52 protein-coding genes and 3 tRNA genes (1 of these 55 running past the window's edge) are annotated in these 57,671 nt (G+C 62.0%); 22 read left to right on the forward strand and 33 right to left on the reverse strand.

Annotated features, from left to right (window positions below):
- The 3 genes from AC5RWO_RS17920 to AC5RWO_RS17930 all read right to left on the reverse strand — a co-directional run.
- A protein-coding gene (locus AC5RWO_RS17920) for a LacI family DNA-binding transcriptional regulator (protein ID WP_498732858.1) crosses the window boundary here: on the reverse strand, window positions 1-429 show its beginning. The gene continues 639 nt to the left of window position 1, outside the view; 429 of the gene's 1,068 nt are visible here — the first part of the coding sequence; its start codon is at window positions 427-429; its stop codon lies off the left edge, out of view.
- 102 nt (window positions 430-531) lie between these two features.
- Window positions 532-2,937 carry a phosphoketolase family protein gene (locus tag AC5RWO_RS17925; protein WP_498732859.1) on the reverse strand — a complete coding sequence of 802 codons (2,406 nt, stop codon included), beginning with the start codon at window positions 2,935-2,937 and terminating at the stop codon, window positions 532-534.
- 61 nt (window positions 2,938-2,998) lie between these two features.
- Window positions 2,999-5,530: an ATP-dependent DNA ligase gene (locus tag AC5RWO_RS17930; protein WP_498732860.1), complete on the reverse strand. Its 2,532-nt coding sequence runs from the start codon at window positions 5,528-5,530 to the stop codon at window positions 2,999-3,001.
- 69 nt (window positions 5,531-5,599) lie between these two features.
- Between AC5RWO_RS17930 and ku the strand changes: the two genes are divergently transcribed.
- Window positions 5,600-6,532, forward strand: coding sequence for a non-homologous end joining protein Ku (gene ku, locus AC5RWO_RS17935; protein WP_498732861.1), 933 nt, complete (start codon window positions 5,600-5,602; stop codon window positions 6,530-6,532).
- Between the two features lie 69 nt (window positions 6,533-6,601).
- On the opposite strand, the gene AC5RWO_RS17940 is transcribed toward ku, so the two are convergent.
- Both AC5RWO_RS17940 and AC5RWO_RS17945 read right to left on the reverse strand, forming a co-directional pair.
- Window positions 6,602-6,844: a DUF2630 family protein gene (locus AC5RWO_RS17940; protein WP_498637262.1), complete on the reverse strand. Its 243-nt coding sequence runs from the start codon at window positions 6,842-6,844 to the stop codon at window positions 6,602-6,604.
- Window positions 6,845-6,924: 80 nt separating this feature from the next.
- Entirely contained in the window at window positions 6,925-7,488 is a 564-nt protein-coding gene (locus AC5RWO_RS17945; RefSeq protein ID WP_498732862.1) for a cysteine hydrolase family protein, read from the reverse strand.
- Between the two features lie 115 nt (window positions 7,489-7,603).
- Between AC5RWO_RS17945 and AC5RWO_RS17950 the strand changes: the two genes are divergently transcribed.
- A complete protein-coding gene (locus tag AC5RWO_RS17950; protein WP_498732863.1) occupies window positions 7,604-9,127 on the forward strand; it encodes an FAD-dependent oxidoreductase in 1,524 nt (507 codons plus the stop codon).
- Between the two features lie 79 nt (window positions 9,128-9,206).
- Window positions 9,207-10,313 carry a phosphate ABC transporter substrate-binding protein PstS gene (locus AC5RWO_RS17955; protein WP_498732864.1) on the forward strand — a complete coding sequence of 369 codons (1,107 nt, stop codon included), beginning with the start codon at window positions 9,207-9,209 and terminating at the stop codon, window positions 10,311-10,313.
- On the opposite strand, the gene AC5RWO_RS17960 is transcribed toward AC5RWO_RS17955, so the two are convergent.
- The 6 genes from AC5RWO_RS17960 to AC5RWO_RS17985 form a co-directional block, all read right to left on the reverse strand.
- Window positions 10,300-10,914: an SRPBCC family protein gene (locus AC5RWO_RS17960; protein ID WP_498732865.1), complete on the reverse strand. Its 615-nt coding sequence runs from the start codon at window positions 10,912-10,914 to the stop codon at window positions 10,300-10,302. The two genes, AC5RWO_RS17955 and AC5RWO_RS17960, sit on opposite strands and share 14 nt — an antisense overlap.
- Before the next feature lie 53 nt (window positions 10,915-10,967).
- The gene (locus AC5RWO_RS17965; protein ID WP_498732866.1) at window positions 10,968-11,756 is read right to left on the reverse strand and encodes an SRPBCC family protein; all 789 of its coding nucleotides are present in this window, start codon (window positions 11,754-11,756) and stop codon (window positions 10,968-10,970) included.
- A gap of 215 nt (window positions 11,757-11,971) precedes the next feature.
- Window positions 11,972-12,514, reverse strand: coding sequence for a YceI family protein (locus AC5RWO_RS17970; RefSeq protein WP_498732867.1), 543 nt, complete (start codon window positions 12,512-12,514; stop codon window positions 11,972-11,974).
- A gap of 133 nt (window positions 12,515-12,647) precedes the next feature.
- Window positions 12,648-13,445: an enoyl-CoA hydratase/isomerase family protein gene (locus tag AC5RWO_RS17975; RefSeq protein WP_498732868.1), complete on the reverse strand. Its 798-nt coding sequence runs from the start codon at window positions 13,443-13,445 to the stop codon at window positions 12,648-12,650.
- 26 nt (window positions 13,446-13,471) lie between these two features.
- Window positions 13,472-14,260 (reverse strand): inositol monophosphatase family protein, encoded by a 789-nt coding sequence (locus AC5RWO_RS17980; RefSeq protein WP_498732869.1) that lies wholly within the window; start codon window positions 14,258-14,260, stop codon window positions 13,472-13,474.
- Between the two features lie 52 nt (window positions 14,261-14,312).
- On the reverse strand, window positions 14,313-15,128 hold the full coding sequence (locus tag AC5RWO_RS17985) for a LysR family substrate-binding domain-containing protein (protein WP_498732870.1): 816 nt from the start codon (window positions 15,126-15,128) through the stop codon (window positions 14,313-14,315).
- A gap of 124 nt (window positions 15,129-15,252) precedes the next feature.
- Between AC5RWO_RS17985 and AC5RWO_RS17990 the strand changes: the two genes are divergently transcribed.
- Entirely contained in the window at window positions 15,253-15,648 is a 396-nt protein-coding gene (locus tag AC5RWO_RS17990) for a DUF5997 family protein (protein ID WP_498732871.1), read from the forward strand.
- 56 nt (window positions 15,649-15,704) lie between these two features.
- On the opposite strand, the gene AC5RWO_RS17995 is transcribed toward AC5RWO_RS17990, so the two are convergent.
- Both AC5RWO_RS17995 and AC5RWO_RS18000 read right to left on the reverse strand, forming a co-directional pair.
- Window positions 15,705-16,085: a VOC family protein gene (locus tag AC5RWO_RS17995; RefSeq protein WP_498732872.1), complete on the reverse strand. Its 381-nt coding sequence runs from the start codon at window positions 16,083-16,085 to the stop codon at window positions 15,705-15,707.
- A 112-nt stretch (window positions 16,086-16,197) separates the two neighbouring features.
- Window positions 16,198-16,280: transfer RNA gene (locus AC5RWO_RS18000), tRNA-Leu, on the reverse strand.
- 424 nt (window positions 16,281-16,704) lie between these two features.
- Here AC5RWO_RS18000 and AC5RWO_RS18005 point away from each other — a divergent pair.
- From AC5RWO_RS18005 to pknB, 7 genes are read left to right on the forward strand one after another with little or no spacing between them, the layout of a single operon-like run.
- Entirely contained in the window at window positions 16,705-17,445 is a 741-nt protein-coding gene (locus AC5RWO_RS18005; RefSeq protein WP_498732873.1) for an FHA domain-containing protein, read from the forward strand.
- On the forward strand, window positions 17,445-17,927 hold the full coding sequence (locus AC5RWO_RS18010) for an FHA domain-containing protein FhaB/FipA (protein ID WP_498732874.1): 483 nt from the start codon (window positions 17,445-17,447) through the stop codon (window positions 17,925-17,927). The genes AC5RWO_RS18005 and AC5RWO_RS18010 overlap by 1 nt, the downstream gene beginning before the upstream one ends.
- A gap of 2 nt (window positions 17,928-17,929) precedes the next feature.
- Entirely contained in the window at window positions 17,930-19,570 is a 1,641-nt protein-coding gene (locus AC5RWO_RS18015) for a PP2C family protein-serine/threonine phosphatase (RefSeq protein WP_498732875.1), read from the forward strand.
- The gene (locus AC5RWO_RS18020; RefSeq protein ID WP_498732876.1) at window positions 19,563-20,999 is read left to right on the forward strand and encodes an FtsW/RodA/SpoVE family cell cycle protein; all 1,437 of its coding nucleotides are present in this window, start codon (window positions 19,563-19,565) and stop codon (window positions 20,997-20,999) included. The genes AC5RWO_RS18015 and AC5RWO_RS18020 overlap by 8 nt, the downstream gene beginning before the upstream one ends.
- On the forward strand, window positions 20,996-22,444 hold the full coding sequence (locus AC5RWO_RS18025) for a peptidoglycan D,D-transpeptidase FtsI family protein (RefSeq protein WP_498732877.1): 1,449 nt from the start codon (window positions 20,996-20,998) through the stop codon (window positions 22,442-22,444). The genes AC5RWO_RS18020 and AC5RWO_RS18025 overlap by 4 nt, the downstream gene beginning before the upstream one ends.
- Window positions 22,441-24,264 carry a protein kinase domain-containing protein gene (locus AC5RWO_RS18030; protein WP_498732878.1) on the forward strand — a complete coding sequence of 608 codons (1,824 nt, stop codon included), beginning with the start codon at window positions 22,441-22,443 and terminating at the stop codon, window positions 24,262-24,264. Before AC5RWO_RS18025 ends, AC5RWO_RS18030 begins: the two co-directional genes overlap by 4 nt.
- 27 nt (window positions 24,265-24,291) lie before the next feature.
- Complete coding sequence (pknB, locus tag AC5RWO_RS18035; RefSeq protein ID WP_498732879.1) at window positions 24,292-26,337, forward strand: Stk1 family PASTA domain-containing Ser/Thr kinase; 2,046 nt, start codon at window positions 24,292-24,294, stop codon at window positions 26,335-26,337.
- A gap of 17 nt (window positions 26,338-26,354) precedes the next feature.
- Here pknB and AC5RWO_RS18040 read toward each other — a convergent pair whose 3' ends face one another.
- From AC5RWO_RS18040 to AC5RWO_RS18050, 3 genes are read right to left on the reverse strand one after another with little or no spacing between them, the layout of a single operon-like run.
- Window positions 26,355-26,999 carry an aminodeoxychorismate/anthranilate synthase component II gene (locus AC5RWO_RS18040; protein ID WP_498732880.1) on the reverse strand — a complete coding sequence of 215 codons (645 nt, stop codon included), beginning with the start codon at window positions 26,997-26,999 and terminating at the stop codon, window positions 26,355-26,357.
- A 2-nt stretch (window positions 27,000-27,001) separates the two neighbouring features.
- Window positions 27,002-27,166, reverse strand: coding sequence for a hypothetical protein (locus tag AC5RWO_RS18045; RefSeq protein WP_498732881.1), 165 nt, complete (start codon window positions 27,164-27,166; stop codon window positions 27,002-27,004).
- Between the two features lie 2 nt (window positions 27,167-27,168).
- Window positions 27,169-27,996, reverse strand: coding sequence for a class E sortase (locus AC5RWO_RS18050; RefSeq protein WP_498732882.1), 828 nt, complete (start codon window positions 27,994-27,996; stop codon window positions 27,169-27,171).
- A 207-nt stretch (window positions 27,997-28,203) separates the two neighbouring features.
- Here AC5RWO_RS18050 and AC5RWO_RS18055 point away from each other — a divergent pair, with 207 nt between their 5' ends.
- Window positions 28,204-28,455 (forward strand): cell division protein CrgA, encoded by a 252-nt coding sequence (locus tag AC5RWO_RS18055; protein ID WP_074703149.1) that lies wholly within the window; start codon window positions 28,204-28,206, stop codon window positions 28,453-28,455.
- A 75-nt stretch (window positions 28,456-28,530) separates the two neighbouring features.
- Here AC5RWO_RS18055 and AC5RWO_RS18060 read toward each other — a convergent pair whose 3' ends face one another.
- The 5 genes from AC5RWO_RS18060 to AC5RWO_RS18080 form a co-directional block, all read right to left on the reverse strand.
- Window positions 28,531-29,712, reverse strand: a complete 1,182-nt coding sequence (locus tag AC5RWO_RS18060) for an NAD(P)-dependent malic enzyme (RefSeq protein ID WP_498732883.1) — start codon at window positions 29,710-29,712, stop codon at window positions 28,531-28,533.
- Window positions 29,713-30,076: 364 nt separating this feature from the next.
- Window positions 30,077-30,706 carry an alpha/beta fold hydrolase gene (locus AC5RWO_RS18065; protein WP_498732884.1) on the reverse strand — a complete coding sequence of 210 codons (630 nt, stop codon included), beginning with the start codon at window positions 30,704-30,706 and terminating at the stop codon, window positions 30,077-30,079.
- Window positions 30,699-30,953, reverse strand: coding sequence for an alpha/beta fold hydrolase (locus tag AC5RWO_RS18070; RefSeq protein WP_498732885.1), 255 nt, complete (start codon window positions 30,951-30,953; stop codon window positions 30,699-30,701). Before AC5RWO_RS18070 ends, AC5RWO_RS18065 begins: the two co-directional genes overlap by 8 nt.
- A gap of 906 nt (window positions 30,954-31,859) precedes the next feature.
- Window positions 31,860-32,519 (reverse strand): rhomboid family intramembrane serine protease, encoded by a 660-nt coding sequence (locus AC5RWO_RS18075; protein ID WP_498732886.1) that lies wholly within the window; start codon window positions 32,517-32,519, stop codon window positions 31,860-31,862.
- Window positions 32,520-32,810: 291 nt separating this feature from the next.
- Window positions 32,811-33,353, reverse strand: coding sequence for a peptidylprolyl isomerase (locus AC5RWO_RS18080; protein WP_498732887.1), 543 nt, complete (start codon window positions 33,351-33,353; stop codon window positions 32,811-32,813).
- Window positions 33,354-33,713: 360 nt separating this feature from the next.
- Here AC5RWO_RS18080 and AC5RWO_RS18085 point away from each other — a divergent pair, with 360 nt between their 5' ends.
- Together AC5RWO_RS18085 and AC5RWO_RS18090 are read left to right on the forward strand one after the other, a co-directional pair.
- Complete coding sequence (locus tag AC5RWO_RS18085; RefSeq protein WP_498732888.1) at window positions 33,714-34,493, forward strand: hypothetical protein; 780 nt, start codon at window positions 33,714-33,716, stop codon at window positions 34,491-34,493.
- A 97-nt stretch (window positions 34,494-34,590) separates the two neighbouring features.
- On the forward strand, window positions 34,591-35,430 hold the full coding sequence (locus AC5RWO_RS18090; protein WP_498732889.1) for a glycosyltransferase family 2 protein: 840 nt from the start codon (window positions 34,591-34,593) through the stop codon (window positions 35,428-35,430).
- On the opposite strand, the gene AC5RWO_RS18095 is transcribed toward AC5RWO_RS18090, so the two are convergent.
- The 12 genes from AC5RWO_RS18095 to dnaA all read right to left on the reverse strand — a co-directional run bounded on the left by AC5RWO_RS18095 (window position 35,431) and on the right by dnaA (window position 48,475).
- Window positions 35,431-36,348 carry a DMT family transporter gene (locus tag AC5RWO_RS18095; protein ID WP_498732928.1) on the reverse strand — a complete coding sequence of 306 codons (918 nt, stop codon included), beginning with the start codon at window positions 36,346-36,348 and terminating at the stop codon, window positions 35,431-35,433.
- Between the two features lie 103 nt (window positions 36,349-36,451).
- Window positions 36,452-36,524: transfer RNA gene (locus AC5RWO_RS18100), tRNA-Ala, on the reverse strand.
- Between the two features lie 39 nt (window positions 36,525-36,563).
- Window positions 36,564-36,680 (reverse strand): DLW-39 family protein, encoded by a 117-nt coding sequence (locus tag AC5RWO_RS18105; protein WP_211482295.1) that lies wholly within the window; start codon window positions 36,678-36,680, stop codon window positions 36,564-36,566.
- Between the two features lie 31 nt (window positions 36,681-36,711).
- Window positions 36,712-36,785 (reverse strand) — tRNA-Ile (locus AC5RWO_RS18110).
- A gap of 154 nt (window positions 36,786-36,939) precedes the next feature.
- Complete coding sequence (locus AC5RWO_RS18115) at window positions 36,940-37,533, reverse strand: DUF3566 domain-containing protein (protein WP_498637216.1); 594 nt, start codon at window positions 37,531-37,533, stop codon at window positions 36,940-36,942.
- Window positions 37,530-40,211, reverse strand: a complete 2,682-nt coding sequence (gene gyrA, locus AC5RWO_RS18120) for a DNA gyrase subunit A (protein ID WP_498732890.1) — start codon at window positions 40,209-40,211, stop codon at window positions 37,530-37,532. Before gyrA ends, AC5RWO_RS18115 begins: the two co-directional genes overlap by 4 nt.
- 61 nt (window positions 40,212-40,272) lie before the next feature.
- A complete protein-coding gene (gene gyrB / locus AC5RWO_RS18125) occupies window positions 40,273-42,321 on the reverse strand; it encodes a DNA topoisomerase (ATP-hydrolyzing) subunit B (protein ID WP_498732929.1) in 2,049 nt (682 codons plus the stop codon).
- A gap of 263 nt (window positions 42,322-42,584) precedes the next feature.
- Entirely contained in the window at window positions 42,585-43,190 is a 606-nt protein-coding gene (locus AC5RWO_RS18130) for a DciA family protein (protein WP_498732891.1), read from the reverse strand.
- Entirely contained in the window at window positions 43,190-44,371 is a 1,182-nt protein-coding gene (recF, locus tag AC5RWO_RS18135) for a DNA replication/repair protein RecF (protein WP_498732892.1), read from the reverse strand. Before recF ends, AC5RWO_RS18130 begins: the two co-directional genes overlap by 1 nt.
- A 10-nt stretch (window positions 44,372-44,381) precedes the next feature.
- Window positions 44,382-45,305 carry a phosphogluconate dehydrogenase (NAD(+)-dependent, decarboxylating) gene (gnd, locus tag AC5RWO_RS18140; protein ID WP_498732893.1) on the reverse strand — a complete coding sequence of 308 codons (924 nt, stop codon included), beginning with the start codon at window positions 45,303-45,305 and terminating at the stop codon, window positions 44,382-44,384.
- Between the two features lie 72 nt (window positions 45,306-45,377).
- A complete protein-coding gene (dnaN, locus tag AC5RWO_RS18145) occupies window positions 45,378-46,502 on the reverse strand; it encodes a DNA polymerase III subunit beta (protein WP_498732894.1) in 1,125 nt (374 codons plus the stop codon).
- Window positions 46,503-47,056: 554 nt separating this feature from the next.
- Window positions 47,057-48,475, reverse strand: coding sequence for a chromosomal replication initiator protein DnaA (gene dnaA / locus AC5RWO_RS18150; RefSeq protein ID WP_498732930.1), 1,419 nt, complete (start codon window positions 48,473-48,475; stop codon window positions 47,057-47,059).
- A gap of 428 nt (window positions 48,476-48,903) precedes the next feature.
- Here dnaA and rpmH point away from each other — a divergent pair, with 428 nt between their 5' ends.
- The 8 genes from rpmH (at window position 48,904) to AC5RWO_RS18190 (ending at window position 54,738) form a co-directional block, all read left to right on the forward strand.
- Window positions 48,904-49,041 carry a 50S ribosomal protein L34 gene (gene rpmH, locus AC5RWO_RS18155; protein WP_003800212.1) on the forward strand — a complete coding sequence of 46 codons (138 nt, stop codon included), beginning with the start codon at window positions 48,904-48,906 and terminating at the stop codon, window positions 49,039-49,041.
- A gap of 74 nt (window positions 49,042-49,115) precedes the next feature.
- Window positions 49,116-49,499 (forward strand): ribonuclease P protein component, encoded by a 384-nt coding sequence (gene rnpA / locus AC5RWO_RS18160; protein WP_498732895.1) that lies wholly within the window; start codon window positions 49,116-49,118, stop codon window positions 49,497-49,499.
- On the forward strand, window positions 49,496-49,903 hold the full coding sequence (gene yidD / locus AC5RWO_RS18165) for a membrane protein insertion efficiency factor YidD (protein ID WP_498732896.1): 408 nt from the start codon (window positions 49,496-49,498) through the stop codon (window positions 49,901-49,903). The genes rnpA and yidD overlap by 4 nt, the downstream gene beginning before the upstream one ends.
- 6 nt (window positions 49,904-49,909) lie before the next feature.
- Window positions 49,910-50,875, forward strand: coding sequence for a membrane protein insertase YidC (yidC, locus tag AC5RWO_RS18170; RefSeq protein ID WP_498732897.1), 966 nt, complete (start codon window positions 49,910-49,912; stop codon window positions 50,873-50,875).
- Window positions 50,872-51,432, forward strand: a complete 561-nt coding sequence (locus AC5RWO_RS18175) for a Jag family protein (RefSeq protein WP_498732898.1) — start codon at window positions 50,872-50,874, stop codon at window positions 51,430-51,432. Before yidC ends, AC5RWO_RS18175 begins: the two co-directional genes overlap by 4 nt.
- Window positions 51,433-51,473: 41 nt before the next feature.
- On the forward strand, window positions 51,474-52,109 hold the full coding sequence (gene rsmG / locus AC5RWO_RS18180; RefSeq protein WP_498732899.1) for a 16S rRNA (guanine(527)-N(7))-methyltransferase RsmG: 636 nt from the start codon (window positions 51,474-51,476) through the stop codon (window positions 52,107-52,109).
- Window positions 52,110-52,327: 218 nt separating this feature from the next.
- Entirely contained in the window at window positions 52,328-53,308 is a 981-nt protein-coding gene (locus AC5RWO_RS18185; protein ID WP_498732900.1) for a ParA family protein, read from the forward strand.
- A gap of 77 nt (window positions 53,309-53,385) precedes the next feature.
- Window positions 53,386-54,738, forward strand: coding sequence for a ParB/RepB/Spo0J family partition protein (locus AC5RWO_RS18190; protein WP_498732901.1), 1,353 nt, complete (start codon window positions 53,386-53,388; stop codon window positions 54,736-54,738).
- The last annotated feature ends 2,933 nt before the right edge of the window (window positions 54,739-57,671 follow it).

The raw sequence follows: 57,671 nt of genomic DNA on the forward strand, positions 1-57,671 counted from the left end.
GCGTTTGGCGAGGTCCAGGATGGTCCGGGTTTCGTCCTCGGTTTCGGTGCTGAAACCGAGAATCACGCCGTCGGCGCCGCCGGAGAGCATGAAGTTCCGCCAGGCCTCCTGCCCCAGCAGGATCACCACCCGGTAGCCGTGGGCCGGCAGGATCCGGTTGGCTGTTTCCGCCAGGGCGCGGTCCCACGGCGACTCCATGTTCTCGATGACCACGGCAATTGTGTCCGTGCGCCCGCGGCGCATACCGCGTGCCGCACTGTTGGCCACATAACCCAGTTCCTTGGCCGCCTCGAGGACACGCTCTTTGGTGGGTTCGCTGATCCGTGTTGACCCGCCGCTGCGGCCGGACAGCACATATGACACTGTCGCCAGTGATACGCCGGCCTTTTCCGCGACATCGCGGATAGTCGGCTTAAATAGACTCCCCATGGTCCGTCTGCCTTCTCCCCCAACAGAATTTAATCCCCTGGCTAACAGCGTAGCCATTCATGGTTCATTTGACAGGGGTAAGGCTACGGAAACCTTTAACAATTATTGGGCCGGCAGCATCCACTCGCTGATGGCGTCCGGGTCCTCGCCGAATTCGCGGGTGTGCCGCAGCGACTGCATGCGCAGATCCTGCAGCTGCTGGCGCAGTCCGGTGCGGGATGAGCCCAGGGAAGGCACCCGGTCGATGACGTCGATGGCCAGCTGGTAGCGGTCGATCCGGTTCATCATGGCCATGTCGAACGGCGTGGTGGTGGTTCCTTCCTCGACGTAGCCGCGGACGTGCAGATTGCCATGGTTGGTGCGCCGGTACGTCAGCCGGTGGAGCAGCCAGGGGTAGCCGTGGTACGCGAAGATGATGGGCTTGTCGGTTGTGAACAGCCGGTCGAAATCCCGGTGCTCCAGGCCGTGCGGATGTTCCTTGGCATCCTGCAGGCGCATCAGGTCCACCACGTTGACCAGCCGTACCTTCAGCTCCTGTATCTGTTCGCGCAGCAGCGCGGCCGCAGCCACGGCCTCCACGGTAGGCACGTCGCCAGCGCAGCCGAGGACCACGTCCGGTTCCTCGCCCGGACGCTCGCTGCCCGCGAAGTCCCAAACCCCGATCCCGCGTTCGCAGTGGTTCCGGGCATCCTCCGGGCCCAGCCAGGTCAGCGACGGCTGCTTCCCGCAGACAATGACATTGACGTAGTCGCGGGAGCGCAGGCAGTGCTCGGTGATGGCGAGCAGCGTGTTGGCATCCGGCGGCAGGTAGACCCGGACCACCTCGGGCTTCTTGTTCATCACGTGGTCGATGAAGCCCGGATCCTGATGCGAAAAGCCGTTGTGGTCCTGCTGCCAGACGTGCGAGGACAGCAGGTAGTTCAGCGATGCGACCGGCTGCCGCCAGGGCAGTTCACGGTGCACCTGAAGCCACTTGGCATGTTGGTTGAACATGGAATCGACAATGTGCACGAACGCTTCGTAGCAGTTGAACACGCCGTGCCGCCCGGTCAGCAGGTAACCCTCGAGCCAGCCCTGGCAGAGGTTTTCGCTGAGCACTTCCATCACCCGGCCGGCCCGGCCCAGATGCTCGTCCACCTCGTCGAGCCGCTGTTGCCAGACCTTGTCCGTGGCCTCGTAGACGTCCTGCAACCGGTTCGAGGCGGTCTCGTCCGGGCCGAAGATCCGGAAGTTCTCCGGATTCAGCCGCACCACTTCGCGCAGCCACGACCCCAGATTCTTCATCGGGCTCACGCGCTCGGTTCCCGGCTGATTAACGACGACGGCGTGCCCACCGTAAGCGGGCAGCTTCAGGTCCTGCAGGAGCCGGCCGCCGTTGGCATAGGCCGTGGCGCTCATCCGCTTGTCGCCCTGCGGCGCGAGGCCGGCGATTTCCGCACGCAGCCGGCCCTCGCCGTCGAAAAGCTCATCCGGCCGGTAGGACTGCAGCCAGCGCTGCAGCTGGACCAGGTGGTCGGGGTTGGTCCGGACCTCGGACAGCGGCACCTGGTGCGCCCGCCAGGTCCCCTCCACCGGTTTGCCGTCCACCTCTTCGGGCCCGGTCCAGCCCTTGGGCGACCGCAGCACGATCATCGGCCAGCGCGGGGCGAATTCCGACGGCGCTGCCTGCTCCGACCGGTGCTGCTCCTGGATCTGCCGGATGCTGCCCAGGGCCTGCTCGAGGGCGTGCGCGAATTCCTCGTGGGCGCGCACCGTGTCCCGCGGATCCTGCACGGTGACGAAGATCGGCTCGTACCCGTAGCCGGTCAGCAGCGCGGCCAGCTGCTCCTGCGGCATCCGCGCCAACACGGTGGGATTGGCAATCTTGTACCCGTTCAGGTGCAGGATGGGCAGCACCGCGCCGTCCTGCACCGGGTCGAGGAACGAGCTCGAGTGCCAGCTGGTGGCCAGCGTCCCGGTTTCCGCTTCGCCGTCGCCGATGACGCAGGCCGCGATCAGCTGCGGATTATCGAACACGGCGCCGAAGGCGTGGGCCAGGGAGTAGCCGAGCTCCCCGCCTTCATTGATGGAGCCGGGGGTTTCCGGCGCCGCATGACTGGGAATGCCGCCCGGGTAGGAGAACTGCTTGAACAGTTCCCGCAGTCCGTCCTCGTCCTTCCCCACGTGGGTATAGATCTCCGAGTAGGTCCCCTCCAGCCAGGCGTTCGCCACGTTGGCCGGGCCGCCGTGGCCGGGACCGGTGACGAAAAGGATGTCCTGGTCCTGTTCGACGATCACGCGGTTCAGATGGGCGTAGATGAAGTTGAGCCCCGGCGTCGTGCCCCAGTGCCCGAGCAGCCGCGCCTTCACGTCCTCCGGTTCCAGCGGCCGGCGCAGCAGCGGGTTGTCGCGCAGGTAGATCTGCCCGGCGGAGAGGTAGTTGGCCGCGCGCCACCACAGCTCCACGCCGTCAAGGCTGCGCTGGTCCGCGCCCGGGTTGGTGGTCAGCACTGTGTTGTTCTCAGTCATGGAGCCTCCTCGGGGCGGTGGTGCCGGGCGGTGTCATCGCGACGGTGGTGCGGGCGTTGGATCAGACCTCGACCACGACGTCGGATGGTTTCTTGTCCGGGCGGAAACCGCGCCAGACGGGATGGCGCAGCTTTCCGGCTTCCGTCCGTTCGCTGAACTGCACCTCGCCCACCAGGGCTGGCCGGACCCAGTGCGCATCCGAGGCGTCGGCGGCGGGAACGTCGTCCAGTGGCGGGGTCTTGCGGGCCATCTTCTTCAGGCGCGCCCCCACGGCCGCCAGGTCCCGCTCGGTCAGGCCGGAGCCGACGCGGCCAAGGTAGCGCAGGTCCGCGCCGTCCGGAATGGCCACCAGCAGCGAGCCGATCTTGCGTTCCCGGCTGCCCTTGCCGGGCCGCCAGCCCACGATGACCACTTCCTGCGTCAACTGGTTCTTGATCTTGATCCAACTCCTTGAGCGCTGTCCGTCCGCGTATGTACTGTCTACCCGTTTGGCCATCACACCTTCAAGGCCGAGTTCCTTGCTGGTGTCCACGGCGTCCTGCAGCGAGGTGTCCAGGTCCGGCGGCACCTGGATATGGCCGTCGCCGCCGGCGTCCACGGCTTGTGCCAGTATCTCGCGGCGCTGGCAGTATTCCAGCGGCAGCAGCGATTTGCCGTCGAGCTGCAGCAGGTCGAAAAGCATCAGGTGGACCGGGGTCCGCGCCGCGGCCTGGTCGATCTCGCGCTTCTTGGTCAGCTTCATCCGGGTCTGCAGGAGGCCGAAGTCCGGGCGGCCCGCCTTATTAAGGGCCACGATCTCCCCGTCCAGCACTGCCGTCTCCGCGTGCACCCGGTCAGGCAGGTCCGCCAGTTCGGGGTAGCCGGCGGTCAGGTCGTTGCCGTTGCGGCTGATCAGCCGGACGCCGCGGTCCTCGATGATGGCGATGGCACGGATGCCGTCCCACTTCATCTCGAACGCCCACTGGTGTTCAGCGGTGATGTCCGCCGCGGAGCCCTGCGTTGCCAGCATCGGCTTAATGAACGCCGGCTCGACCTCCTTGGCCAGGTCATCGCTCTGGCGCTCGTGCGGCGTGCCTTTCCGGTAGGTCCCCGGCTTCTGGTCCTTCATCAGGTGCATCAGCCAGTTGTTCTCGCCCTTTTCCCCGCCGGTGTGGATCAGGGCATAGCGCCGCGGCGCCTCCGGTCCGCCGTCTTTGCTGAGCCCGCCGCCCTCCTTGCCGTGCAGGGTGACGATGACCTCCTTGCCGTCCCGCCACTTCTCCAGGTCATAGGTGCCCGAATCCCAGATGTAGACCTCGCCGGCGCCGTACTCGCCTTTCGCAATGGTGCCTTCGAAGCTGCCGTATTCCAGCGGGTGGTCCTCGGTCTGGACGGCCAGGTGGTTCTTGCCCGGGCTGGTGGGGGGCCCCTTCGGCACGGCCCAGGACACCAGGACCCCTTCGCGCTCGAGCCGGAAGTCGTAGTGCAGCCGCCGGGCGTGGTGCTCCTGGATGACAAAGGTGTTGCCGCCGCGGTCCACAGGCGGAGCCTCCGGGACGGGTTCCGCCGTTTTGGCCGGGTCGCGCATGGAACGGTATTTGGTGAGCCGGTCGGAACCGTGAGCCGCCCCGGATCGGCGCGCACCGCCGTCGTTGTTTGCCTGGTCCTCCCCGGCTTCCTCCACGGCCTCGGCCAGTGATTCCTCGTCAGCGGTCCCGGAACCCATGCCTTCGAGCAAGTCCCCCAGCTCGCCGACACGCTCGAGCACCTCCAGATAGTCCAGGTGCGCCAGGTCCGGGTCGTCGAGTTCCTCCCATGTGCGCGGCGCGGCCACCATCGGATGGGCGCGCCCGCGCAGCGAATAGGGGGTGATGGTGGTCTTGTTCCAGTGGTTCTGGCTCCAGTCCAGCAGGACCTTGCCCCTGCGCAGCGTCTTTTTCATGTCGCTGACCACCAGGTCCTTGTGGTCAGCCTCCAGCACCCGCGCCAGTTCATGCGCGACGGCGGACACCTCCTCCGAGGTCTGTTTCCCGTCCAGCGCGGCGTACAGGTGGATGCCCTTGGAGCCGCTGGTGACCGGCCGCGGATCCAGCCCCATCCCGGTCAGCACCGCCCGGACCAGCCGCGCCACCTCGGCGCATTCGGCCAGTCCGGCGCCCTCCCCCGGGTCCAGGTCCAGTACCAGACGGTCCGGATTGTTGATCTTGCCCCGCCGCCCGAACTTCCACTGCGGAACGTGGATCTCCAGCGCCGAGATCTGCGCCAGCCAGGTGAGCGTGGCCAGATCATTGACCATGGGGTACACGTTGGTCCCGCTCTTGTGCTCGATCGCGTGGCTCTTGACCCAGGACGGGGCGTGTTCCTCCAGGTTCTTTTGGAAGAACACCTCCCCCGGTTTGTCCGCCGTACCCACCCCGTTGACCCAGCGCTTGCGGGTGACCGGCCGGTGTGCGGCGTGCGGAATCAGGTAGTCCGCGATCCGCGAGTAATAGTCCAGAACTTCGGCCTTGGTGGTGCCGGTTTCGGGGTAAATCACCTTGTCCAGGCTCGTCAGCTTCAGCCGGTGTCCGTCCACCGTGACCAGCTGGCGCTGGCTGGAGCTTGTCTGGGCCATAGGGTTAGTCTCGCCAATATTGTGGCCGATGGCTAGTAATTGCCAGCATGCTTGGTGTTGTATTGATCCATGAGAGCCATCTGGAAAGGGGCTGTCGCTTTCGGCCTGGTCAACGTCCCGGTCAAGCTTTACAGCGCCACGGAAGACCATGACATCAAGCTGCACCAGGTCCACGAAAAGGACGGCGGGCGGATCCGGTACCAGCGCCGCTGCGAGGTGTGCGGGGAGATCGTCGAGTACAAGGACATCGACAAGGCGTACGACGACGGCGAGCAGACCGTGGTGCTCACGGACGAGGACCTCGACTCGCTGCCGGTGGAGAAGAACCGCGAGATCGACGTGGTGGAGTTTGTCCCCAGCGACCAGATCGACCCGATCATGTTCGACCGCAGCTATTACCTGGAGCCGGATTCCAAATCGACCAAGGCCTATGTGCTGCTGCGCCGGACGCTGGAAGACACGGACCGGACCGCGGTGGTGAAGTTCGCGCTGCGGCAGAAAACCCGCTTGGCCGCGCTGCGCGTCCGCGGCGATGTGCTGATGCTGCAGACGCTGCTCTGGGAGGACGAGGTCCGCGAGGCCGCGTTCCCCGCGCTCGAAGAAGACGTGCGCGTTTCCGCGAAGGAACGCGAAATGTCCGCGGCGCTGGTGGAATCCTTCTCCAGCGACTTCAAGCCCGAGGACTTCACGGACGAGTACCAGGAGCAGTTGCGCACGCTCATCGAGGCCAAGCTCGAGCAGGGCGAAACTCTGGACACCGAGGCTACCTTCGGCGAAGAGGGCGAGGAAGAAGGCGGCAAGGTCCTGGACCTGATGGAGGCCCTGCGCCGCAGCGTCGAGAAGAACCGCGAAGGCAAGAAGTCGGCGGAATCCAAGCCTAAGGCCGCCGCCAAGTCCGCCTCAAAGTCTTCGGCCAAATCGGAGGACACCAAGGAAAAACCGGCCGCGAAGTCCGCCTCCAAGACGTCCTCGGCGAAAACCAAGGCGAAAAAGGGCGCCTAGCAAGAAGCTAACGACGCCGGCACCTGGGTTCCGTTGCTGCGGAACTCAGGTGCCGGCGTCGTACGTTCCCTACTGGCGGTAACCCTCCACTTCCTCGACCGGGCGGGCCTGAGCCTCATCGGGGTCTTCGCCGGCACGGCGCTTGGCCCGGCGCTGGCGGAGCAGGTCCCAGCACTGGTCCAGCTGTTCTTCCAGCCGCGCCAGCTCCCTTGCCCGCGCCTCTGCCTGCTCGTTGTCCACGGTGCCGCCCTCGCGGAGCTGCTGCTCCTCTTCGATGAGCTCTTCGATCCGGCGGTGGATTTCCTGGTCCATGTCCGTTACCTCCTGCAGTAGTTGGCGTCGATTCTCAGGCTACTGAGCATTTGCATCGCAGACCAGAGCCGGGGGCGGACCTACGCTTCCCCGCCGGCCAGCAGCCGGTCCACTCCTGCAGCATCAAGGATGGGCTGGCGGTATTCCTCGCTGAGTACCTTGCGCACCATGTGTCCGTAGTCGTCCTTGTTCGAGGCCATGGCATCCGCGGCGTAGACCACCTTGAAGTTGTTGGCGAAGGCGTCAGCTGCGGTCTGGCCCACGCAGTTATGGATGGAAACGCCGGCCAGCACCAACTGCGTCGCTCCGAAATTGCGTAGCCGCAGCAGCAGGTCGGTGCCTTGGAAAGCACTGTCCCGCGTCTTGACCATCCGCGGCAGATTCTCATACCGCAGCCCCGGGAGGAACCCGGCCTGCTCGCTGCCGGAGAAGATGAAGCCTTGGTTGTCTTCGAGCATGCTCAGGGTCCAGGTGGATTTATCCCGCTCGTGTTCGGTGCACACCATCAACACGGGGACCGAGGCCTTTTGCGCCTGTCCGATGAGGTGGTTGCAGGCATCGACCAGCTGCCCCCGCCGTTCTCCCAGGGCGGGATCCTCAAAATAGGCGTTCTGCATGTCGATGATCAGTACAGCGGTATTCATAACGTAGCCGGCCTCCGAAACCTCTTTTGCGGTCAGTATTGAAAGTAAGCTTACTGATCTCTTGACGGAACTCACGCAACAAGGTGGGGTGGAGTTAGCAGCGGAAAGGATCACCATGAAATCCCTTTGGCTAGACACGGCGCCGGACATCGCCTCGGATTCCTACGAGCCTGGCACCGAATATGACAGCGTGATTGTCGGAGCCGGCATTACCGGCTTGACCACCGCGGTCCTGTTGGCACGGGCCGGGCACCGGGTTGCCGTACTGGAGGCCCGCAGCACCGGGGCCGTCACCACAGGCAACACCACCGCAAAGGTCTCCCTGTTGCAGGGCCGCCAGATGACCAGCATCAGCTCGCACCACGGCGCCGGAACTGCACGCGCCTATGTGGATGCCCAGCGCGAAGGGCAGTCCTGGCTCCTGCGCTTCTGCGAAGAGCACGGAATCGACTACCAGCGCCGTGATGCCTACACCTATGCCAACACTGACAAAGGCACCGAAGACCTCAAAAAGGAGCTGGAGGCCAGCGCCGAAGCAGGTCTCGGGGTGGAGTTCGTGGACACCGCTGCGGAGTTGCCCTTTCCGATCGCCGGTGCCATCCGGCTGCCTGGCCAGGCCCAGATCCACCCGCTTCAGGTGCTCGCCGGGCTCGCCGCGGAACTACGCGAACGCGGCGGCCTTTTGGTGGAACGGGTACGCGTCACCAACGTCACCGGCACCCGGGGAACATCGGGATCCAAGCAAGCTGCCGGCGGCAGCGCTGGCCGCAAACTGACCGTCCACGCGGAGGCCGGCCAGGTCACCGCGGACCACGTTGTCCTGGCCACGGGCACGCCCATCCTGAACCGAGGCGGCCATTTCGGCCTGCTCAAACCCCAGCGGTCCTATGCCACCGCCTTCAATGTGCCCGGGCAGATTCCCGAGGGCATGTACCTGTCGATCGATTCCCCCGCCAGGTCCCTGCGCACCGCCGAGAGCGCCGGCCGGCAGGTCCTGATCGTGGGCGGCAACGGCCACAGCGTGGGTCGGCAGCACCACACCAAAGGGCAGCTGGAGGATCTGGTCCGCTGGGCGCAGAACACCTTTCCTGGCGCCGAACTGACCCACAGCTGGTCCGCGCAGGACTACAAACCGGACGGGGCCGTGCCCTACGTGGGCAAGCTGTCCTTCGCCGAGGACCGCATCTATGTGGCCACGGGCTACAACAAGTGGGGCATGACCAATTCGGTGGCGGCCGCGCTGTCGCTGACCTCACTGATCCTCGAAGGGGCCAAACCCTGGGCCAGGGAGCTGTACAAGACGCGGGTGGCCCCGCACGATGCCTTCTCCACGGTGCAGACCAACGCGTCCGTCGGGGTGGAACTGGTGAGCGGCTGGCTCAGCGGACTCGTCCGCACCTCGGAAACGGCGCCGCCGGAAGGCCAGGGCACGGTGGTCCGGGACAATGCCCGGCCGGTGGGAGTGAGCACCGTGGACGGCACTACCCGGCGGGTGAGCGCGGTCTGCACGCATCTGGGCGGAGTGCTCTCCTGGAACGACGCCGAATGCACCTGGGACTGCCCGTTGCACGGCTCGCGTTTCAGCGCCGACGGCGCGGTGCTGGAAGGCCCGGCCACACGCGATCTGGACAGGAAGTGAGCAAGAAACCCGCCCGCCCTATCCGGCGTCGGAGGGAGCCATCTTTGTGCACGATTCGTTCCCGGTTACCCTAAAGAGGATGGCTCCCCGACTTTTTCCCACCTTGGCCCTGACCTCTGCTGCCCTGCTGGCCCTGACGGCCTGCGGCTCCGACTATCCTCTGGGGCCGGAGCAGGAAGCAGCGGCCGAGCACGGATCCGATCTAACCGGAACCCTTTCGGGCGCCGGTTCGTCCGCCCAGAATGCGGCGATGGATGCTTGGCGCGCAGGCTTTAATCTGCTTCATCCCAAGGCGCAGGTCCAGTACTCCCCGGATGGTTCCGGGGCCGGCCGGACTGCGTTCCTCGCCGGCGCCGTGGAATTTGCCGGATCGGACGCCTACCTCGACGCCGAGGAGATGGAACGCGCCAAGGAAGTTTGCGGCCCCGAAGGCGCATTCAACGTCCCCGCCTATGTCTCCCCCATCGCCGTCGGCTTCAACCTGCCCGGCATTACTGAATTGAACATGGACGCCGCTACGATAGCGGGGATCTTCAAGGGCGAAATCACGCACTGGAACGACCCGGCCATCGCCGAACAGAACCCCGGAGTGGAACTGCCGGATCTGCGCATCACGCGGGTGAGCCGCGGCGATGATTCCGGAACCACCGAAAACTTCACTGAGTACCTGCATGCCGTGGCTCCGGATGTCTGGACGGCCGAACCCAGCGACGCCTTTCCCTCGGAATTCGTTGCGGAAAACGCCCAGGGCAACACCGGCGTGGTCAGCATGGTCGCCCGCACCGAAGGCGCAGTGACGTACGCAGATGATTCTGCGGTCGGACCTCCACTGGGCAAAGTGAACCTCAAGGTCGGCGACGATTATGTGCCGGTCAGCTCCGAGGGCGCGGCCATCGCCCTCGACGAGGCCGAACCGGCAGAGGGGCGCCCGGAGTACGACCTCGCACTGGAACTTGACCGGACCACCACGGCCGAAGGCGCCTACCCGCTGCTGCTGGTGTCCTACCACGTCTGGTGCACAACCTACGATGATCCGGAAAAGATCGAACTGATCAAGACCTTCGCCGAGTATGTGCTCAGCCCGGAAGGCCAGGCTGCTGCGGCCAAATCGGCCAAGAGCGCCCCGATCTCCGAGCGGCTCTCGGAGCGCGGCATCGAGTCGGTGGAAAGAATCAGCGCCCGCTAGATTCGGCCTCCGTCGACTCTCCGGTCTCCGGACTGCCGCCGGCCGGCTGGTCTTTGCCTGCGGCAGGATCCTGCACCGGTATGTCGTGCTGCTCTGTGTATCCCGGCGGGAACCCGCCGCCGGCGGTGCCGCCATAGTAGTCCCGGCTGCCCAGGCCGTGCTCGGAGGCAGGATGATGGGTCTCCGAGCCCCCTGTCTCCACATACTGCTTAAACCGCCACAGCTCGTTGCGCACCTCGCGGTGGTCCGAGCCCAGAGTGGCCCCGGCCTTTTCCAGCACCGACCCCGGATGCCAGTCGATCCGCACGACCATCCGCGTGAGGCCGGCATCGAGTTCCAGGAACTCCACCGCGCCCTGATGCGGCACGCCTTCCACGGTTTCCCAGGCCATGCGCTTGCCCGGTAGCTCCTCGGTAATCTTCGTCTCGAACTCCCGCCGGACGCCACCAACCTTGGTGGTCCAGTGGTGGGTCACATCATCCTCGCGAATGACCCGCACCACGCCGTGCATGAAAATCCCGAACGCCTCAAACCTAGCCCACTCGCGGTAGACTTCGGCAGCCGGGGCCGCAATGTCGACTGTCTGCTCGATCTTGGCCATCTTCCAACCTTCTTCTTTCAGCGGTCCATTTTTGGTGGCCGCGGCGGGGCGGATCAGCGCCCTGCTGCATTCCGCCCCGTCTCATCGGTATCCGGATCGGGCTCGTTGTCCGGGTCATTCAGCGTCCCGCCGGGGACATCCTGGAGCGGAACCTTCGAGGTCTCGCCAAGTGCCGGATCATCCAGGAGCGGTTTGTCCGACCGGGCGGCGGGATCTTCGATCGGCAGATCGTCCTTGTTGGTGCCTCCCGGCGGAAACCCGCCGGCCCCGGTGCCGCCGTAGTAATCCCGGCTGCCCAGGCTATTGTCTTTCTCGCCGGGCCCAGCCGTGGACGCACCCGTTGCCGCAGCGGCCCCGGCACTCCCGGAAAGTCCGGTCGATGCATCACCGGGGCGGTCCACATTGCCGCGCCAGGCTCCAGTCTCGGAACCCTGGGTTTCAACGAACTCCTTAAACCGCTTCAGGTCGGATTTCACCTGCATTTTGTCGGCGCCGGCAGCGGCTCCAGCCTTTTCGACGAACGTTTGCGGGTCCCAGTCCAGCTGGACGGTGACTCGCGTGTGCCCCTCGTCGAGGCGGTCGAAATCAACCGCGCCCGCGTGGCTGGTACCGTCGGTGCTCTTCCAAGCGATCCTTTGGTCCGGATGCTGCTCGGTGATCTCGGTGTCGAATTCACGCTCGACGCCGGCGACCTTCACCGTCCAGTGGTTTGTGGTGTCGCTGAGCTGCCGGACGGACTGGACCCCATGCATGAACCGCGGGAAGGACTCGAACTGGGTCCACTGTTTGTAGGCCATGGACACCGGGACGGCCACATCGATCGTTTCATTGACACTTGCCATGATCATCCTCTTCCAGTTGGAAACTGACGTGAAACCGTCGGGCTTCAGGGAGTGGCCGCCTATTTCCAACGGTACATAACATGACCAGTACCGGCAACGAAGTAGTAAGACTGCTGAGAATCTGGTGCGGCGTACCGCAAAAACGAACGCCCGCCCCCTGACTGGGAGCGGGCGTTCGCCTCAATGGGCCGGCATCGCCGGCGGATGCTGCCGGATCAGTTGGCCGGCAGCACAAACGCGGCGTCGACCGTGATGGTGACCTTGTCGCCCACCAGCACGCCGCCAGCTTCGAGGGCTGCGTTCCAGGTGATGCCGAATTCCTTGCGGGAAATCTGGGTGCTGGCGGAGAAGCCGGCGCGGGTGGAGCCGAACGGATCCACGGCCATGCCGCCGAACTCGACGTCGAACGTCACCGGCTTGGTGGTGTCCTTGATGGTCAGCTCGCCGCCCAGCTTGAACTCCTCCGGCGTGCCCTGGACCTGGTTGGCCTTGAAGGTCATGTGCGGGAACTTCTCCACGTCGAAGAAGTCGGCGCTCTTGACGTGGCCGTCTCGGTTGTCGTCGTTCGAGTCGAAGGACGCCGTCTTGACCGTGGCTTCCACCGAGGACGTAGCCAGGGATTCGCCGACCACCAGCGTGGCGTCGGCCTCGGTGAATTGGCCGCGGACCTTGCTGATACCGGCGTGGCGGACCACGAAGCCGATCTCCGTGTGGGACGTATCCAGGTTCCAGGTTCCGGGAGTGAGTTCAAAAGCCATAACGGTGCCTCCTAGGCGTAGATGCTGGGATGCCCCCCAGAGATAATCATGCGTTTGCATCTAGTATGACCGCTAATTAGTTGATATGTCAACTTATTGGGTAGAGGCTTTCCTCCACCGGGAGCTGCCCGGCTTACTTCCCCGTGAATTCGGGCTTCTCCTTGGCCAGGAAAGCCTTGGTTCCGATCCGGGCGTCCTCGGTGGCAAAGGCAGCCCCGAACGCCTTCCGTTCCACCACCAGCCCCTCTGCGGTCGACAGACCGGCGGCAGCGTCTACAGTGCGCTTGGCGTTGGCGACGGCGGCCGGGGACTTTCCGGCGATCTCGCGGCAGGTGGCCGCGGCGGCGTCGAGCATATCGTCCTTGCTGTCGAACACCGCGTTGACCAATCCGACCCGGTAGGCTTCCTCGGCCCCGATGATCCGCCCGGTGTAGATCAGCTCCTTGGCACGGGCCAGCCCCACCAGGTGCGGCAGGCGCACCGTGGCGCCGAAGCCGGGGATCAGGCCCAGGCTCACTTCCGGTTGGCCGAACTTGGCGTTTGCCGTGGCATAAATGAAGTCGCAGCCCATGGCCAGCTCCAGTCCGCCGCCGAGCGCGAAACCGTTCACGCACGCCATCACGGGAATGGCCAGTTGTTCGAGCGACCGCGTCAGATCCTGCATGCCGGCGCTGTAGTCCCGGGCCTGGGCCGGAGTCATGTCGGCCATCTGCCGGATATCCGCGCCCGCCGCGAACGCCTTCTCCCCCGATCCCGTGATCAGGATACTGCGCACTTCGGCGCCTTCGGGCGACTGGACGTCCGCCACGAACTGGGTCAGGTCGGCCACCACCTGCGTGCTCAGCGCATTGAGCGCCTCCGGCCGGTTGATCACCACGGTGGCCAGTTCGCCGAGGCATTCCAGCTGGATGGTTTCGTATGTCTTCTCCATGGGCATTCCCTTCCGGATCTTTCGGGCTAAGCCCGGCTCTGCAACAGCGCGACGGCGTCCGCCACCTGCGCTTTTCCGCCGGCTACATACCAGCGGTAACCATTAAGATGTACGACGGCGGTGTCCCCGCCTGCCGCTTCCACGAGGGCTTTGCCCGGGAGCCAGTCCCATTCCGGCAGGCCCTGCTGGAACCAGACGCCGAAGATGCCGGCCGAAGTCGCCGCCAGCTCACAAGACGCCGACCCCCAGGTACGGTACGTTGCGGCGCCGAGCACGGCCTCCATGTACGGCTCCGCCGCGGCAGGATCCCGGAGGTACGTGTGGTGGAGGTACGCGGACGCGCAGCTTTGATCCAACGGCGCACTCATGGCCTCCCCGGTCCGAACGCCGTTGCGGGTAGTCGGCAGACCGTCCCCGCCGATCCACAGCGCATCCTCGGCGGGGTGGTAGATGGCACCGAGCAGGCCGCCGTCGTCGTTCTTGAGGGCGATGGCCGCACACCAGTAGGTGCCGCCGGTGAAGAAGTTGTAGGTCCCGTCCACCGGGTCAATCACCCAGGTGCGGCCGGACGTGCCTGTGTGGCTGGAGCCTTCCTCGCCAAGGATGCTGTCGTCGGGACGGACCCGGCGCAGGGTCTCCACCACCAGCTGCTCGGCCGCGTGATCCGCTGCGGTGACGACGTCGGAAATGCTCGTCTTTTCCTCGAAGGTAACCACGGCCGCGCGCATTCCTGCCGCCAGCGTACCCGCGGAGCGCACCAGCCAGGCGGCGAGCTCGGCGTCGTCAAGGTGTTCGGGGATCTCGGGTGAAGTCATAGCTCCACCCTAATGCGAAGCCCGCCAGCCTCCGCCCCCGGGCACCGGCGGGTCAGCGGCCGCCCTTGCGAGGGCCCTTGCCCCTCGGCTTGCCGCCCTTTGCCGGCCCGCCCTTTGGCTGCCGGCCTTTCGTCAAGCCACTCTTACCGGAGGTGCCCTTTCCGGAGCCGCCCTTGGCCTTGCCCGCCGGCTGGCCTCCCTTGGCCTGGCTTCCCTTTACCTGCCCGGCCTTGCCGCCGCTTCCGCCGGCAGGCTTGCGCCCCGCTTTGGCGTCATTCTGTCCGGCCTCCTGCTGGGCGGAGGGCTGCCGGGAACTATTGGCCGTGCGGCCGCGGACAATCCCGATGAATTCCTCGACGGTTTCGTTAGTCTTTTCGGTAATCCATGCCACCCCGATCTGCGTTTCGGGAGCGCCCGACAGGGGCTTGTAGACCACGTCTTTGCGGTTGTGCAGCCTCGCCACGGACATCGGCAGGATCATCAGTCCGGCTCCGGAGGCCACCACTTCCACGCCGGTCTTGGCTCCGCCCATTTCCACCGGGTCCAGGAAGTTCTGGCCGTCCAGCTCTGCCAGCGGCACGTCGTCGTCGTAAAGCTCTATGTCGTGGTCTTTCGGCGCGACCACCACCGGCACCTCTGTATATAAGGGGATGACGCTCAGACCTTCACGGTCCACCGGCAGGCGTACAAAGCTCAGATCCGCCCGGCCATCCCACAGGACGGCGGCCTGCTCGGCTTCTTCACAAGCGGATACGGTGAGCGGGACGTCCGGAACGCGTTCTTCCCAGCGCCGGACCCACTTCCCTGGTGTCACGCCGGGCACGATCGCGATTCTCAAGGCCGGCAGCGGCGGTACTTGTGCATCCATGCGGCTCCTTCTGGCCGGCCTGTCCCGACGTTTCGTCTCTGCCGGCGCAGGCGCGCAGGCGGTCCCAGCGAGGGCCCGCACCAAGCTCTTCAACACCTTAGCCCAAGACAGTTACGCTTGAGCCATGACAAGCGCGAAATCCTCCCAGTCCATGAAACCTGCCACGGCAGCCAAGAAGCTGGGCATTTACCTCCCGGCCGCCCCGCAGGAATTCCAGGACAACCCGGTGTCGCGCGAACAGTTCAGCGAACTGCAGTCCAATCCGCCGCAGTGGCTCGAAGAACTGCGCCGCAACGGTCCGCATCCCCGGCCCGAGGTGGCCCGGAAACTCAATGTGTCCATCAGCGGCCTCGCCCGCGGCGGGGTTACCGAACCGCTGACGACGGCGGAAATCACCGAGCTGCTGCAAAACCCGCCGCAGTGGCTGGTCGCCGAGCGTGCTTCCTTCGCCGCCGTCCGCGCCGAGGAGCTGCGCCTCAGGGACGAGGCCAAGAAGGACGAGGCCAAGAAAGCCAAGTAGCCTGCACCGCACCCCCTCCGTTCGGCTGCCGCGGACGGAGGGGCGGCGGACGGCTGTCAGTCCTGGTGGAGCTGGATCAGGTTTCCGCAGGTGTCGTCGAAGACGGCCGACATCGAACCGCTGGGATCCGACTCCGGTTCGCCGGTGAACTTCACACCCTTAGACGTGAGCCGCTCGTATTCCGCCTGCACATCGGGAACGCCGAAAACAATGGCCGCCATGCCGGCGTCATACACGCCCTTCATGTAGGCCTCGCCGATTGGGTTGTCGCTCGGCTCCAAGAGGAGGCCGGTGCCCTGCCCCTCGTCCGGTGACTTGACGATGAATAGCTGGTGTTCCGGCATCGCCATGAGTTCCTCGAAACCCAGTGTTTCCGTGTAGAACTTGAACGCCTCGGCAGGATTCTGGACATGGATGCTGCACATTTTGATACGCATGCCGTGAAGACTACCCCGGCCGCAGCGTCACGGGGAAGGCGCGGGAGGGTCAACGCGGGGCGTGGCTTAAACACATCAGCCCCGGTCCGAAGACCGGGGCTGATGTTCTGCGTGCGCGAGGGGGGATTTGAACCCCCACGCCCTTTCGGACACTGGCACCTGAAGCCAGCGCGTCTGCCGTTCCGCCACTCGCGCGCAACTTCCTTGCAGATCGTTTCCTGCAAGAACAGCGAGATCAATACTAGCCTGAAACCTGTCCAAATTCCCAATCGGCGGTTTCACCCGCCAAAAGCGGGGGTTGCGACGGACGCATCGCTGCCCGAAGGCACAGCAGCCGCGCCCTTACATCCGCTGAAACACAAGGCTTCTGGCGGGGACGGCAGCGGAACATGCCTCAAGTTGAACGCGGCCGCTCGCTCTGGAACACTGCCGGAGACGGAAAAAGGGGCACAAGTGCACAAGGTGACCTTCGCCACTGTGCGGCAACTTTCGGTGGCGGGGAAACGTTAGCGTTAAAGCCTTTTGGACCAGTCGCAAGTAGTATCGAAGTGGATAATCGTCCTACGGGCGTGCCCTTGAGGCATGCGCGGACCGCTATACCAAGGAGAGGAGGCAGCCAGTGGGCTTACTGGATAACGTTGAACGCGGCATCGAAAAGATGGTCCGCGGTGCCTTCTCGGTCGGCGGAAAGGGCCAGGTCCAGCCGGTGGAAATCGCGAGCCGCCTGCGCCGCGAGCTCGACAACCGCTCCATCACCCTGGCCCAGGGACGCACGCTTGCCCCCAATGTATTCGAGATCCGGCTCAGCGGTTCGGACTATGCGATGGCCCAGCAATGGGGCTCCACCCTTGCAGAAGAACTGTGCGACGTGGTGATCAACCACGTGAACAGCCAGAAGTACACGCTGCAGGGTGCAGTACGCGTTTCCTTCAATCAGGACGACGAACTCAAGCCCGGGGATTTTGAAATCGACTCCTCGGCGGAAAAGTCAGGAGCTGCGCAGGCCTCCCAGCCGCGCAGGCCGAGTACACCGGCGGCACCTGCCCGCCAACCGACCAGACTCCAGCCGGTGCTGGAAATCGAAGGCCAGCGCTATTCACTGAACGCGCCCTCCATCGTCCTCGGCCGGTCATCCGAAGCGGACATCCTCATCGATGACACCGGAGTCTCCCGCAAGCACCTTGAAATCCGTACTGAAGGTGGATCCGCCACTGCCGTGGATCTCGGCTCCACCAACGGCAGCTTCGTCAACGGCCAGCGCATCCATGGCCAGGAGGACCTGACTGACGGGACCGTGATTACGATGGGCCGCACCCGCATTACCTTCCGTCTGCTGCCGGCACGGGGCGGCGGGGCCTGATGGACGATCTGGTAGTAACCGCCCTGCGCTTCGGGTTCCTCATCTTGCTCTGGCTCCTGATCATCAGCATCATCTCGGCACTGCGCCGAGACCTGATGATCGGCAAAAAGGACAAGACCGGCGCCCCGACGGCACGGCAGGTCCGCAAGAATCCGGACCTGGCCGAGCAGCATGCCACAGCGCCACGCGTTCAGGCGCGCAAGCTGATCGTCGTCGAAGGACCCCTGGCGGGCAAGACGCTTGACCTCGCCGCCAGCCCGATCCTGCTGGGCAGGGCGCAGGAAGCAACGCTCGTGCTCGAAGACGATTATGCGTCCGGCCGCCACGCCAGGCTGTTCCCGCAGGGCAGCCGCTGGTTTATCGAGGATCTGGGTTCCACCAACGGAACCTACTTGGGGGAAACGCAGCTGACACGCGCCCTGCCGGTTGAGCCCGGCGCACCCATCCGGATCGGTAAGACGGTCATTGAATTGAGGCCATAGCCATGGCATTGATCCTGCGCTACGCGGCGCGGTCGGATGTAGGCAAGTCCCGTTCCAAGAATGACGATTCCGCCTACGCCGGGCACCATCTGGCTGTTGTGGCAGATGGCATGGGCGGACACGCGGGCGGCGATGTCGCCTCCGCTTCGACGGTCCTGGACCTGGTCCATCTGGACCGCAGCGACCACGAGGACCCCGCCAACGTCCTCGCCGACGAAATCCAGACCGCCAACTCCATCCTCTCCGAGCTGGTGCAGACCAGCCCCAAGCTGGCCGGCATGGGCACCACGGTCACGGCGCTGCTGCTCCACGATGACCGGCTCGAGTTCGCGCACATCGGGGACTCGCGCGCCTACCGGCTGAAAAACGGCACCTTTGAACAGGTCAGCATCGACCATACCTTCGTCCAGCGGCTGATCGATGAGGGCCGGCTGCGCCCCGAAGAGGCGGAGGTGCACCCGCACCGCAATGTCCTGATGCGGGTTCTCGGCGATGTGGACGCCAGCCCGGAACTGGATTTGGCCTCGCACCCGGCCGAGGCCGGCGAGAAGTGGCTGCTGTCCTCGGACGGCCTCGACGCCGTCGTCCCGGACCACGTTATTGAGGATGCCGTCCGCTATTCGGATTCGCTCCAGGACACGGTGGACAGGCTCGTGGAGCTCACGCTCGAGGGCGGTGCCCCGGACAATGTCACCGTTGTCATGGTCGAAGTAGCGGAAGCGACCGAAGCAGATCTGGCCGCCGCAGCAGTCCGGTTGAATACTCGGCCGGAGCCCGACGACGCCCTGATCGATGATGCTGCTGCCGTTCCCGCCGCCACCGCCTCCGCCGGCCGCCAAAATAACGACGACGGCACGGCCGCAGCCGCGTCGGTCGCCGATGATGCGGCGGACGCCGTAGACCTATCCGGCAATCCGATCGGCGCGGTACGGGCGGACTTGATCCGCCGCGAACTCTCGACCCGGCCGCACGTACTCGTAGGTGCCGCTGCCCTTGCCACGGAGACCGGCCAGATCCCGATCGTCACCCAGCACTCCACCCAGCGCCGCGCTGCCGCGCTGCTCACCCACAAGGCGCCTTCGGCCGAAAGCCCGGCCGACGATGAACCGGAGGAGTCCCTACGGCGCGGCTGGATTGTGCCTGCTTTCCTCGCCGTGATGTCCATACTCCTGGTGGCAGTGCTGTGGTTCGGCTACCTCTGGACCCAGACCCAGTATTTCGTCAGCCAGTATGAGGGCCGGGTCGCGATCTATAATGGGGTCTCGCAGAACATCGGTCCCATCGAGTTGTCCCATCTGGACACCGCCTACAACATCCGGCTGGAGAGTCTGCCCGTGTACCAGCAGCAGCGGCTGAACTCCAGCATTCCGGCACGGGATCTGGAACATGCCGAAGAAATCGTGGAAAGCCTGCGGGTCACCAGCCGCCGGAACTGTCCTGATCCCGCGCCCACACCAACGCCTTCGCCGGGCGGCGAGAGGTCGACCTCCTCGCCCACTGAGTCCGCGTCCCCGACGGCGTCCCCGTCGCCGGAGGCAGCGGAGTCGACGGCCAGGCCAACCGCTTCCGCCGCCGGCGGGACCTCTACACCCCAGCCGACGCCGACCATTCCGCCCGAATGCCTAGGTGGTCCCGTTGAGTGACATCACGACCGTCGCCAAGCCCCGCCGCAACGTTGAGTTGCTGCTGCTGATCCTTGCCCTCGCCGTCGGCGTAGGCGCGAACTTCCTCGTCGGACTGGACCAGGACCAGGCCCTTGACTCGGATTTCTTCGTCCAGGGGTCCACGCTCATCTTCCTAGTCTTCGCCGTGCATATAGTGCTGCGCATCCGGGCGAAATATGCCGATCCGATCATACTTCCCGTCGTGACCGCGATGAACGGCCTCGGTCTGGCCATGATCCACCGGATCGATATCGCAACCGGAGATCAGGCCGCCAACCGCCAGTTGCTGTGGACGGGCATGGCCATCGGTGTACTCATCGCTGTGATCTGGCTGCTCCGCGACCACCGCGTCCTGCGCCGCTTTACCTACATTTCGCTCATCGTCAGCGCCGTCCTGCTGATGCTTCCGCTCCTGCCCGGCATCGGCATGGAGCTGAACGGCGCGCGGATCTGGATCAACCTCGGGTTCGCCACCTTTCAGCCAGGTGAAATTGCGAAGATCACCCTGGCTATATTCTTCGCCGGGTATCTATCCACCAACCGGGATCTGATTCTGCTGGCGGGCAAGAAGCTGGGCCCCCTGCAGCTGCCGCGCTGGAAAGACATGGGCCCCATGCTGGTCGCCTGGCTGGTCAGCATCGGCGTTTTGATTTTCCAGCGGGATCTCGGCTCCTCCATCCTTTTCTTCGGACTGTTCATGGCGATGATCTACATTGCCACCAGCCGCGTCAGCTGGATCCTGATCGGCCTGGTCATGATCGCGTTCGGCGGATTTGTCGCCTTCAAGCTCTTCCCGCATGTGACCGCCCGGATCGACGGCTGGCTCAACGCATTTGACCCGGAGGTCTACAACCGCATCGGCGGCAGCCACCAAATTGTCCAAGGCCTGTTCGGTCTGGCCAGCGGCGGTTTGACCGGAACCGGATTAGGCCAGGGACGGCCGGACCTCGTTACCTTCGCCAACAGCGACATGATCATTGCCGCGATGGGTGAAGAGCTCGGCCTCATCGGTTTGTCGGCCATTGTCATGCTTTACGTGTTGCTAGTCAGCCGCGGTATCCGCGCCGCCCTCGGCACCCGTGATTCCTTCGGCAAACTGCTCGCTACAGGCTTGTCCTTCACATTGGCGCTGCAGTGCTTTGTCGTCATCGGCGGCGTGACCCGCTTGATCCCGCTGACCGGCTTGACCACACCCTTTATGGCGGCCGGCGGCTCATCCCTGCTCGCCAACTGGTTGATCATCGCGCTGCTGCTGCTGATTTCCGACGCCGCCCGACGGCCCGCCATGACCGGTCCGATCAGCAGCGGCCGGCCGCCGCAAGGGGGACTCGCGCGCATCAAAGCCTTGGGCAGCAAGCCCGCCAAGAAGCAGGATCCGCACCGCACCGTGGAGGTGAAGAAGCCATGAACCAGGCCATCAGAAATACGTGGGTAGTCGCGATAGCCATGTTCGCGTTGCTCTTCGGCTCCCTGACCGTGGTGCAGTTCTTTGAGGCCGACGACCTCAATGCCAATGACTGGAACAGCCGCACGCTGTACAAGAACTTCGATAAGAACCGCGGCGCCATTCTGGTCGGCGGAGATCCCATTGTGGAGTCGGTTCCGTCAGACGACGAGTTCGAGTACCAGCGCGTCTACAACGAGCCCGAGCTCTATGCACCCATCACCGGGTTCTATTCGCTGGTCTACAGCGCCACGCAAATGGAAGCAGCCATGAACGAGGAGCTGTCGGGCAACAGCAACGACTTCTTCTATGACCGCATTCTGCAACTGTTCTCCGGGTCCCAGGTAGAAGGTGCTTCGGTGGAACTGACGCTGGATCCGGAGCTTCAGCAGATGGCCTTCGACATGATCCCCGACGGAATGAAGGGTTCGATCGTGGTGATGGAACCGGATACGGGAAACATCCTGGCCATGGCCTCCAAGCCCAGTTTCGACCCCAACCTACTGGCGGGACATAACACCGACGAAGTCACGTCGAACATGGCCGAGTTGGAGGAAGTGGCCGGTCTCTCGCCGTTCACCAATCCGGCCACCCAGAGCCTCCTGGCACCGGGCTCGGTCTTCAAACTGGTCGACACCGCAGCCGCCCTCGAGTCCGGCGAATACGACGCGGACAGCGAACTGGACAACCCGGCCGAACTGCCCCTGCCCGGGACCAATATCTCCCTGCCGAACTTTGTCAACGGCGGCTGTGCGGCCCGCACCACCGTTGATTTCTCCTTCGCTCTGGAACAGTCCTGCAACACGCCGTTCGCACAGATCGCCATGGACCTCGGCGAGGAGGCGATTGCCGAGCAGGCTCAGAAGTTCGGCTTCGGCGAAGCCTACAAGATTCCGATTCCCGTCACCGCCAGCCAGTTCCCCACCGGCATGAGCGATGATCTGCTGGCCCAGGCCGCGATCGGCCAGTACGACGTCCGCGTGACTCCGCTCCAGGTCGCTATGGTGAGCGCTGCCATTGCCAATGACGGCGTCCTGATGAAGCCGAATCTTGTGCGCACAGTCCGTGCTCCCGATCTGCGGGTGCTTGACAGCCCGGAACCCGAGGAACTGCAGCGTTCCCTGTCCGCGGAGAACGCTGAGCTCATCCAGCAGTGGATGGTCAACGCCGTGGACCGTGGCATTGCCAACGGAGCCGCCATTCCCGGCGTCGAGGTTGCCGGTAAAACCGGAACCGCCGAGCTGATGGCCGGCAGCGAGGGCAATAACTCCTGGTTCACCGGGTTCGCTCCCGCCGATGACCCGGAAGCAGTAGTCAGCATCGTCATTGAAGACGTGAACCTGGCCACCGGTTCCCAACTGACTAGTCCGAACGCTCAGAAACTCCTAGAGGCGGTGTTAAATAAGTGAGGCCTACATCGGGTATCACCTTAGGCGGCAGATACCAGCTCACCGAACGTATCGCCATTGGCGGCATGGGTGAAGTCTGGAAGGCACAGGACAAGGTCCTTGGCCGCATTGTCGCCGTCAAAATCCTCAAAGAGGAGTACACCGGTGACCCGGGCTTCCTGAACCGCTTCCGGGCCGAAGCACGCCACACAGCACTGTTGAACCATGTGGGCATCGCCAACGTGTTCGATTACGGCGAAGAGGAGGGCTCCGCGTATCTGGTCATGGAGCTGGTTCCCGGCCAGCCGCTGTCCACGATCATCGAGCGCGAACGCGTGCTCTCGCCGGACCGTACCCTGTCACTGATCGCGCAGACCGCACGTGCCCTCGCCGTCGCACACGCCCAGGGCCTCGTGCACCGCGACATCAAGCCCGGAAACCTGCTGATCACACCGGACCGCCGGGTCAAGATCACCGACTTCGGCATCGCCCGGCTCGCCGACCAGGTTCCGCTGACAGCTACCGGCCAGGTCATGGGTACGGCACAGTATCTCGCTCCGGAACAGGCCACCGGCCAGACCGCCACCGGCCAGAGCGACATTTATTCGCTGGGCGTGATCGGCTACGAATGCCTCTCCGGCTCGCGCCCGTTCTCCGGGGAGTCCCAGATTGCCATTGCCCTGGCCCAGGTCAATGACACGCCGCCGCCGCTGCAGGAAAACCTGCCGCGCCCCATCCGCGCGCTGCTGATGTCCATGCTGGCCAAGGATCCCGCCGACCGTCCCGCCACGGCCGAAAAACTTGCCGAGGCAGCCGAGGCCATCCGCGCCGGCAATATCCGCGCGGCCGAGGCCGCCGTTCCCGGCATGCTCCTTTTCGACGGCGGCGACGCGGCAACCAGCGCCGTTACCGCCCCGGTCCCTTCCGCAGGCACGGCTCCTACCCGGGCCGTTGATGCCGGTACTTCCCAGCTTCCTGCCGTCGGCGGTGCTGCCGTCGGCGGTGCTGCCGCCGGCGGTGCTGCCGCCGGCGCTGCTGCAGGGGCTGCCGCGGCTGGCGGCGTGGGCGCCGAGCGTGCCTGGACCGAAACTGATATTGACGACGACGGCGGAGTGCCGCCACAGGAGACGCGTAAGCGACGCAGTCCCTGGACCTGGCCGCTGATCGGATTGATCGCGCTGATCCTCTTCGCAGTCCTCGGTGCCTGGCTGGTCCCCATGCTTACCGCAACGAATGACGAGTCCACGCCGCCTCCGGCCGCGACGTCGTCGACAACCAGCCGGTCGGCTACTGCCACCACTACGGAAGCCACCGAGACCGCACCCGCCCAGACCCCAGACGCACCGACCACCACGCAGGCACCCTCGACGCCGGATACCGTCCAGCTCGTAGCGTCGAGTTTCCAGGGCCGCCCCTTCGACGAGGTCCGTGCGCAACTCGAGAACGACGGCTTCGGCGTCGTCGGCGATCCGGTGCAAAGCGACGTCCAGGAGGGCCTGGTGACCGATATCAGCCCGTCCGGCTCGGTGGAACCAGGTGCGACCATCACGGTGAGTTATTCCGAGGGTCCCGGCACCGTCGATATTCCGGGCGGCCTCTCAGGCCAGCCGGAGCAGCAGGTGCGCGAGTCCCTCCTGCAGCTCGGCCTGAATCCGCAGAACGGAGGCGAGGAGCCGAACGACGCTCCCGCAGGCACCGTGATCAGCATGGACCCGCCGCCGGGCACTGCCGTCCCGGAGGGCTCCACCGTCACCTACATCGTCTCTTCCGGTCCCGAACAAACCCAGGAGCCGGAAGAAACGCTCACCCTGCCGACAACCGTCCCGGACGGGGAGGGGTAAGCGTTGTGAACAGTTGCGGACTGGAACATGGAAGGTAAGTACCCAGTGGAAGCGCCCCTGGTCCTGAACGGACGTTACGAGGTAGGTGAGCTCATTGGCCGTGGCGGCATGGCCGATGTGCACCTCGGTCGTGACGTTCGTCTGGGACGCACTGTGGCGATCAAACAGTTGCGCCCTGATCTGGCCCGCGACCCCTCGTTCCAGTCGCGTTTCCGCCGGGAAGCGCAGGCCGTCGCCGGGCTGAACCATCCGGCTATCGTCGCCGTCTACGACACGGGCGAGCAGGAGCTCCCCGGCTCGGCCGCCCATGATGTCAAAGCACCCTTCATCGTCATGGAGTACGTCCGCGGCCGCACCCTCCGGGACCTGATCCGGTCCGGCGAACTGACAATCGAAAAGTCGATCGATTATGCCCTGGGCGTGCTGGCAGCTCTGCAGTACAGCCACCGCTCCGGCATAGTGCACCGGGATATCAAACCCGCGAACGTCATGGTGACACCAGACGACCATGTGAAGGTCATGGACTTCGGCATCGCCCGTGCCCTCGCGGATTCCGCTGCGACGATGACGCAGACCCAGGCCGTCCTCGGTACCGCCCAGTACCTCTCGCCGGAGCAGGCACGCGGCGAAACGGTAGACGCCCGCAGCGATCTGTATTCTGCCGCCTGCCTGTTGTATGAAATGCTGGCCAGCCGACCTCCGTTCATCGGGGACAGCCCGGTTTCCGTGGCCTACCAGCATGTCAGGGAACTCCCGGAACCGCCCAGCAGCTTCAACCGGGACGTCACTCCCGCCTTGGATTCAGTGTTGGCACGCGCACTGCAGAAAGACAAAACAGACCGTTTCCAGGACGCAGCCTCCTTCAGCGCGGCCCTCCAGAGCGCCCAAGAAGGCATCATGGTCGCTGCCGACGAGGCCCAGACCGAAGCGATGCCCGCGCAGAGCGCTCCGACTGCTGCCTTCACCGCCGCTCCTTTCCCCGTACCGGTAGGGACACCGGGCAGTAACGGCCCCAGCACGCCCGAAGCCGGCGAATCTCCCGACGAGCAATACGACACCGATGGGCTGGACCAAACCGGCCCCATCAATGCATCGCCCCACACGGCCGCCATCCCGATGGCGCTGCAGGTCGGCAACGAATCCGAAGAAGTCGATACGAGCCGCCGTACCCGGCGACGCGCTTGGACAACGGTGCTGGTGATCGCACTGGTGCTCCTGCTTGCTGGCGGTGGTTTTTACCTCTTCAACTACCTGCGCAACGCTGAGCCTGACATGGTCCCTGTACCTCCGGTGGCCGGCATGGAGCAGACGGAGGCTTCCAACACCATCTTCAACCACGGCTTGGTACCGCAGATCGAGCCCAGGTTCAGCGATGAAGTGCCTGAAGGCGAAGTTATCAGCACTGACCCCGAGGGCGGCACGGCGGCCCTGCCGGACAGCGAGGTCATCGTCTACGTCTCGCAGGGTAAGGAGTTCGTCACTATCCCGGAGGACTTCAGCGGCCGCACGGAAGGGGAAGTGCGGGACAAGCTTCGCCAGCTCGGTCTGGTACCGGGGGAGAACGTCTCGGCCAACAGTGCCGTAATTCCGAGCGGGAATGTCATCGCTACGGATCCCAAGGCCGGCGAAAAGGTCCGCACCGATTCCACGGTGGACCTGGTGATTTCGAATGGCCTGGTGACCGTCCCGGCACTCCTCGACAAGACGGAGGAAGAGGCCATCAGCCTGCTCCAGGATGACCCCGCCGTCGCGCTGCCCTACCGGGTGGAGCAGGTGGAAAACGAGGTTGTCGAACCCGGCACCGTGACCGCTCAGAGCCACGCTGCCGGCAGCAACGTCCCCCAGGGCACCGAGATCGTCATTACGGTCGCAGTCGCGCCGGAGCCGGCTCCCGAGCCGACGGAACCAGAGCCCACGGACCCGCCGACGGATTCGGATGACAACAACGGCAACAGTAACGGCGATGACCGCGGCCGGGGAAATAACGACGGCGGCCGGGACGACAGCGGCAACGATGCCCGCGACGACAGCAACAGCCGCGCTGAGGACGGCTCGGACCTTCCGTTCCTCTAGGAGGCAGCCGGGTAACGCTACTTGGTGATCAGCGGGCTCAGGGTCGCTGCGCGCTGCGCTGCGCCTTCCATGCCCAGCGATTCCAGCCAGTTGCCCAGCATGAGGTAGCCGCCCTCGGTTAGAACGGACTCCGGGTGGAACTGGACGCCCCACAGCGGGGCTTCGCGGTGCGCCAGGCCCATGATGACCCCGCCCTCGGTTTCGGCGGTGATCTCGAGCTGCGCGGGAATGGTTTCCCGGACCGCAGCCAGCGAGTGGTAGCGCGTGGCGGTGAAAGGGCTAGGGACGCCTGCAAAGACGTTCTGGCCGCGGTGCAGTACCTGGGACGTCTTGCCGTGCATCAGCTCCGCTGCATGGGTCACCACGCCGCCGTAGGCCTCGGCCAGCGCCTGATGGCCCAGGCAGACGCCGAGCATCGGTTTGCTGTTCTCGCCGCACCAGCGGATCAGCTCCACGCAAACTCCCGCCTCGGCAGGGTTGCCGGGCCCGGGGGAGACCAGCACACCGTCCCGTGCTCCGGCCAGCTCGATTGCTTCGGCCAGTGTCACGTCGTCGTTCCTGACAACGGTCGTCTCGGCTCCAAGCTGCTGCAGGTAGCCCACGAGGGTGTAGACAAAGCTGTCGTAGTTATCGACAACCAGGATACGGGGAATGGTGGTCATGATTATTCGATCGTGCCAATCGTGGAATCGGTGAGCGGGTTGAATTGCGAAAGCCAGGGGAAGACAAACTGCAAAAGCAGCAGGACCGCCCCGGCGATCAACAGGATGGATACAATGATCCGCATCCAGAGCGGCCCGGGCAAATGGCGGAAAATCCAGCCGTACATACTCAGCTCCCGCTTCCTGCCGGAGCGGCGGCGTACTCGGCCACGCGCTCGGCGATCTCAGCCGGCGGTCCATCCGACATAGGCTGCCAGCTCTCCATCACGGCGTAGGCAATGATGCGTTCCGTGGCACCGAACCGTGGGTTACACGCGGTCATAGTCAGATACCGTTCCGTCGGTTCGGCCTCGGGCTTGGTGGGTACCGGAGCAATGACGTCCACGCGGTCCGGCATCACAATATGGTTGTTGCGGAAGGTGTACGTGTAGTAGCCGTCCTTGGTCTGCACATAGATCTTGTCGCCGGGGACCAGGGTATGGATCAGGTCCAGTACCTGCCCGTGGGTCTGCCGGTGTCCGGCAACCGCGAAGTTCCCCACCTCGCCCGGCATCTGGGTACCCGGGTAATGGCCAAGGCCCAGCGAGTCCAGCACATCAACCCCGACGCCGCTGGTTACCGGCCGGGCATGGTCCTCGCCGAAGCGCGGCACATAGACGACGGCGAACGTCTCGCCGTATTCGGGCTTGTCCAGCACCGGCGGCTCGGCGTCGTCGTTGTTTTCTTCCGCGCTATTCGCTTCCGGACTGGCAGACGGGGCAGCAGTGGCCGGCAGCTCGAATTCCTCGAAGAGCGAGGTGAGGGCCTCTTCCTGCTTCTGGTTGGACTCAATATTGGTCCACCATAATTCCCAGCCGACAAAGAGCAGAGCCACCAGACCCAAGGTGATCAGCAGCTCGCCGATCACTTGGACGACAACCTGCACCGGTGACCTGCGCCCGCTGGCCTTTCGCCGTCGCCGGCGGCCCGGCACAGCAGAATCCACAGCGTCCGCCACGGCACCTCCAGGTTGGTGTTGCGGCCGCGCACTCCCGGCAGGAGCGGCGTGGTCACAACCGCAGAACAGTATTAGTAGACTAAACAGCTAGAACATGCTGATTAAAGGTCTCTCAAGCAGAATACCTTCTATAGTCGGCAGAGAATGTCCGCTACTGATGACAACCGCCGGTTTCCGCTGATGCTCCAGGCCGGTGAAGGAGGACCCATGCCAGAGTCGAAGCCCCGCAAAAGAAGCGAACGCAGGCCGCAGACGACGGCGGCGCCCGAGTACAAGCCGAACCCGGTGTGGTTCAAGCCGGTGATGTTCGGCCTGATGATCATCGGCTTGCTGTGGATCATCGTTTTCTACATCACCGAGGCGCAGTGGCCGATCGCCGCGGCCGGCTCGTGGAACATCATGATCGGTTTCGGCATCGCCATCGCAGGCTTCCTGATGACCACCAAGTGGCGTTCGTAAAACCTTTCCAGACCGCGAGTTAAAAGCAGCGGCCGCCGGAGATAATTTCCGGCGGCCGCTGCTTTTTGAGTTTTGTTACGCCTTGCTCGCCTCGGCGACGGCGCTCACCGCCGCCGTGACCGCGGGGGCTACCCGCGGATCCAGCGGGCTGGGGACGATGTAGTCGGCGCTGAGGTCGCTGGCAGCGATGTCGGCGATGGCCTGGGCGGCGGCTACCTTCATTTCCGGGGTGATCTTCTTCGCACCGGAATCGAGGGCCCCGCGGAAGATACCGGGGAAGGCCAGCACGTTGTTGATCTGGTTCGGGAAGTCGCTGCGCCCGGTGGCCACGACCTTGGCGTACCGGCGGGCGATCTCGGGATGCACCTCCGGGTCCGGGTTGGACAGTGCGAAGACGATGGCGTCCTCGGACATCCCGGCGAGGTGCTCTTCGGGAATCGTTCCGGCCGAAACTCCGACGAACACGTCGGCGCCTTCGAGCGCTTCCGCGCTACCGCCGGTGGTCCCGCGCGGATTGGTGCGCTCGGCGTAGGTGGCCTTGATCCCGGACAGGTCCTGGCGGCCCGAATGGATGATGCCCTTGGAATCGAGGATGGTCACATCCGGGATACCGGCGGTCATCAGGATCTCGGCCACGGCGATGCCTGCCGCGCCGGCTCCGGAAACGACAACCTTCAGGGACGAGAGCTCGCGCTGGACGACCTTGGCGGCGTTGGTCAGGGCCGCCAGAACAACGACGGCGGTGCCGTGCTGGTCGTCATGCATCACCGGCATGTCCAAGGCTTCGATGAGGCGTTCTTCGATCTCGAAGCAGCGGGGTGCGGAAATGTCCTCGAGGTTGACGGCGCCGAAGCTCGAACGCAGCCGGACCACGGTTTCAACGATCTCGTCAACATCGGTGGATTCGATGACCAGCGGAATGGAATTTAGGCCGGCGAACTTCTGGAACAGTGCCGCCTTGCCTTCCATCACCGGCAGGGACGCGCTGGCACCGATGTCGCCGAGCCCGAGGACGGCCGTGCCGTCGCTGACGACTGCGACCAGACGGGAAGCCCAGGTGTACTTTTGGGCCAGTTCCGGCTCGGCGTGGATGGCACGGCTGACCTGGGCCACACCCGGGGTGTAGGCGATGGAGAGATCGCGCTTGTCGTTGAGCGGTGCGGTCAGTCCGACCGAGAGCTTGCCGCCCTCATGGGCAGCGAAAATCTCTTCGGTTGTCAGCTCGATTGGCGTCGAGTTCACGGTTTCAGCAGTCACTTGTATGTCCTTTTCTGAGCATCCGGCGGTCCGGAAGAACGCATGGTGGTCGGGCATCACAGCACATGCATACAGGAGGCGGATCCTCTACCGGCGGGCCGTCGGGCTGTGCGCGGCGACGCCGGTGGCGGTATTACACGGCAAATCTTGCTCAACGTCGCCTGGCCTGTCGGCGACCGTCTTAGTTTCGGCTGGTCGAGCCGACACTGGTTTCATTACGTTACCGGATGGCGCACCACAGCAGCGGGCATGTTTCCCAAAAATTTCTCAATATTTCGCAATTTGTGGCCCAGCCGCTAGTGTTTCGCCATTCCGGCCGGCGTGCCGGCAACTGTGACTTCCGTTCCTGCCCGCCTCTACCGGCTCACAAATCATCGAGAAATCTCCCGGCCAGGCCGGCAAAATATTGCCGTTGGTCGAGTGTGGCCAAACGCCGGGCATCCGGGACGGTTTCCAGTCTTCCTCCGGATGGCGCAGCGGCAGCCTGTATTTCTCCAGCGCCCATCAGTTCATCCTTCTGGCCGAGTAACCACAGCGTTGGAACGTCCAGATCCCCCAAGCGGGGTAGGAAATCAAGACGCATCCTGAATGGCCCATAGGCGCCGAGCTGCCAGTCGTCGAGGACTCTCTCCCTGTGCCTGTACTTTGCGTCGGCTTCCGCGGTTGCCAGGCGGAGAATGGTGTCAAAGCCAGGGGTGTCGGCGCCCGCCGTGCGGGAGGCGGCAAGCGATTTTCTAACGGCCCTAGGCGTACGGGCAAAATATCCAGCGGCTGTGGTTGGCACAAAGGACAGATTGATTACCAGCCACACGCGAAGCTGCGTGCGGCGCCGTGACGCGATGCCGCCCGCAGCCGCCAGAACAAGGCGCGTCACAGGGCATGGATTATTTAGTGCGTAGCCGATCGAGACTCCCGCTCCCTTCGAAGTCCCCACGATGGCAATCCGTTGCAGCCCCAGGTAGTCAAGCAATTCGGCAATGACCTGCTCACTCACACAGCTCCTCAGTGATCGGCTGCTGCCATGATCGGCTACCGCCGTGCTTCGGCAGGTCAATGTCATAAATGCGGTGTTCTTTAGCCAGTTCCGGAGCGACAAAGCGCCAGGACAACTCGGCACTGTCCAGCATCGCGCGGTGCGGCAGCAGTACCGGAGGCGACCACGGCTTACCGCTGGCGTGGAGCTGTACCGGTCCGCCCGCGAGTGTGAGGGCCGTCGAGTCAGCAAATGCACTGCCTGTCATTCGGTGAGTCTCGCACGAGGGTGAGGCTTGATTGCTTGTGGCTCGCGTTCGAAAAGTACCAAAATTTGTAGTTTGCACAAGTTGTGCACGGAGTTATCCACAGGAGTGCATAACTTTGGGGGAAACTTTGCTTTGGTACCTCCATAGTTGGTGCCGTTCCGCCACTGCGAACCCGCGACTTCCTCTTAATCACAGGGGTGTAAGTTATCCACTCTGTGCATAACTCCTGTGGATAACCACTGTGAAGATGTGAAAATGGCTATGCGATGGATCTGCGAGTGGCTAAATGCGGTTCGCTCGCGGGGCACCTTATTGGCCTTTCAGCAAGGCCTACGCTCCGCGGGCCTGTGGGTGACGGCGGCGGGCCCTAGTTGAGTCCAGAACAGCAGAAGCGCGGGGTAATGAACCTGCGTCGTTCTACCGACACTGCGCAATTGTGCGGCTCTAACCGCTTGAGGGGACGGAACGGCATTCTCTAGCGAGCGGACCTACGGCTCATGTTGGGGCGCGAAAAGTTATCCACAGTTCCCACACTCCGGTGGGGATACCCATTCGATAATATGTTCTACTGTTGGTTTGTGCCCCCAGACGAGTTATCCACAGAGGTTATGCACAACGGGGATAACTTACACACATGTAATTCCACACCTGTGGAAACTGCTACGACAGGGATCGCAGAATTTAAGCGGACTCAAGCGAGGAAGTTATGCACTCCTGTGGAAAACTCTGTGCACAACTGTGAACAACTTGGTCGGCGCTCTGAAGGAAGATCTGCTGCCCGGCTCGGCCCAGCTCGCCGGGATATTTCCACAGGTCCGAGCACGGCTATAAAAGCCGCAAACGCGGTTAAACGTGAAGGGCCGGCACCGCCGCGGTTGCAGCAGTACCGGCCCCGGGGCCTATAGATTATTGGGGCAACGTGACCAGTGATGACCCGATCCACGTCAGGACGACCAGCAATACCGCAATGCCAGCAAGACCCGCCCATTGCAACCGCTGCTGGCTCCCGCCTCGAGGAACGAAGGCAATGGCGGCAGCAGCCAGCGCACCGGTAACCATGCCGCCGATGTGTGCCTGCCACGAGATGCCAGGGAAGAAGCTGATGGCAATATTGATGCCGATCAGCACCAGAATGCCGCGGACGTCCTGTTTGCGCTGCAGCTGCACGATCAACAGGGTTGTGAAAAGACCGAAGACGCCGCCGGAGGCGCCTACGACGCCTTGGTTTATTTCGCCGAGCAGGAGCACAGCGACCGATCCGCCCCAGATCGATAGAAGATACAGCGCCACGAACTTCAGACGTCCCAGCAACGGTTCGAGGTGTTGGCCGAAGATCCAGAGCGCATACATGTTAAACGCGATATGCAGAAGGAGACCCGTTGAATGCAGGAAGCCTGCAGTGATCATTCGCCACGGTTCGAAGGGCAGTCCAGGGATCTGGGCGGTGTAAAGCGGAGCATAAACAAGATTCGCCTGAATAACGCCGGGCAACACCCACTGCAGAATATAGATCGCAACACAAAGCCCGATGATGGTTAGCGTTACCACCGGCTTACCGGTTGTCACCGCTCCTCCATAAAGCGTGCGCTGGGTCGGGAGGTTACGACCCTGTTCCCTGACACAGTCCACACACTGGATGCCGACCGCAGCCGTCCGCTGGCACTCGGGGCAAGTCGGTCGCCCGCAGCGCTGGCACCGGACATAGGAGATCCGGTCCGGATGGCGCGGACAGACGGGAACTTCGGATTGCGGCTGTTGCGCCGGCATCCCATAGGACATGAGGGGCGTCTCCTGGAGGAAAGCTGGTTAAGAAAAACGTCCCCGCCCGGACTCGGCCGGACGGGGATGATTGGGGTCTTAGAGCTGTTCGACCGTGATGTTGTTGATGACAACGTCTTCCAGCGGCTTGTCCCGCATGTCCGTAGCCACAGTGTTTAGTTTGTCCACAACCGCGCGCGAGGATTCATCGGTCACGTCGCCGAAGATGGTGTGCTTGCCTTGCAGCCAAGTGGTGGGGGTCGTCGTAATGAAGAACTGCGAGCCGTTCGTGCCGCGGCCACCCTGGAGGCCGGCATTGGCCATCGCCAGCTTGTAGGGCTCGGTGAAGTCCAGATCGGGGTTGATCTCGTCGTCGAACTGGTAGCCCGGGCCGCCTACACCCTGTCCGAGCGGATCTCCGCCCTGCAGCATGAAGTCCTTAATAATGCGGTGGAAGATGACGCCGTCGTAAAGGGGAGCGTTCGTTTCTTCGCCGGTCGCCGGGTGCTTCCAGGTGATGTCGCCCGTGGCGAGACCGATGAAATTCTTGACCGTCTTCGGGGCATGGTTGCCGAAGAGGTTGACCACGATGTCGCCGTGGTTGGTGTGAATGGTTGCTTTAGCTGTAGGAATAGCAGTCATAGAGCCATTCTTCCACGCGACCGCAAGGAAATTGCCAGCTGCGCCCGGTTCCGCGTTCAGTGAAAATCCCTGTTATTCAGGGACCGGCATAGCACCTTGTCGCAGGCACGAAGTAGTCTGAGTGTGGACCGTCACCATCTCCGGGAGGTAGTAGTGAAGAAAACCGAACGTTTAGCCCGTGATCTAGAGGGCACCGTCACCGTCGGTGTGGAAAGTGCCCGTGATTGGGCCACTCCTCGGGTAGAGGCTGCGTTGAACTGGGCGGTGCCACGTATCGAAAAGGGCATCGGAACAGCTTCTCCCAGAATCCAGGAGGGCATTCAGCGCGCCGCTCATGACCTGTCACAGGGGGTCTCAACAGTGACTCCCAAGATTCAGGCAGAGCTGGACAGAATTGCGCCGAAGATCGCCCAGATTGTCGATGAGGCTACTCCACGCATCCAGGGGACCCTGGACAAGGCAACCCCCACCATCACCCATGCACGTGACAAGGTCGTCGGCGAGTACATTCCGACTTTGTCCCAGCGGGTCGGCAGTGCGGGGGAGAACCTTTCGCGATCCCTCGACAAGTCCGCTGCGGTACAGGTCGTGGGGTCGAAGAGAATGATCCGCAAGGCCCAGAAGGCGGCTGCTGCATCCGCCAAGGAAGCTGCGAAGGAACTGAAGAAGCAGCAGAAGTCAGGCAAGGGCAAGGGCTGGCTCATTGCCGGCGTTATCGGTGCGGCTGCGGCTGCCGGTGTCGCCGCATGGCGGGCCTCCCGGCCGGTTGAAGATCCTTGGAAGACTCCGGTCACTCCGACCCCAACTCCGGTTCCCAACACTTCGGCCGCTCCCACTGCATCAACAGCCGAAGCGGCAGACACAGGAAAGCAAGCTGCCGCGGCCGCTTCTGCAACGTTGGCTGATAAAAATGCCGACGCCGCAGCAAGCGCTTCCGGTACCGCTAAGCACGCTGCCACAGCGGCAAAGGCAGACACGGACAAAGCCGCCGAAGCTGCCAAGGATTCAGTGGATCAGTCCGCCGAGGCCGCCAAGAACGCTGCCGATGCCTCGGCAGCCAAGACGACCTCCGCCGCGGAGGGCGCAGCACGGGTCGCCAATTCGGCAGCCCAGGATGCGGCTAAGGATAGCAACAAATAACGCATCTTCCACAGATGGTGAATGAGGTCCCTGCTCCGGCGGGGACCTCATTTTTTACTCCGGATAAATCCGCATTGATGCTGATAGATTCAGTCCCATGCAGACAGCGAAGCCGAGCGTTTCGATTGTAATTCCCGCCTTCAACGAAGAGTCGGTGATTCGACAGTGTCTTTTCGCGGCCATATCCCAGTCCGCACCTCCTGCCGAAATCATCGTTGTGGACAACAAATCCACCGATCGGACCGTCGAACTCGTGCGGCAGATGCAGGACGAATATCCGGACGCGCCCCTCATGCTGCTCTCCCAGGACCAGGCACAAGGCCTTATCCCGACCCGTAACTTCGGCCTGGACCATGCCACCGGCGAAGTGCTGGGACGAATCGATGCCGACTCCATCCTGGAACCGGACTGGGTGGAACACCTCCAAAAGGCCTTTCTGGATCCTGAAGTCATGGCCGCCACCGGCCCGGTGCTCTACTACGACATGCCGTTGCGCCGCTTCGGCCTCCAAGCCGACGACCGGATGCGCAGGTTTGTGCTGAAGCTGGCGAAGAAGCAGTACCACTTTCTATTCGGCTCCAACATGGCCATCCGCAGGGGAGCTTGGGAGATCGTCCGCAATGAAGTGTGCCTCGACGAAGAAGACGAGATGCATGAGGATATTGATATCTCCGTCCACCTTGCCGAGCATGCATTGCGCATCCTGTACGTTCCCGAAATGATCAGCGGGATGTCCGCCCGCCGGCTGGAGGATTCACCCAAGGACTATCGGTATTACGTAACGCGGTTCGACCGGACCTATAAGAACCACAAGATCAAACGCCGGGTGCTGAGGGTCCCCACGCTGATCTTCATGAGTGTCTACTATCCGGCCAAAATCCTGCGCAGGGTCCATCAGGCCCGCACGAAACAGATGGTCCCGCGCGGCGGCATCTAATCATTCCGGCGGCGGTGCCGAAGGCCGGAGGGAAGCGGCCGCGCCTCGTCTCAGGCGGCCGTGCCCGGATCGGTTCTGGAACAGAACGACGACGGCAAGTCCCGCCATAATGAGGGCCAGGCCGAGGTATGTACCCCAGGGCAGAGCCTCCTGCAGGAACACGGCTGCCAAAATGGCTGCGCCAGGAATCTCCAGCAGGATGATCATGGAGACCACCAGAGGACTCAAAGTGGCGAGCAGGTAATTGAAGACGGTGTGTCCCATCAGCTGGGCGACAGCAGTCACGGCCAGAATGCCAATCCACGCTTCCGGTGGGAACGCCACAAGGGACTGCCCGGACACGAGGCACATTACCAGCAGAACGCCCGAACAGATCCCGTAGCACAGGGTGGTGTAGGTCCCGGTCGAGAGTGTCCGGCGCACTTTGCCTCCGGCGATCGTGTAAATGGCTGCCATGGCCCCGCCGATGACCGCAAGGACGTCTCCTGTGATGGCCTCAGCGGAAAGCTGCAGATCGAATCCGGAAATCACGACGACGCCGCCAAGGGCCAGCCCCAGGCCTACCAGTACCTGCGAAGCGGTGCGGATGCCCTGCAACAGGTTGAAAACAGCGATCCAGGCAGATTGGAGACATACCAGGGCGGTAGCAGCAGCAACGGAGGTCATCTGCAGTGCCGTGATGAAACAGGCGAAATGGAGGGCCAGCGCAAGGCCGGCAACGGCACACCACTTCACGTCCGACGTCGTTAGCCGGCTGAATTCCTGTCGCCGCGTAAGGCCAGCGGGCACACCCATGACTAGGCCGCCAAGGAAGTTGCGCCAAAACGCAATGGCCAGCGCAGGTGCGGGCGTGGCAGCCATGATGGGGCCTGAAGCGGCGACGCCAAGAACACCCAGCGCAGCGAGGAAGAAAGTCACGTCCTCACCGTAAGGTGTGCAGGCGGCAAACTCCCAGTTGTCCTTCAACATGGCGTACATGCAAAAGATCCCGGTCCTGATGGACCGGGATCTTTCTATTCGGTGGAGGCAAGGGGACTCGAACCCCTAACCCCCTGCTTGCAAAGCAGGTGCGCTACCAATTGCGCCATGCCCCCGAAAGGAACCTCACCAGTATAACCTAGCGGGCTTCGGAACTAATCAACCTTGTCGGTTGACTTGCTCCACGCGGATTTCTCCGCTTCGGATTCCTGCCACTTCTTGTAGACGACCGCACCTGCGACTGCAGCTGCCAGAACCAGCAACTTCTTCACAGTGTCCTCCATAAGTCGGAACAGTTTTCCGTGGGCGTACCAGGACTTGAACCTGGGACCTCTTCGTTATCAGCGAAGCGCTCTAACCGCCTGAGCTATACGCCCCCTTGCCCCGTCGGGCCGAAATATGACTTTACAGCACATCGCGACGCAACTCCAAATCGGGCCGCACGATGCCTGCGGAACGCGTCTGCGGTACAGAAAAACCCTCCTCCACCGACGGATATCCGTGGTCGAGGAGGGCTGTTCCGTAACGGTCTCAGTCGTCGGTAAGGGTAACGCCGATGCCGCCGACCAGAGTGGCAGAGATGTTGTAGAGCACGGCCGAAAGCATCGCCAGCGCCGTCAGGAGGACGACGTTGACTACCGCGATGATGGTCGCAAACGACGCCACCTGGCCCAGCGAGGCATAGGCCCGCAGGTCGAAGGCTCCGCCCTCGCTACCGGCGATTTCCGTCAGGAGGTCATTGACGCGGTCGAAGATGCCGGTGATGTCCAGCGTGGTCCACAAGACGATGGACGCGACAACGGTTACGATGCCCAGCGCCACGGAGAGCAGGAATGCCATCTTCAGTACCGACCAGGGGTCCACCTTGCTCACAAGCAGGCGTGCGCGGCGGGCCTTGGCCTTGGGCGCCGGACGGACCAACCCGGGGCGTGCTGCCTGGCCCGCCGGACGCGTGCCGGCAGGACGTGCGCCGGAATTTCCGCTTGAGCGGGCTCCCGCCGCCGGCTTTTGCCCTGTCCCGCCCGACGGGCGCTGCGATGGCTTCGCCGGCGGGTTGCGAGGAGCCCCTACGCGCGGTGCATTAGCCGGCCGGGTACCCGGCCGGGGCGTATTGGGTGTGCTCACTCGTTACCTCCGTTTTCCGGCGCCTCTGCTGCCTCGTCGGCAACCGATGGCATTTGGTCTGCATTCAACGGTACTTCATCAGCAGGCTGCTGCGCAGATTCCGCTGCTTCGACAGCCTCATCTGGAACCTCAGCCTCATCATTCCCGGCCTCTTCCTCCAGACCGGCGCCCAGGCCCCGTTCGGAGTTCTTGGCGACGGCGATGATGCGGTCCTTCTTGTCCGGTTTGGCAAAGATAACGCCCATGGTGTCCCGCCCCTTGGCAGGCACGCCGGTGACCGAGGAACGGACTACCTTTCCACTGGCCATGACGACCAGGACCTCGTCCTCTTCCTGGACGACAAACGCGCCAACCAGGTTTCCGCGGTCCTCGGCATACTTGCCGACCTTAATGCCCAGGCCACCGCGTCCCTGTACCCGATATTCCTCAACGCTCGTCCGCTTGGCGTAGCCGCCCTCGGTGACAATGAAGACAAATGAGTTATCCGTGACGACGTCGGCCGTCAGCAGCTCGTCTTCTTCGCGGAACTTCATTCCAGTCACACCGGACGTTGCGCGGCCCATCGGGCGCAGGGCCTCGTCCGTGGCGGTGAAGCGCAGGGACTGGCCCTTGCGGGACACAAGCATCAGGTCATCCGTCTCGGAAACAAGCTGTGCAGAAACCAGTTCGTCTTCGTCGCGCAGGTTGATGGCGATGACGCCGGCCGACCGGTTCGTGTCATAGTCCTCAAGCCGGGTTTTCTTGATCAGGCCGCGCTTGGTTGCCAGCACCAGATAGGGGGACTGCTCGTAATCGCGCAGCTCCAGCACCTGGGCAATGTGCTCGTCCGGCTGGAAGGCCATCAGGTTGGCCACATGCTGGCCCTTCGCGTCCCGTCCGGCTTCTGCGAGTTCGTAGGTCTTTGCCCGGTAGACGCGGCCAAGGTTGGTGAAGAACAACAGCCAGTGGTGCGTCGTGGTGACAAAGAAGTGTTCGACAACGTCGTCACCGCGCAGCTGTGCGCCCTTGATGCCCTTGCCGCCGCGCTGCTGCGAACGGTAGTTGTCGATGCGGGTCCGCTTGACGTAGCCGCCGCGGGTGATGGTGACCACCATTTCCTCTTCAGGAATGAGGTCTTCCATGCTCATGTCGCCGTCGTAACCCATAGCGATCTGGGTGCGGCGGTCATCGCCGTACTTGTCGGTGAGTTCCTGCAACTCTTCGCTGACGATCCCGCGCTGGACTTCCTCGGACGCGAGAATCCGGTTGAACTCGGTGATCATCCGCTCAAGTTCGGCATGGCGGTCCTGGATTTTCTGGCGTTCCAAAGCGGCAAGCCGGCGCAGCTGCATATCGAGGATTGCCCGGGCCTGGAGCTCGTCGATATCTAGCAGCCCCATGAGGCCGTCGCGCGCTGCCTCCGTGGTGGCCGAGGCACGGATGAGCGCGATAACCTCGTCCAGCGCATCGAGTGCCTTGAGCATGCCGCGCAGGATATGAGCCTCTTCTTCGGCCTTGCGCAGCCGGTAGCGTGTCCGTCGGACGATCACTTCCAACTGGTGGGCGACCCAATGCCGGATAAACGCATCGAGCGTCAGCGTGCGCGGGACGCCGTCGACGATCGCCAGCATATTTGCCGCGAAATTCTCCTGCAGCTGCGTGTGCTTGTACAGGTTGTTCAGCACCACCTTGGCGACGGCATCGCGCTTGAGCACAATCACCAGGCGCTGGCCGGTGCGGCCGGAGGTCTCATCGCGCAGGTCGGCGATGCCGCTGATCTTGCCGTCCTTGACCAGGTCGGCAATTTTGATCGCAAGGTTGTCCGGATTGGCCTGATAGGGAAGTTCCGTCACCACCAGGCAGGTGCGGTTCTGGATTTCTTCCACGTTGACCACGGCGCGCATCGGAATAGATCCGCGGCCGGTCCGGTAGGCATCTTCAATGCCCCTGTGTCCCAGGATCTGTGCACCGGTCGGGAAATCCGGGCCCTTGATGCGCTGAATGAGTGCTTCCAGCAATTCCTCGCGGGAAGCCGTAGGGTTTTGCAGGTACCACTGCACACCGTCGGCGACTTCACGCAGGTTGTGCGGCGGGATGTTGGTGGCCATACCGACGGCGATGCCGGACGAGCCGTTAACCAGCAGGTTGGGAAAACGCGACGGCAGGATGGTTGGTTCCTGGTTCTTGCCGTCGTAGTTGTCCTGGAAATCGACGGTTTCCTCGTCAATGTCGCGCACCATCTCCATGGCGAGCGGGGCCATTTTGGTCTCGGTGTACCGCGGGGCCGCGGCGCCGTCGTTACCCGGGGATCCGAAGTTCCCCTGCCCCAGTGCGAGGGGATAACGCATGGTCCAGTCCTGGATCAGGCGCACCAACGCATCGTAGATGGCGGAGTCGCCGTGCGGGTGGTACTGGCCCATGACCTCGCCGACCACACGCGCGCACTTGTTGAAGGAGCGGTCCGGACGGTAACCGCCGTCGAACATCGCGTACAGCACGCGGCGGTGGACCGGCTTGAGCCCGTCCCGGACGTCCGGCAGAGCACGCCCGACGATGACCGCCATGGCGTAGTCCAGGTACGACCGCTGCATTTCGGTCTGCAGGTCGACCTGCTCGACCCGGTCCGTCAGAATATCGCCTTCCAACGGGACGTCCCCGGCAACACCCTCGGGGAGGTCCGGAGTCTCTTCGTCGCTCATCGTTGCGTTCCTTCTGTCAAAGTCATCGTGTTACCAGGGAAAGGGTTTCGGCCGGCCATCGCTAGATGTCCAGGAACCTCACGTCCTTGGCGTTTTGCTGAATAAATGTGCGGCGGGACTCGACATCCTCGCCCATCAGCACGGAGAAGATCTGGTCCGCGGCCGCGGCGTCATCCATGGTCACCTGCAGCAGCGTGCGGTTATCCGGATCCATGGTGGTGTCCCACAGTTCCGTATAGTCCATCTCGCCCAGACCCTTGTAGCGCTGGATGCCGTTCTCCTTGGGCAGGCGCTGGTTGCTGGCCAGCCCCTTGCGGATTACGTCGTCGCGTTCCCGGTCGCTGAAGACGTAGTCGTGCGCATGGTTGGACCACTTGATGCGGTACAACGGCGGCTGCGCCAGGTAGACATAACCGTTTTCAATCAGCGGGCGCATGTAGCGGAACAACAAGGTCAGCAGCAAGGTGGTGATGTGCTGGCCGTCAACGTCGGCATCTGCCATCAGCACGATCTTGTGGTACCGGGCCTTCTCGACGTCGAAATCCTCGCCGATGCCGGCACCGAAGGCGGTGATCATGGCCTGGACTTCGGCATTGCCCAATGCACGGTCCAGACGCGCCCGTTCCACGTTGAGGATCTTTCCGCGCAGCGGCAGGATGGCCTGGGTCTCGGGGTTGCGGCCGCGCACGGCCGAACCACCTGCCGAGTCACCCTCCACAATGTAGATTTCCGACTTCGACGGATCCTTCGACTGGCAGTCCTTCAGCTTGCCGGGCATGCCGCCGGACTCCAGCAGTCCCTTGCGCCGCGTGGACTCGCGCGCCTTGCGGGCGGCCAAACGGGCCTGGGATGCCTGGATCGACTTGCGGATGACATCGCGCGCGGGACCGGGGTTCCGCTCCAGCCAGTCGCCGAGTTCGTCGGTAACAACGCGCTGGACAAAGCCCTTTGCTTCCGAGTTGCCGAGCTTGGTCTTGGTCTGGCCTTCGAACTGGGGCTCGCCCAGCTTGACGGAAATGACGGCGGTCAAGCCCTCGCGGATGTCATCACCGGTAAGGTTGTCATCCTTTTCCTTAATGATGTTCTTTTCCCGCGCGTACCGGTTGATCAGCGAGGTCATGGCAGCCCGGAAACCCTCTTCGTGGGTGCCGCCCTCATGGGTATTGATCGTGTTGGCATACGTGTGGACACTCTCCGAATACGAGGTGGTCCACTGCATGGCCACTTCGGCGGACATCTTGCGCTCGGTGTCCTCGGTTTCGAAGGCGATGACCTCCGGGTGGATGATGTCCACCTTTTTCGAAGAGTTCAGGTGCGTAACGTAGTCCAGCAGGCCGTTGTCGTATTTGTAGACAACCTTGCGGTGCTCCGGAGTGGTTTCAACCTCGGTGGCCGGGTGGTCCAGATCCACGTCTTCGCTGTTGGAGACGTTGTCCTCGGGATGCCGCTCGTCCGTGAGCGTGATCTTCAGTCCCTTGTTCAGGAACGCCATCTGCTGGAAGCGGGCCCGCAGGGTTTCAAAGTCGAACTCGGTGGATTCGAAAATCGTCGGGTCCGGCCAGAACGTCTGCTGGGTGCCGGTCTCTTCGGTGGCTTCGCCCTTGCGCAGGTCTCCCACCGGCTTGCCGCCGTCCGCGAAGGACTGGTGCCAGACGAATCCCTGCCGGCGCACCTCGGTCTCCACGCGTGAGGACAGTGCGTTAACTACGGAAATACCGACGCCGTGAAGGCCGCCGGAAACCGCGTATCCGCCGCCGCCGAACTTGCCGCCGGCATGCAGGATGGTCATCACAACCTGGACTGTGGGCCGGCCCTCGGTCGGGTGCATATCCACCGGGATACCGCGCCCGTTATCGATCACGCGCACGCCGCCGTCGGCCAGCAGCGTGACATCGATCGTGTCGCAATAGCCGGCCAGTGCCTCATCGACGGAGTTGTCGACTACCTCATAGACCAGGTGGTGCAGACCGCGGGGACCGGTGGAGCCGATATACATACCGGGGCGTTTGCGGACCGCTTCGAGACCTTCCAGAACGGTGATGTCGCTGGCACCGTAGTCTTTGGGTTTTACGCCCTCTGTCTCCTGGGGTTCTGCGCCGGTATTTTCCAGCTCATTCTCCTGCGCCACAGTTGCCGTCGACTCCTCAAGTTCCGTCTCATGTTTGGGCGCCCTCCCAGCAGGGAAAGGCGCCGCCACCTAATTCTAGCGTGTCGCGGCGTCGAATTATGCATGAACAGGCCCTGGACGGGCAAGAAACTGCCTTTTCCCGCATTGAGGGGGCCTGTTATGGGTCGGTGTATAGGTGGCGGCCCTCTGAGTGCTCTACTTGGCTCCTGCGCATTTCGCAAGAGCCCCTTTCGATGTTGTGGAGTTTATCCGTAAGTATCGCGCGGGCCGCGCCCGCTGACGGTCCGATAACCCTTGCGCCAATTCGGCGCGGACGGAGCGAGGACCTGGATTTTGGTGACAACGCCTGCACCGAGCGCTTCATCGAAGCGTTTGAGCAACGCGTGGCTCATCAACCGCAACTGCGTCGCCCACGCGGTGGAATCACAGCGCACCTGGACCGTTGTGTCCTGGAAGCTCTCGGGCCGGCAATGGGCCGCAATCTCTGCCCCCACCAGCTCGTCCCAGCGGGAAATGACAGATCCGACCGCCACCGGCGAAGACCATCCCCGGTCCTGGACCAAACGGCCAAAGACCGATCCGAGGCCCCTCGGATCCCGGCCGGAATCCTGTTTCGACGTTGCGCTCACAGGATGAGGCAACGGCGTACGACGGCGGGTGGCAGACCGGGTGCGGATCTCGCCACGGCCTGCGGCCGCTTCACGAACCCGGCTAAGCATTGCTTTGGCGGCATCAACCTCGTCGTGATGTGTTGTCTCGGGCTGGGTGGGGCCGGTCCGGGGTGCCGGCAGACCTGCATGTTCCCCTTGGTTGTCCCGGGGTGTGGAAGCGGGACGTTTTCCGGTTACCATCACTGATCCACCCCTCCCGGAATGACGGTCAGCTTCTCGCCGCTTAGGGCGGCAGGGATATCTTCCACTACTGCTGCCGTGACGATGACTTGCTCTGCACCCGCCACGATCCCGGCCAGTTTATCCCGTCGCTGGGTATCGAGTTCGGCGAAAACATCGTCAAGAATCAGCACCGGGGCAGCCCCGGGAGTCTGGTCGTCTTCACGGAGCACATAGTAGGAAGCCAGCCGTAGAGACAAAGCAAGGGACCAGGTTTCACCGTGGGATGCATAGCCCTTGGCTGGCGTCGGGCCGAGCACGAGTTCCAGCTCGTCACGATGCGGGCCGACCAGGGAAATACCGCGCTCCACTTCCTTTTTGCGCTGCGCCCGGAATGCCTCCAGGTACTTGCCAGCCAGTTCCTGGACGCTCATCGAACTCAACGGGAGATCCTGCGCACCGCCGTCGTTCTCTATTTCTCCCTCGTCCGAAAGCTGCAGGTCGATAGTGGAACGGTAAATGGCTGCGGCCTTTTTCGAACCATCGGTCAAGGATGCGTACGCGGCGGCGACATGCGGTTGCAGCAGTTCGACCAGTTCGAGCCGCGCCTTGAGCAGTGCCGCACCGGCCTGGGCCATGTGCTGATCCCAGACCTCCAGGGTGGATTCGTGCGTGGAGGTGAACCGGCCGCTGGCACGCGCCGACTTCAACAACGCGTTGCGCTGTTTCAAGACGCGGTCGTAGTCGCTGCGGGTGGCGGCATGGTGCGGAACCAGGCTCGCCAGGAGCTCATCAAGGAAACGACGCCGGTTGGATGGATCGCCCTTGACCAGTGCCAAGTCTTCCGGTGCGAAAAGAACTGTCCGAAGGATCCCCAGGACGTCACGGGCACGGACCGGGTTCGCGCGGTTGATCCGGACGCGGTTGGCCTTGCCGGGGTTGATCTCCAGTTCCAGGGAAGTGGACTGGCCGCCGCGGACAACCCTGGCACGTACAAGAGCCCGCTCTGCGCCAAAGCGGATGAGCGGACCATCCGTGCTGACGCGGTGCGAGGACAGGGACGCCAGATAGCCGATCGCTTCGACAATATTGGTTTTGCCGACGCCATTTGAGCCCACAAATACAGTGGTTCCGGCCGTAAAGGGGATATCCAGTTGGGTATAGGTCCGGAAATCAGTCAGGGATAAATACTCTACAAACACCTAGCAGCGGCTACTTCTGGTTGTCATTGTGCTGTTCTGCGGCGTTTCGGGCGCCGGGTGCGCGGACGGCATGTCCGCCGAACTGGTTGCGCAGGGCCGCGACCATCTTCATGGCGGGGGCGGCGTCCTGCCGTGAGGCAAACCGGGCGAAGAGTGCGGCGGTAATCGCGGGCGCCGGGACGGCATGGGCTATGGCTTCTTCCACAGTCCAGCGCCCTTCGCCCGAATCCTCCACGTAGCCGCCGATTTTGCTTAGTCCCGGGTCCTCTTCAAGCGCCTTGACCATGAGATCCAGCAGCCACGAGCGGACGACCGTGCCCTTTTGCCAGGCGCGGAACGTTCCATGGACATCCTTGATGATGTCCTTGGCTTCGAGCAGTTCGTACCCTTCGGCATAGGCCTGCATGAGTCCGTATTCAACGCCGTTATGCACCATTTTTGCGTAGTGGCCGGCACTGACATCGCCGACGTGAACGAAGCTTTCTTCCCGTGGTCCCTCGGGACGCAGTGCATCGAACAGCGGCATGGCTGCTTGGACGCGGTCCGGATCTCCGCCGGCCATTAGTCCATAACCGTTGGCCAGCCCCCACACACCGCCGGAGACACCGACGTCGACAAAACCAACGTTCTTCTCCGCCAGCAGTGCTTCATGTTTCTGGTCTTCCGTGAACTTGGAGTTCCCGCCATCGATAACCAGGTCTCCGGCTTCAAGTTTTCCGGCCAGATCAGTGATAACCGAATCCGTGATTTCCCCTGCGGGGACCATCACCCAGATAATCCGCGGGGCCGGAACAGTTGCCACCAGCGCATCGACCGATTCAACATCCGTCCGCTCAGGATTGCGATCGTAGCCAGTAACCTCGATGTCCGCGTCCCGGAGGCGTTGGCGCATATTGAAGCCCATTTTCCCAAGTCCAATGAGGCCGATGTGCATAACGATCACTCTTTCCCGGTTGTGGTTGAGACTAGCGGCGCGGGTCTGGACTGAGGTTCTTGCTGTTTTCGGCTATTGGTTTGGCAACCGTACCGGCATCAGCAGGTAACGGTAGTCTTCCTTGTCTTCGCCTTCGAGGTCATCTTGCGCCGACATAACCGCAGGTTTGGGCGGCGTGGTGAAGGAGAACCGGACGTACTTGCTGCTGAAGGCGTTGAGGCCTTCCGACAGGTAGTGCGGATTGAAAGCGACCGTAATTTCATCTCCGGACAAGGCTGCTTCGATTGCTTCGGAAGCCTGGGCATCTTCGCCCGTGCCGGCATCCAGCGAGAGCTGCCCGTCGGTGAACGCCAGCCGTACGGGCGTATTGCGCTCGGCCACCAAAGATACGCGGCGTACTGCCTCAACGAGTACCGAGGTTTCGACCGTTGCGTGGATGGGTGTGTTTTCCGGGAACAACGAACGGATCTTCGGGTAATCGCCGTCGACGAGCAGTGAAGTGGTTCGGCGACCGCCGCTTTCGAAACCGATCAGTTCGCTATTGTCCGAAAGCGCAATGCTCAGATCGCCGGAACCGCCGAGAGTCTTGGCAACTTCGTTCAAGGTCTTTGCCTTGACCAGTGCGCTGGTGGAGATACCGGGTGTGGCCGGCCGCCAAGCTACCTCGCGCAGCGCCAAACGGTACCGGTCTGTGGAGAGCAATGTGATGAGGTCGTCTTCGATCTCCATACGGACACCGGTCAGTATGGGCAGAGTGTCGTCCCGGCTCGCCGCGATGATCACCTGGCTAACCGCTTCTGCGAAAGCTTCTCCATCAACAACACCGCTGATATCCGGCAGCAATGGCAGTTCGGGGTAGTCCCCGACCGGCATGGTTGCGAGGTTGAATCGGCTACTGCGGCAAGTCAAGGTCACCTTCGTGCCATCGGTGGCGACATCGACCGGGGCCGAGGGCAGGCTCCTGGAAATGTCCGCGAGGAGCCGGCCGGAAACGAGAATGGTGCCTTCTTCGCTCACATCCGCCGGAATCTGAAGCCGGGCAGATATCTCGTAATCGAAGCTGGCGATGCTGACCATGCCGGCTTCGGCTTTGATGAGCAAGCCCGAAAGTACGGGAACAGGAGGCCTCGGCGACAGCGAGCGGGCTGTCCAGGTTACGGCCTCGGCCAGGACATCCCGATCAACTCTGAACTTCACTGAAGTGTGCCGCCTTTCACAACGTACATGCCGGGGAATGCCAGTGGTGACAGCTCTGCCGCTCTTCCCGGCAGAAAGAACCGGCGGCTGCTGTCGACCAATGACAACAATTCTCTGTGCAAGCTTAGCCGCCAGACAGGCATTCTCACACCGGAGGTGGATTTCGGTGGATCAGAGCATCAGGGATCGGAGAGCTTGGATCGTCAGGGTCAAATGTTATTTGGAAAAGCCTGAATAGATGGGATTCGTAGTGTTAATAACGTCTGTGGATACTGTGGATAACTGCTTCTGGCCGCGGCTGCTGGCGAAGTCGCCCTGTTCACAAGATGTGCAGTTCCTCCGTCAGTGCCTGTGAGGTCGTGTGGACAAGAATCCTTGTGATTATTGGGATCCACAGGCGACCCTGTAGTTATCCCTCGATGAAGTGCGGTTCTCCACTTAATGATCCACAGCTTTATCCACACCTGTTAATTTCGGACCGGTCCAAGGGTCTGAAAGATAAGCTTCAGAAATAGTCGAGGGTCTGAAGGTATTTGGGGAGTGGTCTTTAAGGCTTAGCTCTCGCGCTGCTGCTGCTTGATGAGGTTGGTTAGCTCGGTGACCTGGTTGTAGATCGCGCGACGCTCTGCCATCAGTTCCCGGATCTTTCGATCAGCATGGATGACGGTTGTATGATCTCGGCCACCTAGTTCCTGACCGATCTTTGGTAGTGACATGTCCGTCAGCTCCCGGCACAAGTACATGGCGATCTGCCGGGCGGTCACGAGCGTGCGGGTCCTCGACTTACTGCACAACTCCTCAAGACTAAGTTTGAAGTAGGCCGCAGTCTGACCCAAGATCGTGGTCGACGTGATCTCTTGTGCCCCGTCGTCGGTAATTAAATCCTTGAGGACGATTTCTGCCAGGCCCATGTCCACGGCCTGACGGTTCAAACTTGCGAAGGCAGTGACGCGAATCAGCGCGCCTTCGAGCTCGCGGATGTTGGTAGAGATTTTGGACGCGATGTACTCAAGCACCTCATCCGGGACGGACAGGCCTTCACTGATGGCTTTCTTGCGCAGAATCGCGATTCGGGTTTCCAGCTCTGGAGGCTGGATGTCGGTCAGCAGGCCCCACTCGAAACGTGAGCGCATCCGTTCCTCGAACCCGGAAAGCTGCTTCGGCGGAAGATCTGAGGTGATGACCACCTGTTTGTTGTGGTTATGCAGTGCGTTGAAAGTGTGGAAGAACTCTTCCTGCGTCGCATCCTTGTTGGCCAGGAACTGGATGTCATCGATGAGGAGAATATCCACGTTCCGGTACAACTGTTTGAAGCTCGCACCTTCATCGTCCCGAATGGAGTTGATGAAGTCGTTCGTGAACTCTTCGGAATTCACATAGCGGACGCGGATCCCGTTGTAGAGATGCCGGGCATAGTGCCCAATTGCATGGAGCAGGTGGGTTTTACCCAGCCCTGAATCACCGTAGATGAAGAGCGGGTTGTAGGCCTTTGCAGGTGCTTCGGCCACGGCCACGGCAGCGGCGTGTGCAAAGCGATTCGATGAGCCGATGACAAAGGTGTCGAAAATGTACTTCGGATTGAGCCGGCCGAATTCGTGCGAGGTGCTCGGCGGAGTGGGCTGTGCGCGAACTTCGTCACCCGCGGTGCTGGCCGGCGACGGTGCAACTTCCGGTTCGGGTTCCGGTTCCGTCTGCGTGACCATGTCCGTATCCACAGAGAATGCACAGAGGATCTCGTCCTGGAAGACATCGCGGAGGGCATCCTGCAAGGGCTCCTTGAGCTGCTGGGATTGGAAGACTTCCCTAGTAAGTTCATTGGGAACAGCTACCAACAGCGTGGTTCCAATCAAGCCCTTGGCCTGGGCGAGGACTACGAAACCTCGCTGCCGGGGACTGACTCTGTCGTCCCGTTCCAAGGTGCGAACCACCTTACGCCAGGAGCTTCCGACGTCGTTTATCTGGTCCGTATCCACCGAAAACCCCTCAAATAGCAGTAATGCAAATTCCTCCACTTCCCGTTTTACCGGATCCAGGACCTTCATCCACAGAGTTATACACAGACGTGGATAAAGTGCTCTTGCCAAGAGTAGATGATGATTCTGGTAGAAGATAGCTGGAAAGTGGCCTAGGTGAACTAATGCGGCCGACGGCGGCAAAAGCGTTCGACAAGAGGTTGTCCACAGGTGTTTATCCACACCGGTGGATATCAACGGCAGAGTGCTGGTTTGACGGAACGCCGTTCTAACCCCTACCGTTATGTAGTCCTTCGTGTCTGCTTTGTGCATACCCCCATGCCTTTTGTGAGGTTGCCAGAGCAGATGCCCAATAGAGCGTCCGCCTGTTACTTCCCCTTGTTGCAACGGGCTGAGGCGCATCTGTCGATCGTCTTGGAGTAACCACCGTGAGCAAGCGGACTTTTCAGCCGAATAACCGCCGTCGTGCCAAGAAGCACGGCTTCCGCCTTCGCATGCGTACCCGCGCCGGCCGTGCCATCCTGGCAGCGCGCCGCGGCAAGGGCCGTACCGAACTGTCGGCCTAACCAGCTGCCGTTTGTCGAATCCGGCTGCTTTGTCTTTCAGCAGCCGCGCAGCGGAATAGGCAGCTTTCATTGTCATGCTGTCCAGTAAAAACCGGATGCGCCTTTCGGCAGACTTTTCAACAACTGTACGTTCCGGCGCCCGCTCTGGGCGTCGGAACTTAGTGTTATACGCGGTTCCCACTGCCCTGGACCAGCCGAGCACTTTCGGCTTTATCGTGTCCAAGGCCGTGGGGAACGCTGTAACCCGCAATCTCGTTAAACGGAGACTGCGGGAAATCGCGGTGCACAGTCTCAGGGCTTATCCACAGGGGCTTTCTGTTGTCGTCAGGGCATTGCCTCCGGCAGCGAACGCAGATTTCGGCGCTCTGAGCAATGACTACCGCAAGACATTTGCAGCAGCGACGTCAAAGTTCCGCGCGGCACTGCCCGCGGCCGAGCAGAGAGGACCCGCCGAATGAGCGCAACAAGCCATTCGCCGGTGCAGCCTCCTGCCGCTGCTTCTTCTTCCGCGGCGCGTTTTCTCTGGGCCTTGCCGCAGAACTCGCTGATCGGTTTGCTAAAGGCATACCGAAAAGTCGTTTCTCCTGTATACGGACAAGTGTGCCGGTTTTTCCCCTCTTGTTCGGCCTACGCGCTGGAAGCGGTGACCGTCCATGGAGCCGTGAAGGGAACCTGGCTTGCGGTGCGTCGGCTTTCGCGTTGCCACCCCTGGAACGACGGCGGCGTCGATCACTTGCCGTTGTCCCCTTACTATGAGCGTCTGCTTCGGGAGAATCCCGCTGGAACGCCACGGATTATTGTGCTGAATCACCCGGAGATTCCGGCCGACGATGAAGGCCGTCCAAGCGGCCCGAGGAGCTAACGAGTAATGGATTTCCTGAACACCATACTTTTCCCATTCATGTGGGTGGTCTCATGGATCATGCGGTCGTTCCACGACCTGTTCACCACCTTGGGAATGGATGCGGCGAACGGCTGGACCTGGACGCTGTCCATCGTTGCTCTGGTGCTCGTCATCCGGGCTGCTCTCATCCCGGTATTCGTCAAGCAGATCAAGGCGCAGCGCGGAATGCAGGCGCTGCAACCGGATCTCCGTAAGCTTCAGCAGAAGTACAAGGGTAAGACGGACCAGCTCTCGCGCCAGGCCATGACGCAGGAACAAATGGCCCTGTACAAGAAGCACGGCACCAACCCGTTCTCGGCCTGCTTACCGATGCTGATCCAGATGCCGTTCTTCTTTGCCTTGTTCCAGGTATTGAGCCAGGCGTCTGGGGCTAGCGACGAAGGCCGCGGTATCGGTGCTTTGTCCGCCCAGGACATTCAGCAGTTCGATGCCTCCACCATCTTCGGTGCACCCCTATCTGCCTCACTTCTTCACGGCGGCGGTGGCGACAACCAAGTTGCCGTCATCGTGCTGTCGATCATCATGATTCTGGCGATGACTGCCTCGCAGTTCATCACGCAGAAGCAGATCATGTCGAAGAACATGTCCGAGGAAGCACTGGCCAGCCCGTTCATGCGCCAGCAGCAGATGATGCTCTATATCCTCCCCCTGGTCTTCGGCATCGGCGGAATCAACTTCCCCATTGGTGTTCTCATCTACTGGACCACCACCAACCTTTGGACCATGGGCCAGCAGTTCCTTGTGATCAGGCGGATGCCCACCCCCGGGTCGCCCGCTGCCAAGGCCTTGGCTGAACGCCGTGCGAAGAAGGGACTTCCCATGATCCCCCTCCTGGGCGAGAAGAAGTCCGAGGAACCGGCCGTCGAGGCCCCGGCTGCCACCAAGGTGCAGCGACCGCAGCCCCAGCGTAAGAACAGGAAGAGAAAATGAGCACCGAGAGCGTCTCCGATACATCTGCCAATCAGTCGGCCCTGGAAGCCGAATCCGAAGAGTCGGCCACGCAGTCCAACAACGCGAGCCGTTTGGAAGAAGAAGGCGACGTAGCTGCGGACTACTTGGAAGAGTTGCTCGACATCGCCGATATTGATGGCGACATCGACATCGAAGTCCGCAACGGGCGCACCTACATCTCGATCGTTTCCGAAGAGGACGACAACGATGCTCTTGAAGCGTTGGTCGGCCGTGAAGGCGAAGTTCTTGAGGCACTGCAGGAACTCGCACGATTGGCCGTTCTGACGTCCACGGAGAACCGATCGCGGCTTGTTCTTGATATCACCGGCTACCGGGAAGAACGTAGCGTCGAACTGCACAAGATCGCTCAGGACGCCGTCACCAAGGCGAAAGAGACCGGCGAAGAGGTCGCATTGGCACCGATGAGTGCCTATGAGCGGAAGATCGTCCATGATGTGGTGGCTGACCTCGGGTTGGCCAGCGAGTCAGAAGGCGAAGGAGCCAACCGCCACATCGTCGTCTCGCTGGCTTCCTAGTCCTGCCGCCGCTGGCCTGACCTACTTATTGAGGTATATACGTGGTTGAAATAACGCCGAAAGAAAAGGCGGCGGCGTCGTCGGTATTCGGAGACCGAACAGCGCTGGCAGAACGTTACGTGCAGCATTTGGCGACATCGGGCATGGAACGTGGCTTGTTGGGTCCCCGAGAAGTTCCGCGTCTTTGGAGCCGACACGTGTTGAACTGTGCGGTCGTAGCTGAACTGATCCCCGCCGACGCTTATGTCGCGGATGTCGGAAGCGGTGCTGGCTTGCCCGGACTCACATTCGCCCTGGCAAGGCCTGACCTACGGCTCACCCTTATAGAACCCCTGGAGCGCAGGGTCACTTGGCTGAACGAAGTTATCGAAGACCTAGGCCTAGACAACGTGGAGGTCCTGCGTAGCCGTGCAGAACTGGCCGTAGGACAGGTCAAAGCAGATGTTGTAACGGCGCGGGCCGTATCTGCCCTGAACAAGTTGGCGCCCCTGACGATTCCGCTCTTGGAAGGCCATGGGCAAGTCCTAGCCATCAAGGGGAGAAGCGCGGCAGAAGAAATCGAGAAGGCAGCAAAGGTAATCCGCAAGCTGGGCGGCACTGACACTTCGGTTGTGACGGTTGGGGAAGATCTCCTTGAGGAACCCACGACCGTTGTACGTATTGTGGTTGGCCGCTGATTCCTCCGCTGACGAATAACCCACACCTGCGTGGGGTCGTCGTCATTCTGGAGTGCCAGCAGATAGTCTAGAGTCACTAAAGCCGGAGATAAGGGAAGTGAGCGAGTTCTGGTGGGTTTGGGAGACGAGCGCTCTGCGGGACGCAGCTTCACTTCATCACGGGACCGGCTCCGAGGCTGGTTTTCTTCGTTCACTCAACTCATAAAGGTCGATAATTAATGACTAACATCGAGGTTTCACGTGAAACATCGGCTACCGGTGCCACGGAAATGAAGGTCGAGTCGACGGTTCCCAGCGTTATGGATTCGATCGATGAAAGCACACCGCTGGCGCGTGAGCTTGCCAGCGAGAACCGGCGCCGCGAAAGGTTGCAGGGACGCGACCTACCGAGGCCCAGCGAAACGCGGATTCTTACAGTAAGCAACCAAAAAGGTGGCGTCGGTAAGACAACCACGACGGTGAACATTGCCGCTGCCCTGGCCGCCGCTGGTCTGAACGTTCTTGTCGTGGATATTGATCCGCAGGGTAACGCCTCGACCGCTCTTGGCGTCGAGCATCACGCGGATGTGGACAGCATCTACGATGTCCTCATTAATGACCTGCCGTTGGCTGACGTACTGGCGCCGTGCCCGGACATCAAGAACCTCATCGTAGCTCCGGCTACGATCCATTTGGCCGGCGCGGAGATTGAACTCGTTTCATTGGTCGCCAGGGAACAGCGACTGCGTCGCGCCATAGACGTGTACGCGAAGGAACGCGCAGCCGCGGGACAGGAACGGTTGGACTACGTCTTCGTCGACTGCCCACCGAGTCTGGGGCTGCTTACCGTCAACGCTTTCGTAGCTGCGCAAGAAGTTTTGATTCCTATTCAATGTGAATACTACGCATTGGAAGGTCTCAGCCAACTCCTCAGCAATATCGAGATGATCCAGAAGCACCTCAACGGGGACCTGGTTGTTTCAACTATTCTCCTGACGATGTACGACGGTCGAACAAACTTGGCTGCGCAGGTTGCCGCGGAAGTGCGCCAGCACTTCCCGGATCAGGTTCTGGGCGCGGTCATACCTCGATCCGTACGTATTTCCGAGGCGCCGAGTTATCAACAGACAGTCATCACCTATGATGCATCCTCCAGCGGTGCTCTGTCTTATCAGGAAGCAGCAGCAGAAATTGCCGAGCGCGGGCGGCAATCCAAGTAACTCCAACTCTCAACGGTAGACTTAGCTCCTAGTCAGAAAAATGCTCGCATTCGCGTGCATTCAGGAAGGATCCCTTGATGAGTGAGAAACGCCGCGGTTTGGGTAGGGGCCTGGGTGCGTTGATTCCGAATTCACCTGTAGCCACAGAAGAGAAGAATACCGAGCCCAGTCCGGCAGCTGCCCGCCGTGGTCGTCCCGTCGATGTTTTTTTCCCGGCAGCTTCCCGTCGCGACGAAGACAACTCGCCATTCCTGAACACCCAATCGGAACGAGGCGGTGCCTCTTCGGCGGCGCAGGTCGCCGAGGTCCTTCGGGGACCCCGAAAGAACTCTCCGTCTGCACGCAAACCCATAAAGAAGGCTTCGGTAAAACCGTCTCCGGACACGGATAGTGCGGAGGCGGAGATTGAGACGAAGCCAGGCTCCGCAGCTCATGAGAATGAAAACTCAGTGGTAGCTCCCGTGGAACCTGAGGCAAAGGCGATGACTCCGGTTGAGTCTTCCGCCACTTTAGTGGCAGCTGAGGAAGCCGAACAGGAGATGGCGGAAGCTGTCGAACAGTCGGATGCCCCGGAAATCGATGATGATGTTTCGCGTGAAACACTTGTAGAGGTGCCAGGGGCGACATTCGCTGAAGTTCCGATCCTGTCCATCCACCCTAACCGGAAGCAGCCGCGGACAGTCTTCGATGAAGAAGACATGGCGGAATTGGTGCACTCGGTCCGCGAGATCGGCATCCTGCAGCCCATTGTTGTCCGACCATCGGGTGAGACTGGCGAATATAAGTATGAACTGGTTATGGGCGAGCGGCGCTGGCGTGCCTCTCAAGAAGCCGGATTGGACACCATTCCGGCTATTATCCGTTCGACAACCGATGACGATCTACTCCGGGACGCGCTCCTCGAAAACCTACACCGAAGTCAACTTAATCCGCTTGAAGAAGCGGCCGCATATCAACAATTGCTGGAAGATTTCGGATGTACACATGACGAGTTGGCTGATCGCATTGGTCGCTCGCGCCCCCAAGTGAGCAACACGATCCGACTTATGAAGTTGCCGCCGTTGGTACAACGTCGTGTAGCAGCGGGTGTTTTATCTGCAGGGCACGCGCGTGCCCTGCTCGCGCTTGCAGATCCCGCTGAAATGGAGAAGCTCGCTCAACGGATTGTTGCTGAAGGATTGTCCGTCCGGGCAACTGAGGAGATAGTCTCACTCAGCGATGGACTTCGTAGGCCAAAGAGGGAATCAAAGCCTCGAGCCGGTGCTCGCCATGAGCGGTTGGACTATCTCGCCACTTCGCTTTCTGATCGGCTAGATACAAGTGTGAAGATTACCCTGGGCGCAAAGAAGGGTCGGGTCAGTATTGAGTTCGCGAGTGTTGATGACCTGAACAGAATCATGACCGTCCTGAGTCCAAATAGCGACGGTTAGTTTCAGTACCCAATTGATGCCTGGGAGGGTAGGTTCCGCAGTCAAGTGGCTCCTACCCTTTTGGCTATGTGCCTACTGTGTTCCGGCAAACTGCGAAGGTCAGGGTGGAGTCGTCCCGAGCAGTCTCGTCTTAGATTTGGTTTCACGTGGAACATGGTAACGAACCCTCGATTGAAAGAGCCTTTTGCTGTCTGAGCAGTCACCCTGTCAGCGGTGCAGGTGAGGGATACATTCCATGCGGAAGAAGAAACTGAACCAGCCATCGAAATACCGCCAGCGTGGAGAGGGCCGGAAAGCGCGTAACTGCCACCGCCGAACTTGCCGCCCGCGTGCAGAATGCTCATCGCAGCCTGGACCGTGGGCCGGCCTTCGATTAGGCGGATGTCGATCCGACGCCGCGTCCTTTATTCACCATGGGGAACGGCGTCGGCTGACAGGATGATGTCGATCGTGCCGTCATAGCCGACCGGGTTCTCATCGACGGCCTTGTCGAGGTTGTTTAGACCGCGGGGACCAGCCGACCAATGTACATTCTGGGGTGTTTGCGGACGCCACGAGACCTTCCAGACCACGAGACCTTCCAGACCGGTGACGTCGCGGGGACCGTAGTTCTCGGTTTTACGACTTGTGTCATTGAGAACGTCTGCTTACTCAACGAAAGCCCCCGCTGTTGCCGGGTTCGAACAGGCACTGCCGTCATCAAACGACTGCGGCAGATCGAAGTAGTACGGAGCGAAGATTGCTTCGACTCAATTTTCAAGGAGACCTTTGACGACAGTCAGCAATATACCGCTTGAGAAGGGTAGTCGTGGAAATCAGGCGGCACCTACTCTTCTGCCGCTTGGGCTACCGTGCTTCACGTGGAAGCGAGAAGGCAGTTTGACGTCGTCACCGGCACAGTATTGGCTTAGGAATAGTTTCATATCCTTACGCTGACCCTCCCCGATAGGCAGGTTTCTCTCAGTGTGTGCACTCATCGACTTTGGTTTCCGGACAAGTGAAAAAACTCCATTGAGTTGTTGGTACGGGTTGGTTTTGAAGTTTCGCGATCCACGATATGGTGACTTATCGGCTCCACCGAGTGGCGCTCTGGTGCTCAAGACGAAGCTGCGCAGGCTGCCAGATGCAACGAATTTCAATCCTGTTCCTTCGGCAGGCGGGACCACGTCAGAGGAACGCACTTCTGTAGGGCGGGCCTGTGTTTCACGTGAAACCCGTGGGTCCGTCTACCTTGTACCTTCGACATGAGAAGCGTACCCCTCGGCGCCAGACGCCTCGGTCAATCTGATGGGGGCCAATAGAACTGCCCATAGATCGCCGACTGTATGAGTTCCATGTCAGCTCTCATGCTGTTTGAGGCTGCCACTGACTGCCAGTCGCAACTCCGTCGCCGCGAGGACGCTGCAAAACCTAGTAACTTGCTGCTCTCGTCAGGCTTCTGAGGCGACAGTCGTTGCTGCTTGCCGGTTCATTCGGGTTCTGCATTAGGCGGGCCAGGCCTGGCGGGCTGGAAACATGGACAACGTATACGTGCCGCCGGCCGGGACACCGGCTCGTCTCGGGCTGTTTCGAAGCGGTCTTGACTCCAATGGGCACGCGAAGTTACGGGTCTTCCTTGCGTCTCTAGCGGTCGTGTCGGTCTCTGAGATTTCTTCAAGTTGGAGTGCTCAGTGCAGACATATCCTGGTGAGCATCTATAGGTAGCTCGCTGGCTGTCCGCGGATGGATGTTCCTGTCCAACTAAGTTAACGCCGTTTTGCGCCGGAAAGTCTCAGGGTGCTATTGGTGTTTCTTCAACCAAGTGATCGTGTAACTACGTTTTCGGAACGGTTCAACATGTGTCCTGATGAACTATTTGCGGATCTGCCCAGCGAAACCGTCGAGATAATTCACGTGAAACGTGGTGGATACGGTTTCCGCCGAATCTTAGGGCGATCACAGGCGTTTATCACACTGGATATCTGGCGGGGCGCCCGCAGTATGACCAAGCGAGAGACACCTAAAATCTCACCGACTGGCGGTAAACCATTGTGCAACTTGATGGATTTGTAAGATACATCTCTGGGGGTGTTTCATAAGAGAGCAGTTTGGAGCCCGGCTGGGGCCGAGCGGCTTAGAGCTCTGTGGTACATCGCACTGCTCTCGTTCGGTAGGGGCCGGAGCAGCGTTGACAAGTAGTCCTGGCTATGTTGGCTCAGTAAGTCAGCGAGTTGGACTAACCGGCGACTGCTCGGCCGTCGATGATCAAAATATGACGCAGGCCGGCCGGCGTCTATGCGATGCACATGCGGCCCATACTCGGGGAGCGTCTCCCTGCCGTCATGCGTGTAGGGCAAACGCCCTGTTGGTTTCACGTGGAACGCCTTAGTCTTCCCTAGTGCGGACTCGGGCCTATTGGTGCCGAGATCCTCGCTGACGATTTGAATTGATCTTTTTCCAGTCCCTTCGTCATCCCATTACGGATCATCGAACCGCTTCTCACTAGCAGTTGCGCGATGTTTCACCTGTAATTGTCGGCCCACGCATTTCCGGATGGTTAAAGCCCTACCTTTCCGCATAGGTAGGAGGGCTGATCCACGTTGAGCGGCTGAGCCCCAGAACGGGTGACTGCTTGCAGCTTCTAGGTCGCTTTGTTGGATGCGTCCAGGTGACAGGAAGGAATTACGCCGATATCATGCGCTCGGATCGAAGACATTCTAGACAAGTTTCACGTGGAACATGAAGTCTGCGGCAAATCATAAGCGGCTGAATATCCTGCGCCCTATCTTCATTCGACATCCTGGCAGGGCGGAGAAGGTATATCCATGTAGCTTCACGAGCTGAGCATGGAACACATAGCTGAAAGGGTCGCGTCTAAAGCCCGTTGGTATAGGGTCAAAGATGAGCGGCAGCAGCCACCGCTGGCAGGGCATGGCCCATATCCCAATCGTGGT

The sequence above is a fragment of the Arthrobacter sp. B055-34 genome, from assembly GCF_059090425.1.

Bases quoted from the DNA above. Each gene is read 5' to 3' on its own strand.
- AC5RWO_RS18010 (WP_498732874.1), top strand. From the start codon at position 17,445: ATGGACGATCTGGTAGTAACCGCCCTGCGCTTCGGGTTCCTCATCTTG.
- AC5RWO_RS18070 (WP_498732885.1), bottom strand. From the start codon at position 30,953: ATGACAGGCAGTGCATTTGCTGACTCGACGGCCCTCACACTCGCGGGC.
- yidC (WP_498732897.1), top strand. From the start codon at position 49,910: ATGGATTTCCTGAACACCATACTTTTCCCATTCATGTGGGTGGTCTCA.
- yidD (WP_498732896.1), top strand. From the start codon at position 49,496: ATGAGCGCAACAAGCCATTCGCCGGTGCAGCCTCCTGCCGCTGCTTCT.
- AC5RWO_RS18130 (WP_498732891.1), bottom strand. From the start codon at position 43,190: ATGGTAACCGGAAAACGTCCCGCTTCCACACCCCGGGACAACCAAGGG.
- AC5RWO_RS17985 (WP_498732870.1), bottom strand. From the start codon at position 15,128: ATGGATGCACAAGTACCGCCGCTGCCGGCCTTGAGAATCGCGATCGTG.
- AC5RWO_RS17925 (WP_498732859.1), bottom strand. From the start codon at position 2,937: ATGACTGAGAACAACACAGTGCTGACCACCAACCCGGGCGCGGACCAG.
- gnd (WP_498732893.1), bottom strand. From the start codon at position 45,305: ATGCACATCGGCCTCATTGGACTTGGGAAAATGGGCTTCAATATGCGC.
- AC5RWO_RS17960 (WP_498732865.1), bottom strand. From the start codon at position 10,914: ATGGCCAAGATCGAGCAGACAGTCGACATTGCGGCCCCGGCTGCCGAA.
- rnpA (WP_498732895.1), top strand. From the start codon at position 49,116: ATGCTGTCCAGTAAAAACCGGATGCGCCTTTCGGCAGACTTTTCAACA.
- AC5RWO_RS17990 (WP_498732871.1), top strand. From the start codon at position 15,253: ATGACAAGCGCGAAATCCTCCCAGTCCATGAAACCTGCCACGGCAGCC.
- AC5RWO_RS17930 (WP_498732860.1), bottom strand. From the start codon at position 5,530: ATGGCCCAGACAAGCTCCAGCCAGCGCCAGCTGGTCACGGTGGACGGA.
- AC5RWO_RS17995 (WP_498732872.1), bottom strand. From the start codon at position 16,085: ATGCGTATCAAAATGTGCAGCATCCATGTCCAGAATCCTGCCGAGGCG.
- gyrA (WP_498732890.1), bottom strand. From the start codon at position 40,211: ATGAGCGACGAAGAGACTCCGGACCTCCCCGAGGGTGTTGCCGGGGAC.
- AC5RWO_RS18015 (WP_498732875.1), top strand. From the start codon at position 17,930: ATGGCATTGATCCTGCGCTACGCGGCGCGGTCGGATGTAGGCAAGTCC.
- AC5RWO_RS18080 (WP_498732887.1), bottom strand. From the start codon at position 33,353: ATGACTGCTATTCCTACAGCTAAAGCAACCATTCACACCAACCACGGC.
- AC5RWO_RS17980 (WP_498732869.1), bottom strand. From the start codon at position 14,260: ATGACTTCACCCGAGATCCCCGAACACCTTGACGACGCCGAGCTCGCC.
- AC5RWO_RS18185 (WP_498732900.1), top strand. From the start codon at position 52,328: ATGACTAACATCGAGGTTTCACGTGAAACATCGGCTACCGGTGCCACG.
- AC5RWO_RS18175 (WP_498732898.1), top strand. From the start codon at position 50,872: ATGAGCACCGAGAGCGTCTCCGATACATCTGCCAATCAGTCGGCCCTG.
- AC5RWO_RS18045 (WP_498732881.1), bottom strand. From the start codon at position 27,166: ATGTACGGCTGGATTTTCCGCCATTTGCCCGGGCCGCTCTGGATGCGG.
- AC5RWO_RS18040 (WP_498732880.1), bottom strand. From the start codon at position 26,999: ATGACCACCATTCCCCGTATCCTGGTTGTCGATAACTACGACAGCTTT.
- ku (WP_498732861.1), top strand. From the start codon at position 5,600: ATGAGAGCCATCTGGAAAGGGGCTGTCGCTTTCGGCCTGGTCAACGTC.
- AC5RWO_RS17965 (WP_498732866.1), bottom strand. From the start codon at position 11,756: ATGGCAAGTGTCAATGAAACGATCGATGTGGCCGTCCCGGTGTCCATG.
- AC5RWO_RS17975 (WP_498732868.1), bottom strand. From the start codon at position 13,445: ATGGAGAAGACATACGAAACCATCCAGCTGGAATGCCTCGGCGAACTG.
- AC5RWO_RS17970 (WP_498732867.1), bottom strand. From the start codon at position 12,514: ATGGCTTTTGAACTCACTCCCGGAACCTGGAACCTGGATACGTCCCAC.
- AC5RWO_RS17940 (WP_498637262.1), bottom strand. From the start codon at position 6,844: ATGGACCAGGAAATCCACCGCCGGATCGAAGAGCTCATCGAAGAGGAG.
- AC5RWO_RS18025 (WP_498732877.1), top strand. From the start codon at position 20,996: ATGAACCAGGCCATCAGAAATACGTGGGTAGTCGCGATAGCCATGTTC.
- AC5RWO_RS18190 (WP_498732901.1), top strand. From the start codon at position 53,386: ATGAGTGAGAAACGCCGCGGTTTGGGTAGGGGCCTGGGTGCGTTGATT.
- AC5RWO_RS17955 (WP_498732864.1), top strand. From the start codon at position 9,207: ATGGCTCCCCGACTTTTTCCCACCTTGGCCCTGACCTCTGCTGCCCTG.
- AC5RWO_RS18090 (WP_498732889.1), top strand. From the start codon at position 34,591: ATGCAGACAGCGAAGCCGAGCGTTTCGATTGTAATTCCCGCCTTCAAC.
- pknB (WP_498732879.1), top strand. From the start codon at position 24,292: ATGGAAGGTAAGTACCCAGTGGAAGCGCCCCTGGTCCTGAACGGACGT.
- AC5RWO_RS18055 (WP_074703149.1), top strand. From the start codon at position 28,204: ATGCCAGAGTCGAAGCCCCGCAAAAGAAGCGAACGCAGGCCGCAGACG.
- AC5RWO_RS17945 (WP_498732862.1), bottom strand. From the start codon at position 7,488: ATGAATACCGCTGTACTGATCATCGACATGCAGAACGCCTATTTTGAG.
- AC5RWO_RS17950 (WP_498732863.1), top strand. From the start codon at position 7,604: ATGAAATCCCTTTGGCTAGACACGGCGCCGGACATCGCCTCGGATTCC.